We start from the raw sequence: 57,671 nt of genomic DNA, 5'->3' as shown, positions 1-57,671 counted from the left end.
TGCCTATGGAAATAGAAAAGATTAATAAAAAAACAGCAGATGAAAAAGTAAGAAAACTCCTTCCCGAGTTCAAACTTTTGGGAGAAGAAAATAAGTATCCATATGAATTAAGCGGGGGGATGAAAAAGAGAGCGGCACTTCTTCGGACTTTTTTGGTAGATACTGATATTATGCTTTTGGATGAGCCGTTTGGTGCTTTAGATGCAATAACACGAAGCGAGATGCAGGAATTTTTACTTGAAGTCTGCGAAAAGCATAAACATACTGTTTTATTTATAACACATGATATAGATGAAGCTGTGTATCTGTCTGACCGTATAATAGTTCTTGGTAAAAATCCTGCTGTAATAAAAGGCGAGCTGGAAATAAAGCTGCCTAAACCGAGAAATACAGAGGTTCTGCTAGAAAGGGAATTTTTGGAGTATAAAAAAAGGATAATGGAGTTATTGGTTTAGTTTTGCGGAGAAAAATAAATAAAACCGGAAAGCAGGGATTTATTTTGAATATAGACGTACATTGCCATTTTGAACAGCTGCCTGCCGAATTACGTGAAAAAGAGATAAAGGAAAATATTGTGGTAGGAGTGGCTGTAGGTTATAAAAGCGGAGAAATACTTTTGGAATATAAAAAATTATATCCGAATCTCAGGGTCTGTCTCGGGATTCATCCTGAATATCCAGAGAAATATGATAATTATGATAAGGTAGAGAAACAGATCAGGGAAAATTTTACGGAGATATCGGCAATAGGCGAAATCGGGCTTCCGTATTTTAATCTTTTAGAATTAAGCAATGAAAAGGAAAAAGAGGAGATAATGGAAAAAGCAAAAGTTATTTTTGTGAAATTTCTGAAACTGGCAGCAGAACTTGATCTTCCTGTTAATCTTCATTGTATAGAGGACGGCGGAGAGTATGCAGTCAGAAAGCTGGAAGAGTATAATGTAAAAAAAGCTTTGTTTCACTGGTTTGAGGGAGAACTGCATGTTCTTGAAAAGATAGAGCAAAACGGCTGGAATGTGTCAATATCTCCTGATGTTATTTATAATAAAGAATACAGGGATTTTGTAAAAAATATTCCGTTGGAGATAATTACGCTGGAAAGCGACGGTCCGTGGGAATACGGCGGGGAAACCGGAGTTCCTTCGATGGTGGAGAAAACAGCAGAATTTCTGGAAACTGTTTATGGTGTGAGCAAAGAGGAAATTATGAAGATTTCCAATCAAAATGCAGCAAATCTTTTTTCAATTATATAAAAAACGGGATCGTATCGAAAATGATACATCCCGTTTTCTTTATCTTTTATTTATTATTTGTACTTATTTCTAAATAGAGAAATAATAAGAATTACTGTAAAAACCGCCGCCACAATATAACCAATAATACCAATGATAGACATTATACTCTGGGTTTCACTCTGTTTTCCCGAATCGGCAAGTATTGAAGAACCTACAATAAGTGCAAATAAAAGCATTCCTATTACAATTTTATTAGTAATATAATCCAGCTGATCAAACATCTTTTCCAGCTTATTATGATTATGCTCCACTTTTACTTCAAGAGTTCCTTCTTTTAATTTATCAAGAACATCAGCCAGTTTCACAGGTATCTTGGGAGTAAGTTTTCCAAGGGCATAGAGACTTTTTATATAATCTTTTGCTTCTTTTACAGGATCAAATTTTTCAGCAATATATTTTTCCATATAAGGACCTAGAGCTGAAATAAGAGTAATTTCAGGGTCTAAAGCCTCTACTACTCCTACGATATTCAAAAGTCCCCTCATAAACATTGTTACTTCCTCAGGTATACTGAGATTATTTTCAGCACATATGACTGTGAGTTTAGCAATTACAATATGAAATTTCATGTCTTTTAGAGAAACACCATCAATATATGTATAATAAAAATCATTTATTTCGGAATTAAGCTTTTCCCTGTCAACAGGTCCTTTCTTTATACAAAGCTTTAATACAGCATTAGTCATTTCCTCAGTATTTTCTATGTATATAGAATAGAGCAGATCATTAAGTCTTTTTAGCGTACTGTCACTCATAACACCCATCATTCCAAAATCAAGAAATGTTATTTTTCCGTCACGGACAACAATATTGCCGGGATGAGGATCAGCATGGAAAAATCCGTCTTCAAAAGCCTGTTTCATGTAATTGTTAACAAGATTTTGAGCTATTTTTTTAATATCATAATTTTTTGCTTTTAATTCATCAATTTCGGTAATTTTTATTCCGTTGACAAAATCCATAACAAGAATATCTTCCCTTGCGTATTCGGGATATTCTCTCAAACATTCCATATAGTCAAGATTACTGTTATTTTTATAGAATAAATGTATATTCTTTGCTTCCACAGTGAAGTCCAGCTCATTTTCACAAGATTTTTTCAGCTCCTTTACAAGGGCTACAGGATCCATGATTTTACTTGTAGGTGCTATTTTGAAAAATGGAAGTGCTTTTTCAAAAAGTGCTATATCGTTTAGCATCATACTTTTAATCCCTGCGTGCTGTATCTTAACAGCTACTTTAGTACCATCTTTTAGTGTGGCAGCATGTACCTGAGCCATTGATGCTGAAGCAACAGGAGTTTCGTCAAAAGTTTTGAAAATATCATCTACCGGAACGCCGAAACTGTTTTCTATAATTGATTTAACCACGCAAAAGTCATCAGTTTTTACATTATCCTGAAGTTTTTTGAATTCTTCTGCAAGAGCTTCGGGGATAAGGTCAGAACGTGTAGAAAGCATCTGTCCCATTTTGATAAATGTAGGGCCGAGTTCTTCAAAGGCGTCTTTTATTCTCTCAGGATGCTTCGAAGTAATAAGACTTTCTATGGCTTTATGCTTCCCGAGTGTTGCTATAATCTGCTTCAGACGCTCTCTGTTATTTTTTTCGGAAACCTCCATAAAATCAGTTATATTACTGTCAGAAATGTTCTCGTCAGAAAAGTCTCCCTCTGTATTTTTGTCATCTTCAGGTGAAACACTGCTGTTTTCTGTATTTATAGTATCATTATCCGAATCCGGCAGGTCATTTTTGTTTAATTCTTTGCTGTTAGTATTTTCACTCATAAATCCTCCTTCTGAATATATTAATATATAATATTTGTTTAATTATATCACATAATGCGGTTGTTTAAAATATATAATAGAAGATACATTGAAAACAATAAAAATTTTAAATAAAAAATAAAAAATTCACACGTTTGACACATTGGATAGTTATACTAAAAGCATCAGATGAAATTTCCGGGAAATAATTATATACAGGGTTCGGAACCATTCTGCGAAAAAATTTATAAGTTGTTATTTTACTATAAATAAAGTATAATTTGTTTATATAGTTTTTTTATTATAGCAGTTTTACTTATTGGTGCGGAATAATAAACCGGTTTCATAAAAATACGGTTTATTCCGCAAAATAAATAAAACTGCTATATAAAGGAAGGTTGCTTAAATGAAAAAAAGTACAGAAGATATAGTAAATATACTAAATTATAAATATGAAATCTTTGAAGGTTCAATAAGAGAGATAATAGAAAACAGATATGCAGAATTGTACAAAGAAGGAAAGAAAAGTAATTTTTACCCTGTGATAGTAGTACCTTCTGATGTTTTGTATGATGCACTGACAGTGAATCTGGAACTGAGCAGTGTAAAAGAGCTTATTGAATATTCAAGGGATATAGATGCGGAAAAGTTTTTTAAGGCTAAAAGAAGTTATTATGATTATATGCAGGATTATCAGGTACCGCTCGGCGAGTTTTCGCTGGAAACGGCAAATGACTATCTGAATGAATACATAGATTCTGATACTTCACATCCCTTTGACGAAATTCTGATATTCAAAATACCTACGAGAAAACCATGGGAAATACCCGGGTATATACCTATGGGCGGTTATAACGAATGTCCCACTCCTGACAGCCAGATAGCAGTATCAGAATACTGGTACAGAAAATATAAGGCTGTTCCTACAGTAATAACAGCAAACAGTGTAGAATTCATGGTGGAAATACCGCCGCAGAACTTTCAGGAGGCAGAAAAACTGGCTTATGAACAATATCTGTTTTGTAATGAAATAGTGAGCAACGATGCGGGTTCTTTAAGAAAACTGGCTTCATTGCTGAAAGATTCCACAGTATGGAGTTTCTGGTGGGAATAATAACCGGCAGATATCACAAAAATACTGAATTTTTCCATTTTCTTTTTTATGTATAAAAATTTATTTTTAGATACAAAATAAATACGAAAAATGGTAAAATAGAACAGACAAGTTATTAAAAAAAGATAATTGATCATAGAAAGGAGACATAAATTTATACATATGGAATCATTAAGAGAATTATATAAAGCAGGTTACGGGCCGTCAAGCAGTCATACAATGGGGCCTCAGAGAGCAGCAGAAAAATTCCGGGAAAAAAATCCGGCAGCTGTTTCTTACGAAGTGGAGCTGTATGGCAGTCTTGCAGCCACAGGAAAAGGACATTTAACAGATTATATCATACTGAAAACACTTGGTGAAAACTGTAACATAATATTTAAACCGGAAATAATAAAAGAAAAACATACTAATGCAATGAAGTTCACAGCTTATGATAACAGCGGAAAAATAACCGGAGAATCTTTGTTTTATTCTGTAGGCGGCGGAAAGATAGTGGAAGAAGGTGAAGCTGCCGCAGATCAGGAAGAAGTTTATAAAGAAAAGAATTTTAAGGAAATTATGAAATGGTGCAGAGATAACGGAAAAGACCTTACAGAATATGTAGAACATAATGAAGGTACTGAAATATGGGATTATCTGAAAGATATACTGAAAGTAATGGACGAAGCTGTAGAAAAAGGCCTTAAAGCCGAAGGTTTTTTACCGGGGAAATTAAAGCTTGAGAGAAAAGCCAAGAGTTATTATGAAAAATTCAGAAAATCCGGATTTCAGGACAGACTTGAAGGAAGGGTTTATTCATATGCACTTGCTGTTTCTGAGGAAAATGCCGCAGCCGGAAAAGTAGTAACTGCTCCTACATGCGGAGCCTGCGGAATCATACCCGCACTTTTAAAGGCTTATAAAGTAACAAAGGATCTTACTGAAGAAGAGCTGGTAAAAGCACTGGCAGTGGCAGGGATTCTTGGAAATGTGATAAAAAAGAATGCTTCTATTTCCGGAGCAGAAGTAGGATGTCAGGGTGAAATCGGTGTAGCCTGTTCTATGGGAGCCGGAATGGTGGCATATATACTTAACGGTACTCTGGATCAGATAGAATATGCGGCGGAAATAGGACTGGAACATTGTCTAGGAATGACATGCGATCCTATAGAAGGATATGTTCAGGTTCCGTGTATAGAAAGAAATGCGATATATTCCGCTAAAGCGATAGACTGTGCATACTACAGTCTTATGTCTGACGGTGAGCATCTTGTTTCTTTTGACGAGATAACAGAAACTATGATGGAAACAGGAAAAGATCTGCGTTCGGAATATAAAGAGACTTCACTTGCAGGACTGGCTAAGGTGAAGTTGGATAAGTTATTGAAGAAATAAAAAAACTAAGGAGTAGTAGAAAAGTGAAAAATACAAAAATAAAACTTTTGTTTTTAATTTTAATTAGTGTGAACCTGTATTCAATAGACTTAGATAATGCTATAACACAGCTGGAAAATCAATCATATACTACAGAAAAGAACAAACTGAATATTGATTCTTATGAGATAAACAGAGCACTTATAGATAAAGGCGAATGGAACGGAGTCACTTTAAATGTAGATAATAAGTATTATGATACAGTGGGGAAAAGTCATTACGGGTTATCAACACAGGCTGAATACGGGATTTTTAATTACAGATTTGATTATGATACTCTTGACAGTAAGGTTATAGAAAACAGAATAGGAGTCTCTAAAGATTTGAAAGAACTTTATTACAGCCAGTACGACTCACAGCGTATCATTAACGATTTATCACTGGAAGCTCAGAAGGTTACAAATCAGCAGACACTGGATACACAGGTGGTTAATCTTATTGATTTGTATAAAAATTACAAGAATAAAGAAAAAGAAATAGAAGTAGAGGAAAAAACTCTTGAAGTAAAGAAAAGAGACTATAACATAATAAAAAGAAAATTTGAACTGGGAACAGCTTCTGAATTTGACCATATTTCCTCAAGGGCAGAATACGAAAAAGCCATACTTAATCTGGATAATATGAGGAGAGAGCTTTTGGTTTTTACGGAAAATTTTAAGGTATACAATGTTATTCTTGACGGAAAATTTGATGACATAAAAAAAAGAGACTTAGAAAAAGACGAGTTTTATAATATAGGAGTGACTGACTTAAAAAGTGTAAAGCTGAATGAAAAGGTAAATGTAGAAAAACTGAGAAGAGAAAAATATGAAACCAGTATGCCTGAATTAAACGCAGAAATGTCTTATTCATTTGAAAATGAAGAATTCATACTGGGATTAGGAGTAAAAAAGACACTCTTTAATTATAAGGGAGACTATGAGCAGATAAAGAACGATCTGAAGAAAAATCAGGTGGATTATCTGGATACAAAGGCAAATGTAGAGAACAGAATCAAAGAAAATATGATTCAGTATACGACTCTTCAGACCAATGAACTTATAAGCCAGAAGGATTTTGAAGTAAAACAGAAAGATTATGAGGTTTATAATAAAAAATACGAACTGGGGATGTCTACTTACAGTGATTATCTGGATCGTCTGAATGCACTTGATCTGGCTGCAAGGGAATATGAAAAAGCAAAGAATGAACTTGCAAGTTTTACTTATAAAATAAAATATATGAATTAGGAGTGAGGATAGTTTGAAAAAGAAAATAATAATAGCAGTTTTATTAATAGTAGTGTTACTTTTGGGATTTTTATTCTTCAAATCGTCTTCAAAAAAGGATAAAAATGAAGTTGCATATGAAGTAGTAACAGCAGAAAAAGGAAATTTACAGCTTTTTGTGGAAGAAACAGGACAGGTAAAGTCAAATAATGAAATATCAGTATATACATCAAAAAAATTAATGGTTGCCAAAAGATACTTTGAACTGGGCGATACAGTAAAAAAAGGCGATATAATACTTACATTTGATCCTACGGATAAAAATTCAGCACTTAGATCAATTCAGGAAAAAAAGATTTCTCTGGAACAAAAACAGAGAGACCGTGTGAATACAGGAGAATTACTGAAAGTAGGCGGTGCTCCAAGAGTGGATCTTCAGGATATAGACTATGATATAAGAACATTAAGACTGGAAATAGCTAACTTGGAAGAAGATTACCAAAAATATGACGATAGAATAATCAGTCCAGTAGATGGCGTAATCACTGAAATGATAGCTGATGATAACTACAGGGTTAATACAGACAGCCCTTTGTTTAAAATCACTAATATAAGAGACCTTTCCATAAAAGTAGACCTTACGGATTATGATGCCAAGAATGTAAAAGTAGGGCAAAAGGCACTTATAACAGCAGATGCTCTTACAGAAGGAGAGACAATTACCGGAAGAGTAGTAGATATAGCAAGTACAGCAACTAAAGATACTTCATATAACGAAAGCCGTGTAGAAATAGAAATAAGACTGGATAATCCGGGACTTTTGAAGCCGGGAAATGTGGTAGATGCAAAGGTTTTGTATCTTGATGAACAGAATGTAATAAAGCTTCCATATACATCTGTATTAAACGAAAATAATAAATATTTTGTATATATAGTGGATAAGGATAATAAAGTAATGAGAAAAGAAGTAACCGTAGGGGAAACAGACAATAATTTTTACCATATAAAAAGCGGTATAAATGTAGGAGACAGAGTAGTAAAAGAAGCTGATCTGAATCTTAAAGACGGTGAAAAAATAAAAATTGCCGACACTAAGGCAGGTGCCGGTAACGGTAAAAAAGGAAATAAAAAAGGAAACCAAAGAACACCAGGAGCCCCAAGAGGGCCTATGTAATGCGGCACAGGAAAGGATAGTATAAATGATAGTTGTTGAAGATCTGAGAAAAGTATATGAGAATGGTCCGCTTTCTCTGGAAGTTTTGAAAGGGATAAATCTAAAAGTGGAAGCTGAGGAATATGTTGCCCTGATGGGACCAAGCGGAAGCGGAAAATCTACTTTTATGAATATTCTGGGATGTCTGGATCAGCTTACAGGAGGTAAATATTACCTTGACGGAATAGATATTTCCACGATGACACAGGACGAACTTTCTACAATAAGAAATCAAAAGCTGGGATTTATATTTCAGTCATTTAATCTGCTGCCTAAATTATCATCACTGGAAAATGTAATACTGCCGGCAATGTATGCCAATATGCCGAAAAAAGAAAGATATGAAAGAGGCGTGGAAGCATTGACTGCAGTGGGACTCGGAGACAGAGTACATCATAAGCCGAATGAGCTGTCAGGCGGTCAGAGACAAAGGGTGGCAATTGCAAGGTCTATCATCAATTCTCCAAAAATACTGCTCGCAGATGAGCCTACAGGAAACCTTGATACACGTTCAGGAGAAGAAGTTCTCGGTATATTCAGGGATCTTAATGATAAAGGAACAACAATTGTAATGGTTACACACGAAGAGGATGTAGCAGAACACTGTAAGAGAATAATCAGGCTCAGGGACGGAATTATAGAACTGGATGAAGAGGTGAAAAACAGAAGATGAATTTTTTAGAATCATTAAAAATGGCCTTTGCCAATCTCCTAAGCTATAAAATGAGATCATTCCTGACCATGCTGGGAATAATAATCGGGATAAGTGCGGTAATATTAATGTCGGCAATAGGGGCCGGAGCACAGGAAAAAATAGTCGGGGATTTAAACAAACTTGGAATAGGAAACTTTGATGTATCAATAGACACTTCAATAGATAATATAAAAAACAGAAACAGACTGCAGCAGAAACAAGTGGATATGATAAAAAATATAAGCGGCGTGGAAGCTGTAGCACCGACAGGAACAGCAAGACAAAGAGTAGAAATGGCATCGGGATTTAGAAATTTTGCCATAATAACAGGTGTAATTCCGGCGTCTTTTAATATAGAAAATACACAGCTTCTGAAAGGGAGATACTTTAACGCAGAGGAGTACAGAAAAACAGGATATTTTGCCATAGTGGATGATGTGACCGTAGCAAGAATATTCGGAGATGAATCACCTCTGGGGAAAAAAATAACTGTAAGGATAAGAGATCTGGGAAATAAAGATTATGTGGTAGTGGGAGTTTCCAAGAACCCTGTGGCCAGTCTGTCCGGTATCTTCGGAGGAAACAGCCCGAGTTTTATACAGATACCTTATCAGAATTATCAATATATCAGTAAACTTGACGAGAAATATTATTCGGGAATAAAAGTAAAAGTATCAGACCCGAATGAGCTAAGCCAGATAATGGATGTTACAACAAATGTTTTAAATAAAGAAGCACAGATAGACGGACTTTATCAGGCTGTAAACTCTAATACAGGACTGGAACAGTTTAACAGTATACTTAGTATGCTTTCTATATTCGTGAGTTTCGTAGCCTCAGTTTCTCTTTTCGTAGGAGGAATAGGGGTAATGAATATCATGCTTGTAAGTGTTACGGAAAGAATAAGGGAAATAGGACTTAGAAAAGCAATAGGGGCAAAGAATAAAGATATACTGCTTCAGTTTTTGATAGAGTCGATAATTCTTACTGTTTCAGGGGGAGTAATCGGGATACTTCTGGGAAGTATTTCTGCATTATTAATATCTAATGCACTTGGACTGGTTCTTATTATAAAAGTAAGCATACTTTTGATTTCGATTATTGTTTCCACACTAATCGGAGTGGTTTTCGGAGTATACCCGGCATCAAAGGCGTCGAAATTAAATCCTATAGATGCATTGAGAGTGGATTAATTCCTTGACTACAAAAGAATTTTATGTTTAAATAAAATTATACAAAAACAAAGTCTGGATGTCATGAATAAGTATTTTAATTTATAAAACTCCGGACTGCCAGAGTATCAGAAAATATATGAGGTGATAAAGATGGTAAGATTTGGTATAGTAGGTACAAACTGGATAACTGAAAAACTGATAAATGCCGGCGGAATGCTTGAGAATTTTAAGCTGAATGCAGTTTATTCAAGAACTGAGGAAAAGGCGGCAGAATTCGCAGCAAAATACAAGGTAGAGAATATTTTTACAGATCTGAAAGAGATGGCTGAGAGTGGAACAATAGATGCTGTCTATATAGCTTCTCCGAATTCGCTTCATTACGAGCAGTCAAAACTTTTTCTTACACATAAAATAGCAGTATTATGTGAGAAACCTCTTGCTTCAAATGCTTTTGAAGTAAATGATCTGATAAAAACATCAAAAGAGTACGAAACTTTGGTGATGGAAGCCATGAAACTAACATTTGTTCCTAATTATGAAGCATTATATAAAAATCTTCATAAAATAGGAAAGGTAAGAAGATATATCGGTTCATACTGTCAGTATTCCTCAAGATATGATAAATATAAAAACGGGGAATATACAAATACGTTTGATCCGAAATTTTCTAACGGAGCATTAATGGATATAGGGGTTTATCCTCTCTATGCCATAGTAGCAATGTTCGGAAGACCGAATAACGTAATCGCAAGCGGGTTGAAGCTTACAAGCGGAGTTGACGGTGAAGGTACACTTATTCTGGAATATGATGATATGCAGGCAAATGTTATTTTTTCAAAGATAACTGATTCGTTTAATCCCAGTGAGATTCAGGGAGAAAACGGTTCTATAATGATAAATCATATTTCTGAAATGAGAGGAGCAAAAATCATTTACAGAAATGGTACTGAGGAAATACTTACGGAATATCAGGAAGAAAATACAATGGTATACGAACTGGAACATTTTATAGAAACATATGAGGCAGGAAAATCAGAATCACCTGTAAACAGCTATGAGCTTACTAAAATAATGGGTGAAATAATGGATACAGCAAGAAAACAGATGGGTGTAGTTTATCCCGCTGACAGTAAATATGACAATGAATAGTTTCTTTTGGCACCTCTTGGAAATATAAATTTTGAAAATTGATATTAAAAAGGAGGAAATATGATAGAAAAAATATGTCAAAGCTGTGCAATGTCACTGAATGAGGAAAAATATTTCGGAACAAATACTGACGGCAGCAAAAATGAAGATTACTGTGTCTTTTGTTTTAGCGAGGGTGAATTTACCTATGAAATTACCATGAATGAAATGGTGGAAAAGGGAATGGACTTTCTGAAAAGATTCGGCGGTCTGGACAGTAAAAATACCGATGGTATAAAAGAGATATTAAATGTAATGTATTCAGGACTAAAACGCTGGTCAAAATAATATAGACAAAACACTGTGAATAATGAATGTTTAACAGCAGAATTTCACAGTGTTTTTTATTAAAAGTTTTTAGTAAAGATTTTTAGTAATTTATTGGTTAAAAAGTAAAAAAAATTTTTAAAATATGGTTTTTTTAAATAAAAATACTATATTTTATATCAAAAAAAATAATAATGAAAAAATGTTGACAACATTGCTTGGTTACTGAATTATATTATAATAGAGTGAATTTAAAAAAAGATGAAAATTTTTATTGCGCAATAGTCTTTATAAATTTTATATATATTTGAGTAGATATTAAATTAATTAATAAAATTAAAATAATGAATTGACTACTCTATAGTAAAAATGTATAATGGATTAAGGAATCTATGTTTATGACTTAAAGAAAATAGGAAATTATGTTATCATCTCAGCGATATGGTAAAAAAATATAACAGAAAGGGTGATGATATGATCTGTAAGATTTGTCAGTGTTGCGGAATACCCATAATAGGTGGTAGACAGTATGGTACGAACCTAGATAAAACAAGAAACTTTGAATATTGTTCACTTTGTTATACAGATGGAAGGCTTCTTAGGAATGTCCTTTTATCTAAAAAAGCCAAAAACATAGGTATCTAATGTAAAAAATTCAAGAAATTGAAGGTAGAGCGGGTAGGAGCCGTTCTGGATAATCCAGGGCGGCTTGTTTTTTTACAGAGAAAATAAAAAATATCATATCAGGTAAAAGCAGTTTTACATAATATGATATTTTTATAAATTTAGAAATTAAAAATTTTTGAAAACAAGCTGCATATTAATGGAAAAACCATTGGTATAAAAATTGCCGGAAGCATATTTGCTATTTTTATCTCTTTTTTAAATAAAATATTAACTCCAATGCCAAGTATCATAATTCCGCCGAGATAATCAATCTCTCTGACAGCAGTTTCAGTGAGAATTCCTTTTAGCTGGGCAGCAAAAATATAAAATAATCCCTGATAAATAAGAACTGCAAATCCTGAAAACATTACACCTATGCCGTAAATAGAGGAGAAAATTATAGCACTGACACCATCTAAAATAGATTTTATATACAGGATACTATTATCCTTGGATAGTCCGCTCTTAATGGAACCAATTATAGCCATGGCACCCACGCAGTATAGGATGGTACTGATAACAAGTCCTTTTCCAAAAGTACTTTCACGGTCTTTTACAAATTTTCTTTCAAGAAATTTGCTGAATTTTGTAATATTTTTATCTATATTAATTATGTTTCCTATAATTGAGCCTATAATGAGGAAGACAAGCACTCTTATGTCATTTCCGGCTCCTATGGTAGATTTTATCCCGAGAATAATAATAAATAAACCAACACAATTCATTATCAGTTCGTTCAGATCCTTTTTAAATTTATGCCCTACAAAAGTTCCTATAAGACTTCCGGCGACTATAGCCAGAAGATTGACAATAACACCTATTTCAAACAGCTCCTTCCAAGTTAAAGATTTTCTAAAGTATATTATAACATACTTATATCCCGAAAATAAATATTTGTAATATATAGGATACATAACTGTGCAATATGCTTATAGTTAAAAAAAGATTATATAAATATGTTGACATGTGCTGTTTTGAATCAGGCTCAGCAAAATACTAACAATAAAAACAAAAAAATGATATAATTTAAAAAAAATCAATGAGGTGATAGAATGAAATTTATTACATTTCTGGAAAATGCAGAAGAAAAAATCGGAATAATTTCAAAAGACAGTGAAAAAGTGATAGATATAAACAAAGTTCTGGGTTGTGATTTTTATGATATGACAGAATTCATCTGGAACAGTGAAGAACATATGGAAAAGCTCATAGATATATATGAAAAAAATGAAAGAAATCATTATAATATCGAAAATATAGTGATAATTTCGCCGATTCCAAGACCGGCAACAGATATATTATGTGTAGGCCTGAATTATTCTGACCATATAAAAGAGTCGCAGAGTGTACAAGATCCTGAAAAAAAGATAGAAGTACCGGTATTTTTTACTAAAAGAGTATTAAAAGCAATAGGAAACGGGGAAATTATCATGAAACACGAAGGAATAACAGAAGAAATAGACTATGAAGCCGAACTCGGGGTAGTTATGGGAAAAGAAGGGGTTAACGTAACAGAAGAAGATGCTGATGAGTATATATTCGGTTATACCATAGTAAATGATATTTCTGCAAGAGACCTGCAAAGAAAACATAATCAGTGGTTTAAGGGAAAAGGTCTTGATTCTCACACATCTATAGGACCGTGTATTGTTTATAAAACATATATTGAAAATCCTGAAAATCTGAATATTTCGTCAAGAATAAACGGAGAAACAAGACAAAATTCAAATACAAAAAACCTTATTTTCAGTATCCAATATCTGATAGAGGAGCTTTCAAAGGGAATGACGCTTATACCGGGAGATATAATAGCAACAGGGACTCCGGCAGGAGTAGGTATGGGATTTAAGCCGCCTAAGTACTTAAAAAGCGGTGATACAGTAGAATGTGAAATAGAAAAAATAGGAATTTTGAAAAATATAATGGAATAAAGCAGAAAAGGAAATTTGATGAGTGGATTTAAATATACTTCGACCAATAAGAGATACCATACATGGGATTATTATCTGAAAAGTGTATTTGGTGAAAAAGTGGCAAAAATCAGCCTTGACGGCGGCTTTACATGCCCTAATATAGACGGAAGCATAAGCAGGGGCGGATGTATTTTCTGTTCTGAAAGAGGAAGCGGTGACTTTGCTTTAGAGGTAACTGGAGAAAATCTAAAGGAACAGTTTCAGTCTGCCAAAGAGAAGATCAGGAAAAAATGGCCTGGTATAAATAAATATATTGCTTATTTTCAGGCTTATACAAATACATATGCAGATATAAGCATACTAAGGGAAAAGTATGAAGCGGTATTGTCGCTGGAAGATGTAGCAGGGCTGAGTATAGCAACAAGGGCAGATGTATTGGACGAAGATATTCTGGAATATCTCGGGGAGCTTAATAAAAGAACATTTTTATGGGTAGAACTGGGACTTCAGAGTTCTAATGACAAAACTGCCGGAATGATAAACAGAGGGCATGATTTCAGAACTTTTATAAATGGTGTAAGAGAGCTGAGGAAGAGAAATATAAGGGTATGTGTACATATAATAAACGGGCTTCCCGGTGAATCATATGCCGACATGATAAAAACTGCGGAAGATATTTCAAATCTGGGTATCAATGCAGTGAAAATACATATGCTTTATGTTCTGAAAAATACACCGTTATTTACCCTTTACGAAAATGAAAAATTCAAAATTATGGAAAGGGAAGAATATATAAAAACAGTTGTGGATCAAATAGAACTTCTTCCGGAAGAAATAGCAGTGGAAAGGGTAACAGGAGACGGAAAAGCTGAAGATCTCGCCGCGCCTCTATGGAGTATGAATAAAATAAGCATTTTGAATGATATAGATAAAGAATTCGTCCAAAGAAACACATGGCAGGGTATTAAAAATAAAAAAAATCCTTGTAAAAAAGAGCAGACCTGAGAAGGAATGCTCTTTTTTGTATTACTGAAAAGTTTCATCTCTTTTCAGCTGATAAAAACTAATTACTTTATTAACTAATTTTACTTGATTTCCATAAGTATCAGAAGATTTCACATATTTATTTTTATCAAGAGTATCTAAATATTTTTGTAAATCAGATTTAAATACTCCATTTTTAGAAATATAGTATTTATAAGATTTCAGAAAATTATCATTTAATGTATTTGTATCAGAATTAAATACAGAAGTGTCACCTACACCGAGCATAAGATTTTCAAAGTGAAATACCAGCATTTTGGCAAATTCTTTGTTCAGATCTTTATTTTCTGAAAGCTGTATATACTGTTCAGCACTGAGAATTCTGTTTACCAGATCATCAAGCGGGATGACTATTTTACTGTTTACTACAGCGGGCTTTCTTATTTCGTTATCTGAATATTTCAGGTAGTTAACCATATTATCAGATAAATATTTTTCATATGTAAGGAGTTTATTATAATTAACCGTGAAGAAAAAATATCCGTTACTATATGTAAGATTCAGGTTTCTGTCATAAAGAGACTTCAAATATGCACTAAGTTCGGCATTATCTGCCTCTTTATAATTTTTTATAAGCATTGTATAGTCATTATTATATTTTTTTCCGTCTTCAAGGACTGTTTTACCAAACTTCTTATCCATTAATTCCTCATCATTAATAAAAATATCCGAATCAGAAGGTATGGAATAATAGTAATTTTCAAACATCAAAAGCATTTCATCTGCATTTTTGCGGTCAAGATTTTTTATATTTTCATCAATATACTGTGAAATTACAAGGAAATCCGAGTTTTTCTTAAATAATTCATTTAATCCCGAAAGAGTTTTATCTTTATAAATCTTTTCAGACTGTGAAAAAAAGTCTTTTTCTTTTATTGTATTTTTTTCAGCTGCACCTGTTACAGGGGCAATATTATTCTTAGTATCGGTAGTCTTGGTAAATGAACCGCTCTGCTTAAGAAGATCATTCAGGTCATTCATGGAAGAATCGCTGTATACTCCTGTACAAATACCAGTAAATAAGACTAAAAGTAAAAATTTTTTCATTTTTTCTCCTTGCATTAAAAATTTCTGATAATAAGCTCAGCTGTGGAAGTATTAGTAGCAATTGCCACATTATGTACATCACAGAGTCTTATTAATGCCTGAACATCAGGTTCATGCGGCTGGCTCGTAAGCGGATCTCTGAAAAACATTACGAATTCTATTTCATCTTCTGCAATAAGTGCACCAATCTGCTGATCCCCGCCAAGCGGACCGCTTTTATAGCGTTTTACTTCCAGGCCTAGAACTTCAGTTATTAGTTTTCCAGTAGTACCAGTCCCTACAAGAGGGAATCTGCTGAAAATTTCGATATTTTTCTTAACAAATTCCAAAAGATTGTCTTTCTTTTTGTCATGTGCAATAAGTGCGACTTTTTTCATATTTACCATCCTTATTCTATTAAAATTTTATAATTTTCTCAATAAAGTTAATGATTACCTGAGCGGTAAATCCCCATATAACTCCGTCTCCTGTTTTATAAAGAGGGATTTTTCTTACATTGGTAGTCCATTCATTATGGTACATTTCCGGAAGACCAAGGTCTTTTGCAGGAAATATAAGCTTTTGCTCATTTGTCTTGGGATCAATAACAATAGGGGAAGATTTCAGCACAATATCATACCATTCAGGCTTAGTATCCAGAAAAAATTCAACAGGAACAGAGAATATCTTAGAAACTTCTTCTTTGTTCGGAGTAAAATTCTCAAATTTTGTTTTTGAAAACCCCACAAAGGGTTCTACAATCACGTCAAATTGTGTAATAAGCGTATCAAGCTGTCCCCATATTTCGATACTTTCTTTTTTTATTCCCATTTCTTCCACTGTTTCCCTTACAGCAGTATCAAGCAGTGTGAAATCCAGTTCTTTTTCAAAACCGCCGCCTGGAAAAGAAACTTCACCGCCCTGACGAATATTTTGGTTTCTTTCCTGAAACACAAAGTGGGGCTTTTGGTCGACTTCTATAATAAGAGCCATTACAGCAGCTTTTCTAAAAGACTTTTCACCGTAAAATCCATGTCTGAAATTCATATAATTTCTTATTCTGGACAAATTTATATTCTTCATATTTAATCACCATTGTTTTATTTAGAAATATACTATATAATATCATTATTACGACGAGAAAACAAGGCTGTGTATCAAAGCGCAGCAGTCAGGGAGTTTTTAAATAACAAACAGAGTATACGGGAGTTTTTTATGAAGAAGATTAAATATTTACTGTTATTTTTTTATGTGTTTTTATATTCGGAAAGTGCCAAGCCGTTTGAGTATTATAAGAAAAATTTTAAACATGATATATATGAAACCAAAAAAGAGGATTTTAACGGTGACGACGAATCTGAAAATATATATTTTCTTGCAACTAAGGTAACGGATGAGGAGAATAAGACCGTAACTTATCAAAACGGTCTGATATATTATGACAGCGGAGATACAGATAAAAATTACGTTTTTTATTCCGGAGAGAAAATTAATTTTTTAAACAGCGGAAATGAGTATTTTGACTATATGGTGACAGGTTATTATGTAGGTGACTTTAATAATGACGGTATCAGGGATATCGGGATATTTCTTGACTGGGGCGAAGGGTATAATGTACTTGTTCCTGTCACTTTCAAAAATGATATGCCGAAACCGATTTCAATAAATCTTCCGAAAATAAACATAGAAAAAGGAGAAAATTCTGTTTATAATATAACAGTTACTGACAGTTTTAATAATGAAAAGAAATTTATTTATAAGGGAAGAAAAAATAGTAAAAAACTAGGATTTACAGAAGATTATCTTTTTTCTAAAAAAGTGAAACTATTTTATCTTTTCGGGGAAGAGTGGGAAGAAAGCTGTGACTGCGGGATATTTGAAGATGCATATATAAGTTTTGATTTTGTAAATGATTACGGTAAAGTAAAATTCAAATTTTCTGACTCGGGCGGAATGGGCGAACAGCTAAACAGCAGATAAAAAGTACAGTAAAAAATCAGCACTTCAGAGGAGAAATATGGCGAACAGAACTTATCTTTATATAACGGACAGTGTGGGAAAAAGGGAAAAAATAAGGGGAATAGCTGAATATAACTATGCTTTTCCGCTTTTATTCAAAATTTTATGCAGTTCACTGCCCAGAGCGGAAAAATCTTCAATATGTATTTTGGAAGAAAAAATAGCTGTAATTTCTGATATGTCAGAGGGAATAGATAAATTAAAGGCTTTTCTTTTGAAAATGAAAGATGAAAAAACAGCTTTAAGCAAGGGGAAAATACTTGTAAGTGATGAATCTTACGAAAATATTGAAAAATTTCTGGATAAGGACAGCTTTATTTCAGAAGGATATAAATATTTTCTGCTTGAGGCTTTTGAGCTTTATGAAATGAGGACAGATTCTTATGAGGAATTTGAAAAGCTCACATTGGGAGATATAGAGCAGATAAATAATATAAATAAAAATGTGGATACTTTTATGAAAACAGGTGAATTATGTGATGTTTTACATCAGGAAATAGAAACATATGAAAAATTTCAGTATGAACTTAACAGTTTCAGTGAATATCTGTATTACGATTTCAGGGATACATACTCTGATACACAGTATTCTCCTGAGGAAACAACGGATTATGTCATGGATACAAGACCGGAAATACCGGCAAAACCATATAAAAAACGTCTAATGGGATTTAAGTCAGATGAAATAATGTTTATGTTATTTTTTCTTTTGATATTCCCCCCATTGGGAATTTATTTCTGCTATGACGGTTTTCGCGGGAAGTATGATGACAGATATACTTCGGGAATTATTTTAGGTCTTTTAGGCAGTGCAATGACACTATTTTATTTATGGAAAATATTTGATTTTTTGATACAGAAATTATAAAAAATTATATTCTTAAACATATAATTATTGAAAGATATCAAATGTTACAGTATAATATGAAAAACAGAATATTTATTTTATAAAAACTTTAGGAGGAGAAATGTTAAACGCATTTAAGAAAAAAGAAGGAAATAAAAAAGAAATTGTTTCAGAAAAAAACGAAGCAGCTCCGGCACCAAAAACAGCAGGAAGAAAAGAGAAGCCGTCAATTTATAAGATCATACTTGGAAATGTAAAAGAAAACGGTACGCTGAATGTACAGAGAATAGAAGAAGAGTTATGGAAAATGGAGAATAAGCCTGAAGAAGTAATATTTATGGCAGGCTACAGAGATAATCTGAAATCAGAACCGAGAGAAGTTAACGAAATTACAGGTATGCTTATTATAGAGAAACTTGGAAAAGGTAATTATAAAAAAACAGGGGAATTTGAGGCTGACTTTCTAAAACTGGACACAGGTGCAAAGGAATTTCTGAATTTTTTTCATTCAAATGCGGTAAAAGCTAAACCGGATCTGAAAATGGTTCATGATTTTATGGCAGAGGTACTGATGAATACAACAAATATGGAAGTATTTAAAATAGCATTTGAAATAGTTGGGAATTTTTCTGATTCAAGCACTGAAGATGTAATATTCACAATAGGTCAGTATCCTGAGGTAGCAAGATATATGGCAATGCTTTTGGTAAACAGAGAAAATTTTGACAAGATAACAGAACTGCTTTCAAAAACTGAAGGATGGGGAAAGATAGCAGTACTGGAACTTTTGACTTATAATAATCTGCTGAACGGAAAGATAGATTATCAGATAGAGCTGATAGAGGCTGTGTATTCGGGTAATTTTGTACTAAGCGTGGAAACTGATCCGATAATAGCACATAATTTTGATATTATTGAAATTCTGAATAAAAGTACAGAGGACAGTGAATTGTTCCTGAACCTGACTAATCTTCTGAATATAAGCATAGAAGGCGGAGTGTATACTTCTCTGCTGAATACTCCGGAAGGAAGAGAGAAATTCATAAAATATATAGAGGTACTTGAACAGGTGGAATTTGAACATGAAAGACTCATTGGATATATAATTTTATACAGAACTTTCAAATACGTTCCTGCTGAGCTTATGGAGCAGATTCTCGGAAAAGAATATGATTATAAAAAACTGAAAAAAGACGTAAAAAACTATCTTGATGAAAATTATAAAGAAGAAATAGTAAGTGAAATAATCCAGAGCGAAAATGAATTCTTTCTGCTGGATTATGCTATAGACCATAAAAAAAGCTTTGTACTGGATATAGTAAAGAAAAAATATTCAGGTAATCTGTATAACTATAATTATCTGAATCTTGTATTTGAAATAGGAACAAAAAAGGCTAAAAATGAAGTAATAAAGAGATTCAAAGAAGAATTTGATATTGAGGAAAGACAGAAAGAAAAATTTTCAATGGAGTCTGATCCTGAATGGGCAGTTCATGATAAATATAAATTTGATGCTGTATACAGCATGATAATAGCTAATTTTCATAAGTTTGATGATGAAGAATTATATAATTTTATGGAATACGGGCTTTATGACTTTGATCCGCAGATAAGACATGCTTCGTTAATTGCACTTTTAACAGCAGAAGATTATGAGATGAATAAGGAAATATCAAAGCAGGTAAAGCGTCTTCTTGCGGAAACACCGCATGTAAGGGCAGCAGCTTCAGAAGTGATGAAAGCGTACGGGATAAAGCTTACTAAGAGTGAATTTGGTGAAATCACGGAAAAACTCGGCGATAAAATAAAAGATGATGAAAAAGAATATATGGTAAAAGAGCTTGTAAGATAAAAGAGAAACGGGGTTAAAATGATATATGACGATTTTGGAAAAAGAATGAAAACATATGAGAATTCATACAGATATACTCTTCCAAGAAGGATGCCGGTTATTCTGAGAATAGACGGCTGCCATTTTCACACATTTACAAAAGGAATGGATAAACCCTTTGATGAGAAGCTGATAGAAGCGTTCTGGGAAACATGTAAATTTCTCGGTGAAAATATAATGGGAGCAAAGCTGATTTATCATCAAAGTGATGAAATATCAATATTAATCACGAATTATGATACGATACAGACAGACTCATGGTTTAGCAATAATATTCAAAAAATGGTGTCAGTTTCTGCATCTATGGCAGCAGCGAAGTTTAATGAAGTTATCAGAAAATCATATCCTGATAAGGAACTTGCATTTTTTGATTCAAGAGCATGGATAATTCCTCAGGATGAAGTAAATAATTATTTTACATGGAGACAGCAGGATGCTACTAAAAACAGCATATCAATGACAGCATTTGCTAATTTTAAGCATGAAGAATTACATGGTTTAAGCGGAAATCAGCTTCAGGAAAAGCTTTTTTCCGAAAAAGGAATAAACTGGGATAAGTTTCCTGTATGGAAAAAAAGAGGAGCCTGTGTTTTAAAGAAAGAGTATCTAAAAGAAGGCACTGTATGTAGAAGATGGGAAACAGATACGGATATCCCAATATTTTCAAAAGACAAAAATTATATAGAAAGATTCGTTTATTTATAATGGATAATAGATTTGAGTGTGTTATTTTTGTGGGAATTCAGGGTTCAGGGAAAAGCACTTTTTATAAGGAAAATTTTTTTCGGACTCATATCAGAATAAATCTGGATATGCTGAAAACGAGAAACAGGGAAAGGATACTGACAGAGGCCTGTTTTGAAGCTAAGCAGAATTTTGTGGTTGATAATACTAATCCAACAGCAGAAAACAGAAAAAAGTATATAAAAGGCGCTAAAAAATCAGGCTTTAAAGTAATTGTATATTACTTTGATACTGAATATCACACTGCCCTGAAAAGAAACAACAGCAGGAGCGGTAAAGAAAAAGTACCTGAAAGGGCTGTTTTGTCAACAAAAAATCAGATGGAGAAACCTCGGTTTGAAGAGGGGATAGACGAAATTTTTACTGTAATAACTGAAAATAATAATATATATGTGATAAAATCAGATAAATAATACAGTAGATAAATATTTAATGCTTTTATCAGGTATGTACGGCTCTGCTGCTCAAAACCGTAAGTTTAATACGGTACAGCACAGAGTCGTTTTTTTTAATGAAGAAATATCAAGGTTTTATTATACTCACTAGATAAATTTTTTTAACAAAAGCTAATTTGACTGACAAATTATAAAAATGCTATAATTAGCTTGATAAATTAAAGAAGAGAATAAAAGTAAAGTGGCTGAAATAATGTTTATAGTAAAATTTTTTTTAGAATTAGAAAAATTTTTATATACAAAGATTAAAGAAAGCCGGTAAAAAGATAATACAAAGAGTATAATAGTATTCTTTAAGTATATTGAACCAATAGGAGGATGCAATTAAAATGGAAAGAATAACAACAATACTTTCATTGATGTTGTTAGAACCATTAACTGACAAGCTGGAATTTTATGACAGTAACAGCAGTGTGGAAGAAACGCTGGGATTAAGCCTAAAACAGCAGATGGAAATCGAAAAAATATATGAAAAATATCTAAATGAGATAAACGAATTGCTGAAATCAGACGTACCCAATGATGAAAGAACCAAAATATTTGATAAACTCACTATGGAAAGTAAAAGTAAAGCAGAAAAACTTTTAACTATAAAACAGCTTAAGATGCTTTCCGGTAATAATCTTACAGCATAATAAAATATAAAGAATTCCCGGACATAGACAGTGTCTGGGAATTTTTACATATATGTAACTAAAAAGATTTATTAATTAAAAAACCTTGGATGTACTATGAGAACTAATGAATTTTTAAAAACGCAGTAAAATTATTAACTCTATAAAAATAATGAATGTAAGAGCACTTGAAAGTTTTGGGAAAAAGGTATAAAATAAATGTAGAATTTTTAGAACATAAATGAAGCTGTATAAAAACAGATGATTTTAAACTTTTTTATATGAGGAGATCAGGAGTCATGTTGCATACAGCTGTTGTGCAGTAGTTTTTCCAAAACGGCAAAACATAAGTCTGCGGGAATAATAATATACATAAACATAAAATATAATAAAGAATAAAGTCCGGTATCGGGGAAACCTGCATAATACACAGCGAACCTGTATTTTTACATAAACCGGATTGTTACGTTATATCATGAATTTAAGGAGCAGCCTGAAATGAGTAGTATCAAATATATGAAATTAAAACCATCTGATGATATATACGAAAGACTTAACATAAAAAGTTTTTCCATAGAACACATAAATTTATTTTCAAAAAAGAAAGAAATGGAAGTTCTTATAAAAATAATACATATAGATGCTTTTAAGGAAGTAATGGATCTTCGTAAGGAACTAACAAAAACTTTTAGTGACAGCATAAAGGTAAAAATGAAATTTCTTATGAATACCGTTATAGAAACTGATAAATTAACAAGTCTTGTGGAATTTCTTCTTGATAATTACAAGAATGAAAGTATAAGACATCAGTATATTTTTTCAGATTATGAAATTTATTACAGAAATAATAAAAATATACAAATAGAGCTGAAAAGCCATCATCTGATAGAACAGGCAGTTACTCAGGGAATAGACAAGGATCTTCAGATAAGACTGAAAGAGGTAACTGATCAGGAATTCAGAATAAGTTTTGTAAGTGAAAGAGAAGAAGGAGACTCCATTAATGAGACAATGGAGGAGTATGCAGTTATAATGGAGGAAACATTCGTGGTGGAAGATACCACGTCGCAGAGTTCAACACCAGTATTATACGGTGAGGTTATAAAGAGCAGAATCATGGAATATGAGGTGTTTGACCAGCTTCAGGTCGGGGAAAACATGACTATTGAAGGGGAAGTATTTAATATAAATACCAGAGAACTTAAAAATGATAAGCTGCTTATTACTTTTAACGTTACGAATTACAAAGATTCCATCTCATGCAGACTTTTTCTCCTGAAAACGGAAGATCTGAAACTGAAAAACGGAGAATGGGTAAAGCTAAAGGGAAGAGTAACACAGGATAGATTTAATATAGAGGATTATTATCTGATTATTTCATCAATAGAAAGAATTCCTTCCAGACTGGAAAGAAGAAAAGATGAAGCAGAAGTAAAAAGAGTAGAATTACACGCTCATACCAATATGAGCGAGATGAGCGGGGTGGTATCTGCTAAAGATCTCATAAACAGAGCTGTAGAATACGGACATAATGCTATAGCTGTCACAGATTACGGTGTGGCATATTCGTTTCCTTTTGCATACAAAGCAGCACCAAAAGATTTTAAGGTAATTTTCGGTGTAGAGGCATATGTGGTGGATGATGAGCAGAATATGGTGGAAAGACCTAAAGATGCCATGATTGAGGAAGAAATATATATTATATTCGATATAGAGACAACAGGTTTCGATCCGTATAAAGATAAAATCATAGAGATAGGTGCGGTAAAGCTGAAAGGGCGTAATATAATAGACAGATTTTCTGCTTTTGTAAATCCGGAAGTACCAATTCCCGATGAAATAATAAAACTTACCAATATTACAGATGATATGGTAAAAGATGCCGAGTTAATAGATACAGTTCTTCCGCAGTTTCTGGAATTTTGCGGTGACTCTACATTAGTAGCTCATAATGCAAAATTCGATGTGGGATTCCTTACACAGAAAGCAAGACAGCTTGAACTAGAGTTTCTGCCAAGTGTTATTGATACTTTATACTGGGCAAGAGTTCTTGTTACAGACCTCAAAAGATTTAACCTGAAAGCACTTGCTAATTATTTTAATATATCCCTTGATAATCACCACAGGGCAGTAGATGATGCTGAAGCTACAGCTTCAATTTTTATAAAAATGCTGAATATGGTTTTATCTAAAGGAATACTGAAAATTTATGAAATAAACGATACATTCCAGAATAATGTTCAGACAGCAGATACTATGAATACAATGATACTGGTAAAAAACAGGGACGGACTTAAGGATTTATACGAACTTATATCAAGATCACATCTGGATTTTTTCGGAGAAAGAAAGCCGAGAATCCCGAAAAGTATGTTAAAAGAAAAAAGAGAAAATCTTTTGATAGCGAGTTCTGCCAATTCTGTATTCAGAAATGACGGCGAACTGGTCAGGGCATATCTGAGAGGTATGTCAAAAGATGAGATAGAAGAAAGAGCTGAGTTCTATGACTATATAGAAATTCACCCTGCTGCCAATTATATAGAAATGGTAAATAACGGTGAGATGGAAAGCCTGGATATAGCCAAGGAAATGAATAAATATTTTTACGAACTTGGTAAAAAAACAGGGAAAATAGTAGTAGCAACAGGAGATGCACATTATCTGGAAGAATGGGAATCTGTTAACAGAAGTGTATTAATACTGGGTTCAGGAATGGGACACAGATCATATAAACATGACAGAAAGCTATATTTCAGAACTACTGACGAAATGCTTGAAGCATTTACATTTCTTGGTGAAGAAACAGCTTATGAAGTAGTAGTGGAAAATACCAACAAACTAGCTGATATGATAGAGCGGCTAAAGCCCATCCCTGACGGTTTTTATCCTCCGAAAATAGAAGGAGCAGAAGAAGAAGTACGGGAAATGACATATAAAAGAGCTAAAAAATTATACGGAGAAAATCTTCCGGAAGTTTTGGAAGCAAGAATAGAACGTGAATTGGAAGCAATTATAGGTAACGGGTTTGCGGTACTATATCTAATATCCCAGAAGCTGGTTAAGAAATCACTTGATAACGGATATCTCGTAGGTTCCAGAGGATCGGTAGGGTCATCCATAGTTGCGTACCTAATGGAAATAACCGAGGTTAATGCAATGTATCCGCATTACAGATGTCCTAATCCGGAATGCAAACACAGTGAATTTACAGATATGGCAGGAAGCGGAGTCGATCTTCCTGATAAAATCTGTCCTGAATGCGGTACAAAATACATAAAAGACGGACATTCAATTCCGTTTGAGGTATTTATGGGATTCAAAGGGGACAAGGTACCGGATATTGACCTTAACTTCTCAGGTGAATATCAGTCAGAGATACACCGATATACAGAAGAACTTTTCGGAAAAGACCACGTATTTCGTGCAGGGACAATATCAACACTGGCTGAGCGGAATGCATTCGGTTATGTGAGAAAATATTTTGAGGAAAGCGGTATTCATAAAAGAAAAGCAGAAATAGAAAGAATAGCCAAAGGCTGTGAAGGTGCAAGAAAGACTACGGGGCAGCATCCGGGAGGAATGATAGTATTACCCAGCGACAGGTCAATATATGAGTTTACCCCTATACAAAAACCGGCTAATGATAAAACAGCCGAATCAATAACAACACATTTTGATTATCACGTAATGGATGAACAGCTGGTAAAGCTGGATATACTGGGGCATGACGATCCTACTACCCTTAGAATACTTCAGGATCTTACAGGTCTTGATATATACGAGATACCTCTTGATGATCCGAAAGTTCTTAGTATATTTAATTCTACAGAGGCATTAGGTGTTACACAGAAGGAGATAGGTTCTGTAATAGGATCATTTGGTATACCGGAGTTTGGTACGAAGTTCGTACGGGAGATGCTTATTGAGACAAAGCCGAGCAGCTTTGCTGAATTGGTGAGAATCTCGGGTCTTTCACACGGAACAGACGTATGGCTGAACAATGCACAGGATTATGTAAGAGCAGGAATAACAACACTTAGTGAAGTAATATCCGTGCGGGATGACATTATGAACTATCTTATAGATCATGGTCTGGATAAATCACTTGCATTTACTATAATGGAATTTGTCAGAAAAGGACAGCCTTCCAAAAATAAAGAAAAATGGGATGAATATGCCAAAGCAATGAAGGAAAAAAGTATAAAAGAATGGTACATAGAATCATGTGAAAAAATAAAGTATATGTTTCCAAAAGGACACGCTGTGGCCTATGTAATGATGGCTGTGAGAATAGCATATTTCAAGGTATATTACCCTCTTGAGTTTTATACGGCATTTTTAAACAGAAAAGTAGACGGATTCAGTGTTACAAAGATGTTTAAGAAGCTTGACGAATTAAAAGAGGCAAGAAAGCTTCTTGATGAAAAGATGAACCTTGATGTCAAGGAAAAAGGAGATATGACATTATATGAAATATTAATAGAAATGAGTCACAGAGGAGTAGAACTGCTTCCGGTGGACATATATAAGTCAGAAGCCTCATCATTTCTTGTGGAAGACGGCAAAATAAGACTTCCTCTTGTGGCAGTGGACGGGCTTGGGGAATCAGTAGCCAAAAAAGTAGTGGAAGAAAGAAAGATTTCAGAATTTATTTCACTTGAAGATATATTGAAAAGAACAAAATTAAATAAAACAGTAGTGGAACTAATGAAACATTATAAATTTCTGCCGGATATATCACTGACAAACCAGCAGACATTATTTTAAACATTGAAATCCCCGAATATCTTCATAAGATAAGGCTTTTATCTGCGAAGGTTTTGGGGATTTATATTTTAAATTGACTAAATCTGGAAAAGCAGTAATAAGATAATAAAAATGGATGCCAAAAAATAAACTTTCAGAAAGCAGGAGAAAATATGAGGAAATCAAGACAGATAAAAAAGAGAAATATTGTCGTAGATGAGACACAATATGTATATTCTGTTACTGAATATACTGATGATGTACAGGTCAGAGTATATAAAAATAAAATTCTTATTTTAAATATTCACCTTAGTTACCCTGAATCATGGGGAATAGATGTATTCAGACCGAAAACCATAGAAATGCTGATCAAATACTATAATAAAAATTATGTTTATAGCGGAAAAATAACAGAATTATGGCTGTTTCAGGAAAAGGAACTTTTTGAAAACTATCTGGAATATTTTTTCTCTGATGAAAATACTGAGAAAAAAGAGCGTTATTTAAAGCATATTCAGGAATTTAAGCATCCGAAACAAATGGAAATTAAATAATAAATACATTAAACACCTTTCGGGGTGTTTTTTGTTTATATTAAAAGTTGCAATATCTGCACGTGACAAATATAAAAATCAGGATATAATAATCATATAATAAAAGATAACATTTTGTAACAAAAAGTAACTAAAAATAAAAACGGAGGCTGGTCAAATGAAAATAGGTATAGGAAGTTCTGACGGAGGAGTTTATTTGAAAGAAAAAATCATGGAATATCTTTTGGAGAATGGTTATGAAACTGTTGATTATAAAGAAGATGGAAATGATATATTCAATATTTCATGTAGTATAGCGAAAGCGGTAATGAACGGGGATATTGAAAAGGGAATAATCATAGATGACTATGGAATTGCCCCTTTTATGATATGTACAAAACATAAAAAAATAGTATGTGCACAGATGGCAGACGAACATTCGGCAAAGATGACAAGAGACCATAATAATACAAGTATAATCACAATAGGATATGAAATTACAGGAGAAAATCTGGCAAAAAGCATATGCGGTATATTTGCAAAATCTGACTATTCAGGCGGAAGACATCAGGTCAGGGTAGATATGCTGGATAAAATGTAGTAAACAAAGTCTAAGAATTTTATAAAAACAGGAGGAAGAAATGAAAATATCAATAGGATGTGACCATATTGTAACAGATATAAAAAATGAAATGGTTAAATATCTGGAAGAAAAAGGACATGAAGTTTTTGATGAAGGGACTTACGATAATGAAAGAACACACTATCCAATCTACGGAAGAAAAGTGGGACTAAGGGTTTTGAAGAAAGAGGCAGATTTTGGGATAGTAATCTGCGGGACAGGAGTGGGTATTTCAAATGCTGCAAGCAAAGTTCCGGGAATACGCCTGTCACTTGTACGTGATGTTCTTGCTGCAAAAATGGCAAGAAAAAAATATGATGCCAACGTACTGGGATTAGGGGGACGGATTACAGGAATAGGACTTATTCAGAATATTATGGATGAATTTCTGGGAACTGAATATGAAAAAAATGAAGAGAATGAAAATTTAATAAATAAAATTAATAATTTAAAAATTGAAAATGAAGAAATAAAGAAAGAAGATTTCTTTGATGAATTTATAGAAAAGTGGAATCAAGGCTGTTATCATGACTAATTAAACCGAGTATATAAATTCATATTTGTGAAAATCCTAAAATGAATATAGATATCAAATGAAGAATTATAATGTATAGAAACTGTATATAGTTCACAAGTATACACAGTTTCTATGCATATAATTTATAAAGAGTAAATTTTTTTAAAATATGTATTTATAAAATAACAGAGAAAAAGAATCATTTATTTTTTGAGTTATTATTTAATTAAAAAAAGATTTTTGTGTTTAGAAAACTTGCAGAACCTGCAACATTTTATATCTCTTTTCAGGGTATAATTTATTAATTAAAGACAAAGGAGGGTTTTATGGACTTAGAAAGCAATGACTCCCGAATGAGCCTTATAAATATACTCGAAGCTAATCTGGAAAAAGGAGACAGCAAAGCAGTAATAGCAAGGGTTCTTTTAAGAAATTTTTATAATATCCCGAATATGACTCAGGAACATATAGCAAAGTTAAGCTTTGTGGCACCGTCAACAATTGGTAGATTTTGTAAAAAGATAGGGTACAGAAACTTTATAGAATTTAGAAAATATGTAAATGAATACATAGAAAAATTAAAAACAGACAGTAAATTAAGTGAAGCATTTTATGCGGCTGCCGATAAAGATGTATTTAGTTTTTCAGATGAAATCTTTAGTTCAACAATGAAAACTTTGTATAATGCACAAAAATCAATAGATATCGAGACAATAGACAAAGTAACCGACCTCATAATAGATACAGAGAAGATAGCAGTATTCGGACTGCCTATATCACAGATAATGGGAAAAGATTTTCAGTATCATATGCTGAGACACGGAAAGTATATGGAAGCATTCACAGAATTTAAAAAGCAGGAAGAGCTTGCGGAATCCCTCGATGAAAATTCACTTGCAATTTTTATATCCAAAACCGGAGGGGAAAGAAAATTCATATGTGATATTTTGAATATAGTAAAAAGCCGGAAGGCAAAAACAGTGCTTATTACTTATAAACCAAACAGCTATATGGCTCAAAACAGCGATTTTCTTATAAATATCTTTTATGAAGAAGACGGGCTTATACCAAGAGGGCTTATATCGGGAATACTTTACACAAGTGTATTTAATTTAATAATTATGAATTATCTAAAAAAAATAAAAAACAGAGGTGGCAAGTAATGAAAGCTGTTATGTTAATGTTTGACACACTAAACAGAAGAAGTTTGTCCGTTTACGGGAATAAATGGATAAAAACACCGAATTTTGACAGACTCGCAGAAAAGACAGTAATGTTCAATAACTTTTTTTCCGGAAGTCTGCCATGTATGCCTGCAAGAAGAGAACTGCACACAGGAAGGTATAATTTTCTGCATAGAAGCTGGGGGCCTTTGGAGCCGTTTGACTTTTCCATGCCGGAAACATTGAAAAATAATGGTATTTACACGCATCTGGTAACTGATCATTCACATTACTTCGAAGACGGAGGAGCAACATACCATAACAGATACAATACATGGGAGGGTTTTCGGGGTCAGGAGGGGGATCGCTGGAAAGGCAGAATCAGCAGTATAGATATACCTGAACAGATAGAAACCGGCAAAAAAGGGATATCCTTTAAGCAAAACTGGATAAACAGGCTTTATCAGAAAGATGAGGAGGATTATTCAGGAACAAAGGTGGTAAATGCAGGACTGGAATTTATAGAGGAAAATATAAACGAAGATAACTGGTTTCTCCAGATAGAATGTTTTGATCCTCATGAACCGTTTTATTCACCTGAGAAGTATAAGGAATTATATAAACATGAATATAACGGGAAATTCTTTGACTGGCCGTCTTATAAGCCTGTAACAGAAAGTGAAGAAGAGATAGAGCATCTTAATTATGAATATGCGGCGTTAATAAGCATGTGTGATGCACAGCTGGGAAGAGTACTGGATATAATGGATAAATATAATATGTGGGAAGATACAATGTTAATAGTAAATACTGATCACGGTTTCTTACTGGGTGAGCACGGCTGGCTCGGGAAAAATATGGAACCGGTGTATAACGAAGTGGCTCATATTCCGTTTTTTATCTGGGATCCTAGATTTGAAATAAAAAATGAAATAAGAAATTCACTGGCACAGACAATAGATCTGCCGGCTACAATATTAGAATACTTTAATATAAGTTTGCCCGAAACAATGCAGGGAAAACCGCTGAGAAAAGCCATAGAAAAACATGAAGACGTAAGGCAGGCAGGCTTGTTCGGGATATATGGAGGTCATGTAAATGTAGTGAATGATGATTATATTTATATGAGAGCTCCGATTAATCCTGAAAATACTCCGCTGTATGAATATACTCTGATGCCTGCGAAAATGAGAGGTTTTTTCAGCAGCAGACAGATAAAAAATATGGAATTAAGCAGCGGCTTCGGATTCACAAATGGAGCAAAAATCCTGAAAACTTTTGGGGAACTGGAATCATCACTTTACAGATTCGGGAATAAATTATTTAACAGAAAAAATGATCCTTTTCAGGAAAATAATATAGATGACATAGAAATCGAGGAAAAAGCAGCAGAGATAATGCGGGAACTGATGCTTGAGTCAGAAGCACCAGATGAACAGTACGAAAGAATCGGTTTATTTAAAGAGAGAAAAATCACTGCAAAGGAATTAGAAGAGCAGAGAAAAACAAGAATCCTGAGGGGAAAATCAGGAATAAACGGAGATATATCAGTATCTGATAAAGTATTGACACAAATAAATATAGTCAAGGGGATTATAAGAAATCATGAAGACAGGGAATATTTCCTGAATGAAATAAATAATATGTGTAAAGAAAAAAATATTAATGAATTAAAAGAAGAAGATATATTAAAAATCGCAGACAGTGTAACTGATAAACTGAATCTCGGTGATAAAAAGAAAGTTTTGATGGATAGTATAAAATATGCAGAAAAAAAAGACTGATACTTTGTATTGAATATATACAGAAAAATATTTGAATATAAATAAAGGAGGAAAAATGAGAGAAATACCTGTGATTTTAATCAGTCACGGCCATTATTCCAAATATGCGCTGGAAAGTGCAGAAATGATAATAGGCAGACAGGATAACTGTGAAGTAATTTCCGTTACGGAAGATAAGGATCTGGAAAGTGTGACAAAAGAGCTGGAGGGGGTATATGAAAAATTTAAAAATGAAAAAGGAGTCATAATATTAACAGATATAAGAGGAGGAACACCAAGCAATGCAGCTGCCAGTCTTTTGGTAAGAGAACCGGGTATTCTGGCTTTGAGCGGCTATAATATGCCTTTGCTTCTGGAATTATTTACAAACAGAGATCTGGAAATGGATGAACTGAAAGAGTGTATGTCTGAAGCTTTTAATGAATCATTGGTGGATCTTAGGGAAGAAACAGCGGGATTATGCAATGATGACATAGAATTATAAAAATTATAAATCAGGAGGAAAAAATGGAAAATATAGAATTAGTGAGAATTGATGACAGAATGCTTCACGGACAGGTAGTTTCCACATGGCTGAAAGATTACAAGATAGAACAGGTTTTGATAATTAATGACAAAGCCGCTAATGATCCTATTCAAAAATCTATAGCCGGACTTGCAGCTCCAAAGGAAGTGAAAGTACATCTATTTGGTGTGGATCAGTTTATAGAAATATTGAAAAAAACACCTATAAAGAGAAAAACAATGCTTATATTTACTACATCTACAGATGTTTTGAAGCTGGTAGAAAACGGGCTGGATATAAATGCAATAAATGTCGGAGGAATGAGATATAACGAGAACAGAAAAAGACTTTCCAAAGCTGTATCTGTCACGCCGGAAGAAGAAGAGGCGTTCAAAAAGCTAATAGAAAAAGAGATAAAAGTATTTATACAGATGATTCCGAAATCTGACGAAAGTTTGATGAAAAATTTATTGAAATAAAAATTTGACTGGAGGAGAAATTCTATGTTAATAAAGGCAATATTGGTGGCAATTTGGGCTGGTGTCTGTGTATGGGATCAGTATGGTCCGCATTTAGGATTTAGAAAACCGCTGCTTGCAGGGGTAGTAACAGGGCTGATACTCGGAGATCTGAAACAGGGACTGATAATAGGGGGAACACTTGAATTAATGTGGCTTGGTATGAATAATGTCGGTGCTTATATTCCTCCTGACGTAATAAGCGGGAGCGTGGTAGGTGTAGCTATAGGAATTCTTTCAGGACAGGGTGTAGCAGCGGGAGTAGCTGTGGCAATTCCCGTAGCAATGCTTATACAGCAGGTATCGATGTTTTTACAGACTTTCAATATTACACTGGTTCACAGAGCAGATAAAATAATATTAAGCGGTGACTACAGAAAAATAGACAAACTGCAGTATATAGGAATGGGACTATGGTTTTTATCGAGATTTATACCGGTATTTATTGCAGTTTATCTGGGAACAGCAAGTATAGAGTTCATAACAAACAGAATACCTGAGAGTATATTCACAGGATTGTCTGTAGCATCAAAAATAATACCTGCTGTGGGGATGGCAATGCTTCTTACAATGATGATGAAAAAATATATGTGGATGTTTCTTTTATTAGGTTTTGTAATAGCATCATATTTTCAGATACCTTTACTGGGTCTTGCTTTGCTGGGACTAGTATTCGCAGGAATATATGATCTTATTATTACAAGCAAAGAAAAAAGTGTAAAAACAGAAATAAGCAGCAGTGTAACAGAAAATGATTCAGAAGAGGAGTTGGATTTATAATGGAGAATAAAATAACAAAAAGTGATTTGAATAAAGTTTTCTGGCGTACACAGCTTATCCAGATGTCTCATAACTATGAGAGAATGCAGAGTCTGGGATCTCTTTACTGTCTGAGTCCTATATTAAAAAGAATCTATAAAGATGCACCGAAAGAGCAAAGAGTGGAGTCAATGAGAAGGCATCTGGAATATTTTAATACACACCCGATGTTAGCTTTTTCCATTTTTGGAATAGTGGCTGCTATGGAAGAAAATACCACAGAAGAAGAAAAAGAAGGGGTAATAGCTGTAAAAACCGGTCTTATGGGGCCGCTGGCGGGATTAGGAGACAGTCTTTTGAACTTTACATGGATGCCAATATGCGGAAGTATAGGAGCAGCTCTTGCAGTACAGGGGAATGTGCTGGGGCCAATACTGATGTTTCTTATGATAAACGGACTTTATACACCGTTAAAATATTACGGGCTATTTTACGGATATAAAAAAGGCGAAAGTGTAATAAATGAAAAAGATGAAGGAACACGTGTACTGGACAGACTTTCAGGAATGGCAAACGTACTTGGGGTAATAGTAATCGGGGGACTTATAGCCGGAAACGTAAAAGTAAAAATAGGAACACAGTTTGAAATAGGTGATCAGGTACTGGTACTTCAGGAAATGCTTGATAAAGTAATGCCGAATCTTCTGCCTGTACTGGTAACAGTGGCATGTTATTATCTGCTGAAAAAGTCAAACGGAAAATTTGCAGTGCGTATTATTTTCGGCGTATTAATTATTTCAGTAATACTGTCTATGTTCGGAATTTTGGTATAAATAATCTTACTGGATAAAAGGAGAAAAAATGAAACCAAACATAATATTAATAATGGTAGATCAGATGAGAGGAGACTGTTTGGGAATAAACGGACATCCTGTAGTAGAAACACCGAATCTGGATATGATGGCAAGTGAAGGATATAACTTTAAAAATGCATATTCAGCAGTACCAAGCTGTATAGCCGCAAGAGCAGCACTTATGACGGGGATGAATCAGAGAAATCATGGAAGAGTAGGATATAAAAATAATGTAACATGGAATTATAAAAATATGCTTGCAGAAACTTTTGCAAAGAATGATTATTACACACAATGTGTGGGGAAAATGCATGTACATCCTGAAAGAAGTCTGTGCGGATTTCATAATATACTTTTACATAACGGATATTCAAATAACAGCAGAAACAGCAGAAAAACATATGAATCGGTATTCTATAATGTAGATGATTATTTATACTGGCTGAAAGAAAAAAAAGGAATTTCCGCAGAGCTTACTGACAGCGGGCTTGACTGTAATTCATGGGTGGCAAGATCATGGCCTCATGAGGAACAGTATCATCCTACAAACTGGCTTGTTAATGAAGGAATAAACTTTTTGAGAAGAAGGGATAAGAGGAAAAATTTCTTTTTGAAACTGTCTTTTATAAGACCGCATTCACCGCTTGACCCGCCTGAATATTACTATAATATGTATATAAACAGGGAGATTGACGATCCTATACCCGCAGATGCGGAAGATATAAAGGAAGCATATAATGTTAATGCCACTGAGGGAAAAATATCCAAAGAAGCAATGAAAAGAGCAAAAGCAGCGTATTATGGAAGTATAACACATATTGACCACCAGATAGGAAGATTTTTGATGGTGTTAAAAGAAAATGATCTGCTAAAAGAGAGCATTATACTTTTTGTTTCCGATCACGGAGACTTAATGGGAGATCATGGTTTATTCAGAAAATCAATGCCTTATCAGGGAAGTATTCATATTCCGTTTATAGTATACGATCCGGGAAATTTTCTTAACGGAGGAGAAAAAAGAAACCCTGATAATTTAGTGGAAATAAGGGACATAATGCCTTCACTGCTTGATTTCTGCAATATGGAAATTCCTGATACAGTGGACGGAAAGAGTATAAAAGAAATAATAGAAAATAAACCTGTGGAATGGCGGGAACATCTCCATGGAGAGCATTTTAACCATGAAAAATCAAATCAGTATATAGTGGATAAAAAAATGAAATATATGTGGTTTTCTCAAACAGGTGAAGAAAAATTATTTGATCTGGAAAATGATCCAAAAGAAATAACTGACCTTGCACAAAAGAAAGAATATACTGAAATATTAGAAAAATACAGAAAAATTCTCGCCAAAGAGCTGGAGGGCAGGGAAGAAGGATATTCTGACGGGATAAATCTTATTACAGGAATGAAAGCAAAAGAATGTCTGAGCCATATTCTGGATAACTGATATTTTTGTTTGAAAATTAATTAGTTTTAGCATTTACTATATATATCAGATCAGCCGGATATAGAGACGAAATCTTATATTCTGGCTGGTCAGGATAAAAGAATGTATTATTTAAGGCAGACAATGACAGGGGAAAAATATGATTAGAAATTTACAGTTAATGATAAAACCAGCTTCCAGCAGATGTAATATAAACTGCGGATATTGTTTCTATAATGAAACGGCACGTAACAGGGAAATAAGTGATTACGGAGGCATGAAAGAAGAAACTATAAAAGAAATAATAAGAAAAGCTTCTGAATTCTGCGGAAGCGGAACATGCGGCATTGGCTTTCAGGGCGGAGAACCAATGCTGAGAGGAATAGAATTTTATAAAAAAATAATGGATTATATAAAAGAAGAAAAAATGGAGACGAATTTTGTTTTTACGATTCAGACAAACGGGATATTAATAAATGAGGAATGGGCGGAATTTCTGAGGGAAAATAATTTTTTAACAGGGATATCACTTGACGGAACTGAGACAATACACAACAGTAACAGAAAAAATCACAGCGGGCAGGGAACATTTAATGAAGTAATGAACTCTGTAGAATTATTGAAACAATACGAGGCGGACTTTAATATATTAACTGTAGTAACAAAAGAACTGGCTGAAAATATAGAGGAAGTATATAGATTTTATAAAAAAAATGATTTTCATTATTTACAGTTTATACCTTATATAGAAACAGAAGAGAATATGAAATCAGAAAAGTATATGCTTTCTGCAGAGGTTTATGGCGATTTTCTGAACAGATTATTTGATCTTTGGTATGATGATCTTATAAATGACAGGGGAGTAAGTATAAGATATTTTGATAATATAGTCGGTCTTTTTCTGGGCTATCCTTATGAAGCCTGTGATATGAGAGGAGTATGCAGCTGTCAGAATATAATAGAAAGTGACGGCAGTATTTATCCCTGTGATTTTTATGTATATGACGACTATAAACTGGGGAATATAAATGAAAACACTTTTGAAGAAATAATACAGAGCAAAAAAACAGAGAAATTTATAATGGAGTCACTGGTTCATAATAAAGAATGCATGCAGTGTGAGTATAGAAATTTATGCTGTAACGGATGTAAGAAACATCGTGATAACAACAATAAAAACAGGTTTTGCGAAACATACAAAGAATTTTTCGGAAAACATACGGATAAATTTTATAAAATCAGGGAGATGTTAATAAAAGGAAGTTTTTAAAAATTTAAGGAGAAAGTAAAATGCTGTACTTTATAATTAGTTTATTTTCTACAATAATAGGGGCAATAGTGGGAATCGGGGGCGGACTTATAATCAGACCGCTTTTGGCAAATATAGGAGTGGCCAAAAGTCTGGCATCATTTACATCATCAATTGTGGTAATGTCAATGGCAGTGGTAACACTGGTCACTTTTATGAGAAACGGTGTAAAAATAAAAGTGAGAAAAATTATCCTGCTTGCTGCGGGTAGTATTATAGGAGGTTTTCTTGGCGGAACCCTTCTAAAATATGTAAATGAAAATTTTATAGATGTAGCATATATCTTTATGCTGATATTGGTTTTGCTTTCTGTAATTTTCAGAAAAAAAATTCCTGAGATAAATATAAAAAATCCTATAGCAGAAATCATAATAGGAATAATAACAGGGGGATTATCAGGATTTTTCGGCATAGGCGGAGGCCCGTTTCAGGTAACAGCATTAATTGTATTTTTTGGTATGGATCCAAAAGAAGCAGCAGTGGACAGTATATTTATAACTTTTCTTACAACACTTAGTTCTCTCACAAAATATACAATGAACGGATATATGGACTTTTCTCTTGCTTTGTTTATGGTGCCGGCTGCTATAATCGGAGGGTATGCAGGAGGTAAGATAAACAGAAAAATAAGCAGTGAAAAAGTATCTTTGATATTTAAGCTTTCAATATTATTTATAATACTAATGCAGAGTATTACGGTGATTTTTAAGTATGTAAATTAAAATATTTTTATATTAATCGGCTTTCTATACTTATAATTACTGTTATTAAAATTTTCATATGTATTAACTAAATAGTATTTATAAAGAAAAATAATAAATAGTGCAATTTATAAATTATCTAATATAAAAAATATATATGCAAATTTTAATATTATAAATATAAAATAAAATTATATATTAGTAATAATAAGAATAAAAATAAAATGATGAAATCCGATATTGAAAAGAAAAAGCATTTATAAAACGAATGGACTAATTAAAAATCGATAAAAATAATTAATTCTCTTGAAATACTAAAAACTTTCTGTTATACTAAATGTGAATTGAATAAGTCTCATATATGTTCTGAATATGGCAGGACGTCTCTACAGGTTACCGTAAATGACCGGCTATGAATAACAAGGTTAATCTTTATTAACTCTTACTTTGTTTTGCCTGAATTATGTGGGACACTTTATCAGGAGGAAGTAATGAAGAATTTTAGAAAAAATAAAATAAAACTTGGATTTTTAATAGCATTTATAAATAATAATAACTTAAATATAAAAAGTTATTCCACAGGGCCTAAGTATACACATTAATCAGTGTATACTTAGGCTTTTATACTTACAATAAAATTTTTAATTTAATGAAATAAGGAGGAATCATGACAGATATAGAGATAGCACAAAAAGCAAAATTGGTAAAAATAAACGAAATAGCAGAAAAAATAGGTTTAACAGAAGATGAATATGAACAGTACGGAAAATATAAAGCGAAGGTGGAGCTGAGTGTACTGGAAAAGTATAAGGATAAAAAAGACGGTAAGCTTGTACTGGTAACAGCAATAACGCCTACACCTCCCGGTGAGGGAAAATCAACAGTATCTGTAGGACTTACACAGGCATTTAACAAGTTTGGGTATAATTCAATAGCAGCACTAAGAGAACCATCTTTAGGACCGGTTTTCGGAATAAAAGGCGGAGCTACAGGAGGGGGACACTCACAGGTAGTACCAATGGAAGATATAAACCTCCATTTTACAGGTGATCTGCATGCTATTACAGCAGCACATAATCTGATTTCAGCATGTATAGATAATCATTTGAAACACGGTAATGAATTAAATATAGATATAACACAGATTACGTGGAAACGTGTACTTGATATGAATGACAGAGCGCTCAGGGATATAGTTATCGGAATGGGAGGAAAAGCAAACGGTATACCCAGAGAGTCGTCTTTTCAGATAACTGTTGCATCGGAAATAATGGCAATATTATGTCTTTCCAGCTCTATACCTGATTTAAAAGAGAAAATAGGAAATATAATTTTTGGGTACAGCAATAAGGGTGAATCGCTGAAAGTAAAAGACCTGAAAATAGAAGGCGCCGCAGCTGCACTGCTGAAAGAGGCAATCAAGCCGAATCTGGTGCAGACTTTGGAGAACACACCGGTATTTATACACGGCGGGCCTTTTGCAAATATAGCTCACGGGTGTAACTCTATACTTGCCACAAAAATGGCATTAAAACTATCAGACTATGTGGTAACGGAAGCAGGGTTCGCAGCTGATCTCGGAGCAGAGAAGTTTTTGGATATAAAAGCAAGGAAAGCAGGACTGAATCCTAACGCAATAGTAATAGTAGCAACAATAAGAGCATTAAAACATCACGGCGGGGGAAGCGACCTCACTGTGGAAAATATGGAAACATTAAAAGAAGGTATGGCAAATCTGGATAAACATATAGAAAATATGCAGAAATACGGAATACCGGTAGTGGTAGCAATAAATAAATTTATAACTGATACTGATAAAGAGATCGGTTTTGTTAAGGAACACTGTGAAAAAGCAGGAGTAAAAACAGCTCTTTGCGAAATATGGGAAAAAGGCGGTGAAGGCGGAAAAGAACTGGTAGATATTCTGATAAATGAAATGGAAAAAGAAACAGAAGGATACAGACCGTTATATGAGCTGGATCTCAGCATAAAAGAAAAAATAACAAAAATAGCTAAAGAGATATACGGAGCAGGAAATGTGGAATTTTCCGACAAAGCAGGAAAAACTATATTGAAACTGGAAAAATTAGGGTACAGCAATCTGCCTGTATGTATATCAAAAACCCAAAAATCACTTTCGGATAACCCGGCACTTCTGGGACGCCCCGACGGATTTACGGTAAAAATAAACGAGATAAGAATAGCAGCAGGGGCAGGTTTCATAGTGGCAATGGCAGGAGAAATAATAGATATGCCGGGACTGCCGAAAAAACCAGCTGCGGAATTAATAGATATTGATAAAGACGGAAAAATAACTGGATTATTTTAACTCATATATGTCCTGAATATGGCAGGACGTTTCTACAGGTTACCTTAAATAACTGTCTATGAGTGAAAGTACAAAGCACGAATATGTTCTGATGCTTTACTTTTGCTTATGCGTATGCGGTAAATGTAAAGTGTCAGAATTTTTTTATAAATTATAATTATATATGTTGGAGAGGAAAAGTATGAATTTCAGAATATTTGTAGAGAAGAAAAAAGAATTTAATGTAGAGGCAAGAGAGCTTTTTGAGGATTTACAGGAAAATCTCTCTGTAAAAAATCTAAAGAATATAAGAATAGTGAATATCTATGATATATTCAACATTGAAAAAAGAGAATTAAAAAATGCAAAGAAAATAGTTTTTTCTGAAATAACAGTGGATAATGTATACGATGAAATGGAACTTTCGGAAAAAAAATGGTTCGCAGTGGAATATCTGCCCGGACAGTATGACCAAAGAGCAGATTCGGCAATTCAGTGTCTGAACCTTATTTCCAAGAAAAATAGAAATGCCGTCGTAAAAAGCGGAAAACTTCTTATCTTTGACGGGAATGTAAATAGTGAAACTATAGAAAAGATAAAGAAATATTATATAAACTCTATAGAAATGAGAGAAAAAGACTTAGAGATACTTGAAGAAAATACAGAAACAGAAAATAAAGAAGATATAGAAATATATAACGGATTTATAAACTACAAAAAGGATGAACTGGAAAAGTTTCTGAAAAAAATGGAACTGGCAATGACATTTGAAGACCTTGAATTTGTTCAGCAGTATTTCAAAGAAACAGAAAAAAGAGATCCGACAGAAACAGAGATAAAAGTTTTGGATACATACTGGTCTGACCATTGCAGACATACTACTTTTGAGACAAGAATAAAAGATATAAAATTTGAGACAGGAAAATATAAAAAGCTGTTTCAGGAAACTTTTGACAAATATATGGAAAGCAGAAGATATCTTTTTGAGAAAAAAGAGGCTGAAAGACCGATTACTCTGATGGATATGGCAACGATTTTTGGTAAAGAGCAGAGAAAAAAAGGATATCTTGATGATATGGAAGTATCAGACGAGATAAATGCCTGCTCGGTATTTGTAGATGTGGAAATTAACGGTAAAAATGAAAAATGGCTGATGCAGTTTAAAAATGAGACACATAATCATCCTACGGAAATAGAGCCGTTTGGAGGAGCTTCCACATGTATAGGGGGAGCAATAAGAGATCCGCTTTCTGGGAGAACATATGTATATCAGGCAATGAGAATAAGCGGTTCAGCTGATCCGAGAGAAAGTATAGAGGATACTCTTTCCGGGAAACTTCCTCAAAAAGTAATAACAAGAGGTGCAGCACACGGTTTTTCATCTTACGGGAATCAGATAGGACTTACTACTACTCATGTAACTGAGGTGTATGATGAAGGATACAAGGCAAAAAGACTGGAAACAGGGCTTGTAATAGGAGCGGCGTCAATAGGAAATATCAGAAGGGATAAACCTTTGAAAAGTGATGTAATTATACTTTTGGGAGGAAAAACAGGAAGAGACGGCTGCGGGGGAGCAACGGGATCATCTAAGGAACATTCACATGATTCATTTGAAAAATGCAGTGCCGAGGTGCAAAAAGGAAATGCAATAACAGAAAGAAAGATACAAAGACTGTTTAGAAATGAAACTGTAACAAAGCTTATAAAAAAATGTAATGACTTTGGTGCAGGCGGAGTTTCTGTAGCAATAGGGGAACTGGCAGACGGACTGGAAATAGATCTGGATAAAGTACCTGTAAAGTACATAGGACTTGACGGGACAGAACTGGCTATATCAGAATCACAGGAAAGAATGGCTGTAGTGGTAGCAAGAAAAGATGCGGAAAAATTCATTTCACTTGCTAAAGAGGAAAACCTCGAAGCAACTATAGTAGCAAGGGTTACTGATAAAAACAGACTGGTTATGACATGGAAAAATAAGAGAATAGTGGATATATCAAGAAAATTCCTAAATACAAACGGTGCATTGGCTGAAACAGAAGTTTTGGTAAAAACACCTGATAAAAAAATACCTTTGGCAAGAGAAGCGGAAGGAAAAACATTCAGGGAAAAATTTATTAATAATATAAAAACTTTGAATACATGTTCGCAAAAAGGACTTTCAGAGATGTTTGACTCTACTATTGGAGCTTCTACGGTGTTAATGCCTTACGGGGGGAGATATCAGCTTACACCTGCCGATGTATCAGTACAAAAATTCCCTGTTCAGGATGGGATTACAAATACTGCTTCTATGGCAGCTCACGGCTATAATCAGGATATTTCCAAATGGTCTCCTTTTCACGGGGCACTTTATGCAGTAATAGAATCTGTATCTAAGATAGCAGCAGCAGGCGGGGATTATAAAAAAATAAGATTTACATTTCAGGAATATTTTGAGCGTCTCGGGAAAGATAAAGAGAAATGGGGAAAACCATTCTCGGCATTATTGGGAGCGCTTTACGCCCAGAAAGAATTTGAGCTTCCTTCAATAGGCGGTAAAGATTCTATGAGCGGAACGTTTAATGAACTGAATGTACCGCCGACGCTGATATCTTTTGCAGTAAATACAGTTAATGCCGAACATGTGATATCTTCGGAATTTAAAGCTGCGGGAAATAATATTTATCTTATAAAACACAGTGTAGATGATACATTTATACCTGATATTCAGGAAATAAAAGAGAATTATAATTATGTGCATAAAAATATACTCGAAGGAAACATAATATCTGCTATGGCTCTGAAACAGGGTGGAATTGGCGAGGCAGCAGCGAAAATGTGTTTTGGAAATAAAATAGGCGCCGAAATAAATATTAAAGAGGATGAATTTTTTAAGCTGAATTATGGAGCCATGATAGTGGAATCAGAAACAGAGCTTAATAATAAAAATGCAGTATTAATAGGAAAAACAATCAGCAGTGAAAAAATGAGAGTAAATGGTGAAACGATAGAGCTTTCTGAATTAATAGAAAACTGGGAATCAGTGCTGGAAATGATTTTCCCTTCAAAACTTCATATGAAAACAGAAAGTATAAAAGAATTCGCGGTAAAAAATAATATATATATAGAAGGAACAGCTGCAAAAGTAAAATTCGCAAAACCCCGTGCAGGAATTCTCGTGTTTCCGGGGAATAACTGTGAATATGATACTGTAAGGGTATTGGAAAATAACGGTGCTGTTGCAAATACCGTAATATTTAATAATATGAGCCAGAGTGACATAGAAGATTCAATAAACAGAATAATTCATCAGATTACAAATTCGCAGATTCTGGTACTGCCGGGAGGATTCAGTTCAGGTGACGAGCCTGACGGATCAGCTAAGTTTATAGCAGCGGTATTGAGAAATAAAGGAATAGCAAAGGCAATAGAAAAATTTCTGAAAAGAGACGGTCTGATACTGGGAATATGTAACGGTTTTCAGGCGCTGATAAAATCAGGACTTCTGCCTTACGGGAAAATAACAGAACTGGAAGAAGATTCATCAACACTTACATATAACAGTATAGGAAGACACGTTTCAAAAATAGTTCCCACAAAGATAGTTTCAAACAGATCACCATGGCTTTCAGGAATGAGTGTGGGAGATATACATAAAATAGCTATGTCGCATGGTGAGGGAAGACTTATAGTAGATAGTGCAACAGCTGAAAAATTATTTAAAAACGGACAGGTAATTACACAATATGTGGATCTTAATGGAAATCCAACAATGGATTCTATGTATAATCCCAATAACTCAGATTATGCAATAGAAGGATTAATTTCGGAAAATGGAAGAATTCTTGGGAAAATGGGACACTCTGAAAGAATGGGGACTAATCTTTACAAAAATATAAAAGGCAATAAAGAGCAAAATATATTTATAAACGGAATAAAATATTTTAAGTAAACAGGAGGAAAAATGAAAGCAGCAATAATTTTCGGAAGTAAATCTGATACTGAAAAAATGAGGGGAGCAGCAAACTGCCTGAAAGAATTTGATATAGAATTCGAGGCACATATACTGTCTGCACACAGAGTACCTGAAAAACTTGAGGAAGTATTAACAAGACTTGAAGCGGAAGGAACAGAAGTAATAATAGCCGGTGCAGGATTGGCAGCACATCTTCCGGGTGTAATAGCATCAAAAACTATTCTGCCTGTGGTGGGAGTACCTTTGGAAGCAGCATTGGACGGTCTTGATTCGTTATTTTCAATTGTACAGATGCCAAAAGGAATTCCTGTGGCAACAGTAGGAATCAATAATTCCTATAATGCCGGTATGACAGCTGTACAGATACTTGCGCTGAAATATCCCGAACTCAAAGAAAAGCTTATATTATACAGAAAGACTATGAAAGAAAAGTTTATAGAAGAAAACAACAAAACAGTTGATTTATAAAATAAAAACCAGGAGGCACGCTATGGAAAAAAAGGATTTTCTATATGAAGGAAAGGCAAAGCAGATATATTCTACAGATGATGAAAACTATGTAATAATTCACTATAAAGATGATGCAACAGCAGGAAACGGTGAAAAAAAAGGAAGTATAAAGGATAAAGGGATAATAAACAATCAGATAACTGCACTTTTATTCAAAAGACTTGAAGAAATAGGAATAAGAACACATTTTAAAGAGAAGCTGAATGACAGAGACCAGCTTTGTGAAAAGGTAAAGATATTTCCTCTGGAAGTAATAGTAAGAAATATAATAACAGGTTCTATGTCAAAAAGACTCGGCGTAAAAGAAGGAATAAAGCCCGAAAATACTATACTGGAAATCTGCTATAAAAATGATGAGTACGGCGATCCGCTTATAAATGACCATCATGCAGTGGCTCTGGGGCTTGCTACATATGAAGAACTGAACAAAATATACGAGATTACTCTGAAAATAAATGACTTTTTAAAGGAATTGTTTGATAAAGAAGGAATAATTCTTGTAGACTTTAAAATAGAATTTGGGAAAAACAGTAAGGGAGAAATACTTCTTGCAGATGAGATTACACCTGACACATGCAGACTGTGGGATAAGGAGACAGGGAAGAAACTGGACAAGGACAGATTCAGACAGGATTTGGGCGGTATAGAAGAGGCATATATAGAGATTTTAAAAAGACTAGAGGCATAAATTATGATGATGGAAGATAATGATTTGGTTATGGATAAAATGGAAGAAGAATGCGGAATTTTCGGAGTTTATTCCAAAGAAGTACGTGATGATATAATGGGGCTTGGCTACTACGGATTATTTGCTCTTCAGCACAGAGGCCAGGAAAGTGCAGGTCTTACTGTAAGTAATATGGGAAATCTGGAAACTATAAAAGGAATGGGTCTGGTTTCGGAAGTTTTTACAGATAAGGATCTGACAGAAAATACAGGTAATGCATTAATAGGGCATGTAAGATACTCTACTACAGGAAGTTCGTCACTTATGAATGCCCAGCCTCTCGGAGGATACTTTATGCTGGGACAATTTGCCATTGCACATAATGGTAATTTAGTAAATACCGCTACTCTGAGAAGACAGCTGGAATCGGAAAGTGCCGTATTTCAGACTACTACTGATACTGAGCTGATACTGAATCTGCTTTCGAGATATTCCAGAAACGGAATAAAATCTATGATAGTAAATACAATGAGAACAATAAAAGGTTCATTTGCACTTGTGATGCTTATTGGTGATAAACTTATAGGAGTAAGGGATCCGAACGGTATCAGACCGCTGTGTCTCGGGAGAATAAACGGCGGTACTTATGTACTGGCTTCGGAAACATGCGCTCTTGATACAGTGGACGCTAAGTTTATAAGAGATATAGAGCCGGGAGAGATAGTAATAATAGATTCTGACGGAGTAGACTCTATAATGTATGAAAAAAACAGTTCCAAAGCTCCGTGTTCATTTGAGTATATTTACTTTGCAAGACCAGATACTGAAATAGACGGTATAGATGTCTACAGCGTAAGACACCAGACAGGAAAGTATCTGTACAAGCAGAATCCCATAGAGGCAGATGTGGTAATAGGTGTACCTGATTCGGGAATTCCTGCGGCAATTGGTTATTCGGAAGAGAGTAAAATACCCTATGGTATAGGACTGGTAAAAAATAAATATATAGGCAGAACTTTTATCAGCCCTAGTCAGGAATTAAGGGAAAAATCAGTAAAAGTAAAACTAAATGCAATAAAAAAAGTAGTAGAAGGAAAAAGAGTAGTAGTAATAGATGATTCACTTGTAAGAGGAACTACTTCCAAAAAAATAGTAAAAATGCTTAGAGAAGCCGGAGCAAAAGAGGTACATTTCAGATCAGCTTCACCTGTGGTAAAAAATGAATGTTACTTTGGGATAGATATCGCCACAAAAAAAGAACTTATAGGAAGTAATATGAGCCTTGAGGAAATCAGAGAGAAAATAGATGCTGATTCACTGGATTATCTTACACTTGAAAATTTGAAACTGACATTAGGAGGAACAAATTTCTGTATGGGATGTTTTACAGGAAATTATCCTATAACTAATATGGAAAATAAATCTTTGGAGGATGAAGATGCTGACTTATAAAAATTCCGGGGTGGATAAAGAAGAGGGGTACAAAAGTGTTGATTTGATAAAACAAACGGCTCTGAGTACATATTCAAAAAAAGTATTAAACGAGCTTGGAAGTTTTGGGGCTATGTATAAACTGGGAAGATATAAAAATCCCGTGTTAGTTTCAGGAACAGACGGGGTGGGTACGAAGCTGAAACTGGCTTTTCACCTGAAAAAATATGATACTGTGGGAATAGATTGTGTAGCAATGTGTGTAAATGATATTTTATGTCACGGGGCAAAGCCTTTGTTTTTTCTTGATTATCTTGCATGCGGGAAACTAGATGCCGGGGTATCTTCGGAGATTGTAAAAGGTGTAGCCGAAGGGTGCCACAGCTCCAAGATGGCTCTGGTAGGCGGAGAAACTGCTGAAATGCCGGGATTTTACAGCGAAGGGGAATATGATATAGCCGGTTTTGCTGTAGGAGTGGTAGAGAGAAAGAAAGTAATAAACGGTGAGAAGATAAAGCCGGGTAATGTAATTATCGGACTTCCGTCAAGCGGTGTACACAGCAATGGGTTTTCACTTGTAAGAAAACTCATAACTGATCTTGATGAAGAGTATAACGGACAGAAAATATCAGAATACCTTCTTACTCCCACGAGAATATACGTAGCTCCAGTATCAAAAGTGCTGAAAAAATATAAAGTAAAAGGTATGGCTCATATCACAGGAGGCGGACTTATAGAAAATGTGCCGCGTATTATCCCTGACGGTTTAAGTGCTGTAATTTTTAAAGATAAAATAAAAGTACCTGAAATATTTAATTATCTTCAGTCAAAAGGTGTTCCTGAGGATGAGATGTGGGGAACATTTAATATGGGTATCGGCTTTATAATGGTAGTAAAAGCTAAGGACAAGGATAAAATAATCAAAAAACTGTCAAAGTATGGTGAAAATGCATACGAGATAGGTCATATAGAAGAAGGAGACAGTAAAATATGCCTAAAATAGCAGTTTTAATTTCCGGGGGAGGTTCAAATTTACAATCAGTAATTGATAATATAAAAAATAAAAATCTGGACTGTACTATTGAATATGTAATATCTGACAGGGAATGTTTCGGAATAAAAAGAGCTGAAAATGAAGGTATAAAAACATTAGTTGCTGACAGGAAAAAATACAGGGATTCATTATCGGAAAAAATCGGGGAATTTTTGGACGGAAATGTAGACTATATTGTATTAGCAGGTTTTCTGTCTATTCTTGATACTGAATTTGTAAAAAAGTGGGACAGAAAAATAATAAATATACACCCTTCATTGCTTCCAAAATATGGTGGTGCAGGTATGTACGGAATAAAAATACATGAAGCTGTGATAAAAAACAATGAAAAGGAAAGCGGCTGTACTGTCCATTATGTGGATACCGGCATAGATACAGGAGAAATAATAATTCAGGAAAAAGTAACCGTAACACCTGATGACACACCGGAAACATTACAGCAGAAAGTATTGGAAAAAGAACATATAATTTTAACAGAGGCAATAAAGAAAGTTTTCACAAAATAGAATATTTAATTTAATCAGGAGTGAGATATGATAAAGAGAGCTTTGATAAGTGTTTATAAAAAAGATAATATATTGGAATTTTCAAAATTTCTTATGGAAAAAGATGTGGAGATAATATCTACAGGAGGAACATACAGATATTTGAAAGAAAACGGAATACCGGTAACAGAAGTTTCGGAAATAACAAAATTCAAAGAGATGCTTGACGGAAGAGTGAAAACACTGCATCCGAATATACACGGAGGAATACTTGCCATAAGAGATAATGCCGAACATATGAAAACTATAGAGGAAAATGATATTAAGCCCATAGATATGGTAATTGTAAATCTGTATCCGTTTTTTGAAGAGGTAAAAACAGACAAGAGCTTTGAGGAAAAGGTAGAGTTCATAGATATAGGCGGACCGACTATGCTGAGATCAGCTGCAAAGTCTTTTAAAGACGTAGTGGTAATATCTGATACAGATGATTATGAAAAGGTAAAAGGAGAAATAAACGAATCAGGGAATGTAAGTTTTGAGACAAGAAAAAATCTGGCAGGAAAGGTATTTAATCTTTGTTCGGCATATGATGCGGCAATATCAGAATTCCTGCTTAATGAAGAATTCCCTCACTATCTGAATATGTCTTATGAAAAAATGTTTGATCTGAGATACGGAGAAAATCCTCATCAAAAAGCGGCATATTATGTATCTACAGTTCAGGACGGGGCGATGAAAGATTTTAAACAGCTGAACGGAAAAGAATTATCTTTTAATAATATAAGAGATATGGATATTGCATGGAAAATAGTAAATGAGTTTGACGAGCCGGCATGTTCTGCAATAAAACATTCTACACCATGCGGGGCGGCAGTAGGAAAAACTCCTTTTGAAGTCTATCAGAAAGCTTATGAATGTGACCCTCTATCAATATTCGGAGGGATAGTTGCTGTAAATAAAGAAGTGGACGAGGAGACTGCGGTGGAAATGGCAAAGATTTTTCTGGAAATAGTAGTAGCACCTTCTTATACTGATCGTGCACTTGAAGTATTAAAAGGAAAGAAAAATCTGAGAGTAATAGAAGCCAAAACAGGAAAAGTTCAGGATAAATTCGAGTATGTAAAAGTAGACGGCGGGCTGCTTGTACAGGATGTAAATAAAGAAATGATGAAAGAATTCAATATTGTAACAAAAAAAGTACCGGATGAAGCTGAAATAAGAGATATGATTCTGGGAATGAAAGTAGTAAAACATGTAAAATCAAATGCTATAGTAGTGGTAAAAGACGGTATGGCAAAAGGAATAGGAACCGGGGAAACAAACAGAATATGGGCTACAATGCAGGCTTTGGAAAGAGCGGGAGATGGTGTTGTACTTGCATCTGATGCATTTTTTCCTTTCAGGGACTGTGTAGATGCAGCAGCTAAAGCAGGAATTACTGCTATAATACAGCCCGGAGGCTCTATGAGAGATCAGGAATCTGTGGATGCCTGCAATGAACATGGAATATCAATGGTATTTACCGGAATAAGACACTTTAAACATTAATAAAATGAAACCTGAAACAGCCATTAGTTATTTAAATATATTTTAGTAGGAGAAAAAATGAAAATATTGATAATAGGAAACGGTGGAAGGGAACACGCAATTGCATGGAAATTATCGCAGAATCCTAAAGTGGAGAAAATATACGCGGCATTAGGAAATGCCGGGATAAGCCATTTGGAAAAAGGAGAATGTGTGAACCTGAAAACAGTTGACGAAATGCTGGAATTTGCTGTGAAAAATGCAATTGATCTGACAATAGTGGGAAGTGAAGAGCTTCTTGTAGAAGGAATAGTAGATAAATTCACAGAGAAAAACCTGAAAATTTTCGGGCCTGATAAATTAGCCGCACAGCTTGAGGGGAGTAAGGTTTTTTCAAAGAACTTTATGAAAAAGTATGGAGTGAGAACTGCTGAATACGAGACTTTTTCTGAAAGCAGCGCAGCTTTGGAGTATCTTTCACATGCAGAATTTCCTGTAGTGGTGAAAGCAAGCGGGCTTGCAGCTGGAAAGGGTGTAATAATAGCAAAGAATAAAGAAGAAGCAGAAAAAGCAGTGAATGAAATAATGGTAGAAATGAAGTTTGAAAGCGCAGGAAGCGAAGTAGTAATTGAGGAGTTTCTTGTGGGATATGAAGCATCTGTTCTGTCATTTACAGATTCTGAAACTATACTTACCATGATAAGTGCCAAAGATCATAAAAAAATCGGAGAAAATGAAACAGGACTGAATACGGGAGGTATGGGTGCTATATGCCCTAATCCCTACATGACTGATACAGTAGAAGAAGAGTTTCGAAAAAATATACTGGAACCGACTTTGAAAGGTATAAAAGCAGAAAAAATGGATTTTGCAGGTATAATATTTTTTGGAGTAATGATCACTAAAAAAGGTGTGTACCTTCTGGAATACAATATGAGACTGGGAGATCCTGAAACACAGGCAGTATTGCCGTTACTTGAATCAGACCTTCTGGATGTTATTGACAGCTGTCTAAAGAGAGAGCTGAATAAAATTAGACTTGAATGGAAAAATGGTTTTTCCTGCTGTGTAGTAGCTTCTTCAGGAGGGTATCCCGAAGAATATAAGAAGGGATATGAAATAAATTTTGATGTAAAAGACGGGCTGGTGTTTATGGCCGGAGTAATAGAGAAGGACGGGAAATTTCTTACTTCAGGCGGTAGGGTTTTAAGCACTGTAGGTTTGGGAGATACACTGGAAGAGGCAAGAAAAAATGCATATGAGATATTAGGAAATATAAATTTTAACGGTAAATATTATAGAAAAGATATAGGAGAGATATAAATATTTTGGTAAAACACCTCAATTGTCGGGTAAAACTGACAGAGGTGTTTTTTTAGTCAGATTATATTATAAAAATAGAAAAACTAACAACTCGATATAGGACGTTTAGAATAAGTATACAATTTTTTTATGTTGATAAAACATAATGAAAACCTTAGTATTTTACCCGTGTTAAAAAAAATATGAAAGAACCTTAGCAGATGATTATACTTTTAAAATATAAAACAAATAATAAAAAAAGTCGTAAAAAATCTTTCAGAGATAAACTAAATTATAGATGAAGATAATCTCAAGTAATATTTTTACTAATAAAGCAATGATTCTAGGTACTCTAAAGAAATAAAAATATTTGTTTAGAAATATTGTTGACATATTATTCTAAAATGTATATAATCTCTATACCAGCGAGAAAAATAATTGTCTGGTTAATAATTAAAAATAAAAAATTGTAAAATTATTCTTTTAAATTAGAGGTTTCAAAAAATATTTTTAATAATTAACCGTAAATATGTAAATCATTGTTGTTTTATGATTTTTAATGAAGGAGAAAAAAATGAGAAAGAATAAAAAATTGTTGACTGCACTGGCACTCAACACTTTAGCTGTGGGTGTAGGCGGTGTACAGGCTCAATCAAGTCAAATGAAATATGAAAACGTTTACAATAAAATTACAAAAAATTTAGAAAAAAACAAATCAAATGACGAAAATTACAAATTATTGGAAAAAATACTAAATAAAAGAAACAAAGAATTAAAAGACTTGTATTTACAAGGTGACTATATTGTAAAACCGGAGTACCTTGAATGGCAAGTGTTTTTTACAGGTTTTTACAATCATTCAAACAGAGGAGGAAACAGGGAAGAGCGTATTCCTATAGCAGAAAATGAAGGAAAGAAAATAGATCTGGGAGTTTTTATACCTGTAAAAGGAAAAACAGTAAATGGTGTTAATTTAGATATACTTTCACCGGATGAACCGGAAGTGAACGTAAATTTGCCGAGTATATCAGCACCGCAGATAAGTGATCCGATTATTAATTTTACACCTGTAGAGGTACCAGGGGCAATATCAGCAACTACAGATTTTTCTAATTTTTATAGCTTTTTCGCATTCACACAAATTGGGGAAAATACAAATAATATTCAATATAATTCATCTGGAAATACTATTTATGAGAATTTAAATGTAACTTCATCAGGAGAAGTAAAAGTTCAGAGTAACAGCGACGGAAGTATTCAAATAACAGGAGAAACTTCATATAATAACGGAGTTGTATCTGGAACAACACCTGCATCTTATACATTCGGAAGTTCTTTGGTAAATGAATTTTCTTTGATGACTATGGGAATTGACGGGGATTTTTCTGTCGGTGGAGACTGGAAACTTAACAATGATTATAATATAACTGATTATGTTAGGTGGAATCCAGGATATGGTTTCTTAAGCTACAGACCATATTATATAACGTCTGACAGCAAAGTGGAATTTAACGGGAATCTGGAGATGACAGGAAATAATATTAAAACAGGACTTTATTTAGATTTACAAAATCAGGCTAGTTTACCTGATGTAACGGCAACATTGGAGAATAAAGGCACAATAACAGTGACTTATGGAAGTGGTATGACTTTAAATGCCAAAACTAAAGATGGAACAGTAAGCGGAGAATTGATCAATTCTGGTATAATTAATTTGAATAGAAATGGAATAGGATTAAATATACTATATGGAACTAGTGAAAGTGGAAAAGCGATTGTGAAACCGGGAATTATTAATGTGAATGGAGATAGGGCAACAGGGATTCATATTGGTCTTAATTATATAGGCCCTAATCCTAATGAAGCCACATCTAATATTATATTGGACGGTTCGGACGGATTAATAACGGTTAACAGTGATATGGGCACAGGAATAGTAATTAGCAGAAATATGGGAATAGCCGGAGGCATAAATCCTCTGGAAAATATCAAAAATTTGAATATAATAGTAAACTCACAAAGAGGCTCAGGAATTGTACTTGAAGCTATGGAAAAAGGAAAAGATTATCATTATATTCTAACTGATAAAGTGGTAGAAAGTATAAAATTCGGACCAGATTCAAAATCAAGTTCGTTATTTACAGTATCAGAAGCAGCTAATTCAGAAAAAGTGACTTTGGAATTAGATGAGAGTTTGAAAAATGCAGTTGGAATAATAGACACGGGAACTATGAATACTGTAGTTACTACAGAGTATCATTCAAAAGTTATAAACAATATGCCAATAGAAATTACTGAAAATGCAAAAGCTATGTATGCTTTAACTACTAGCTGGTACACACCTACTAATTTTACACCGAGTCCAATAATTATTAACAATGCAGATGTAATAAATAATTCATCTCCTTATACAAATTTAGGAACCACTTATGGAGCTTTGGGAATGGGAGCATTAAGCTTAGGAGCAACATTAATAAATAACGGAAATTTGGATATGGGCGGAGAAAATGCAATAGGAATCTATAATAGAGGAACAGCTGAATCTAAAAGTGATCATATTATAATAAATAACAATAAAGGAACAGTTATTTATGGAGGTTACGCTATATCGGGCGGTTCTTATAATGTATACACACCAAGCGTGTCTAAAATAAGCGCCAACAGATTGGAAGTAAATGGTGATAACGGGGCAGTAATTTATTCAAAACCAGGAGATATAGAATTATCACCGCTGACATCGGGAGGAAGTCTCGAAATAACTGCAAATGGTAAGAGTACATATGCTTTCTATCATGAGACAGTGAATTCTAAAGATGGAGTGCTGTCAGGAAAATTTAAAATAAATGATACAGTAAATGTAAACTTAAAAAATGGCGCAATAGGATTTTATTATGACGGTAACTATGGAAATGCCGATATTCAAAACTATTTTACAAATGTAGTAGACATAAGCAACGGTCAGCTGAATGTTATTGCAGATGAAAGCAGTTATAATATGGCAATAGGACATGCAACCGTTAAAATTTCTGATTTATCAAATTTAAATATTCCAAATGTAAATTTTGTTAATGGTGTGGATAAAATAAAAATTTTTCAGGGAACAGTTAATATAGATATAGATTCTGATATAGATAAAAATAATTCTAACGGAAATAAAACATTCAGAAATTTAGGAATAGGACAATCCAGTATTAATCTGGAAAATGGAGTGAAAATAACAGGAACGGAAAACTCTCTTATAGGAATAGGACAGTCCTCTAAATATTATGAAAATACAAGTTATATTAATAATGACGGTACAATAGATTTAAAAGGGGATTCTTCAGTAGGAATATACAATAAAAGAGGAAGAACAAATAATGCGGGTACAATAGATGTACGTGGAAATAAAAGTATAGGCTTGTATGAAATAAGCGGATATCTCTCAAATACAGGAGAAATAAGAATAGCTGATAATGGAATCGGGATATACAATACAACATATCTTGATACAGATGATAATCCTTATGATTATTCATATTCTTCTATAGAGAATGCAGGGAAAATAATATCTGACGGAGGAAATAAATCTATAGGTATTTACGCAAATAACAATACTTCTTACGGATATATGTATGCAACTTTATATGATACATCAAATATAGATATGAGTGCTTCAAAAGGCGGTATAGGAATATATGCTAATAAATCAGGTGTCTACAGCGATTGGTGGAGCGGCAGTGCAGGGGAAATAACAGTAGGAGAAAATGGAGTAGGCCTTTATGCAAAAGATTCCGATATAAATATTACTAATCTGGAATTGAATTTAAACGGAGATAACGCAGTAGGTATTTACTTAGACGGAACAACTAATTTCACAGGAACAGGAAATATAAATGTAGACGGGAAAGGTATTACAGTATTTAATGTATTAAACACTGGTGGTTTTGATCAAAGTTTTAATATTTCATCTACAGCAGGATCGAGTTATAATTTCCAAAATCTAATTGGTAAAACTTCATACTATAATTCCACAGCTTCATTAGGTCAGGGAGGAACCTTTATATCTGGAACTAACTCAGCAGTGTTGTTAGATTCAAATTCACAATTGGTATCAACAGACTCTAATGTAGTAGCACTGGCTTTAGACGGAGTGTATTCAGGACTAACAAATATTAATGGTATTGCTGTGAACGATGAAGCTACAAATAAAGGAATAATTTCATTTGGTGATGATTCGGTAGGTATTTTCGTTAAAAACGGAGCATCAGCATTAAATGAAGGAACAATAAGTCTTGGATCATATTCTGTAGGATTATACGGCAGCGGAGCAGGAACAGAGATAGCAAATACAGGTAATATAAGTATAGGTTCTAATTCAGCAGGTCTTTATCTGAAAGATGGAAATAAAATGTCAAACAGCGGGAATGTATCCGGCAGCGGAGATAAAACAGTAGGTTTATATTTTAGCGGGGCAGATGTATCAGAAGTTAATAATACAGGGTCGATAATGCTGTCAGGCAACGGATCAGTGGGAATATATATGAATGGTGTACAAGCTGATGTCGTAAATAATGCCGGGAATATAACAACAGGAGATTCAGGTGTCGGTATTTTCAATAAAAATGCAAACGCAGCAATAACTAACGCAGCTGATATAACAGGCGGGGCTAAAGCAGTGGGACTGTATACTGACGGAGGAACTATAAATCATCTGTCAGGTGATATAAATACAGGTTCAGAGGGAGTTAATGTTTATGCTGTATCTGGTACAGTAACTTTAAATAACGGAATACTAAATGCAGATGATGTGGAAGAAGTAGGTATTTACGGAAAAGACGGAGCTAATATTGACAATAATATGGAAATGAAAATTGCTCAAAATAATTACGGAATTATTCTGGATACAGGTTCAAATCTAATAAACAGAAACAAATCAACATTAGGTGAAAGTAGTGTCTTATTATATTCAAATAATGGAAGCTCTGTATTTAATGATACAGGTGCAGATATTACAATGAACGGGTCGAATTCAATGGCCTTTTATATGGAAAACGGCGGAGACCTTGTAAATAAAGCAGATATAACAGGAGGCAGCGGAACTGCCAATATAGGAATTTATACAAAAGGAGTAAATGTAGACAACAGCGGTAATATAAAAGTGGGAGATTCAATGATAATAGATGCAAAAGATCCGGCAAAGAATTTTTATTCAGTAGGTATATACAATGAAAAGGCAGAAAATTTTAATAATACAGGAAATATAGAAATCGGTGCTGATTCAATCGGTGTATATCTGCAGGGAAATACAAACAGCGGATCAAACAGCGGAAATATAGTTTCCAATGCCAATGGTGCAATAGGAATTTATACAGTAACGGGAACCCTCGAGAATTCAGGAAACATAACTTTATCAGGTGAAAAATCAATAGGGATAGCAGCAGCACTAGGATCAAAAATCTCAAATTCAGGAACAATTACTATGAATGGTAATGAAAGCACAGGAATTTATGCATCGCTAAATTCAACAATAGTAAATGAAAAAAATGGAGCTATCTACATAAACGGAAATAACAGTACAGGTGTTCAGCTTTCAGGCGGTTCAAAACTGGTAAATAACGGTAAAATAGAAATAGCTTCTGGGATAATAAACTCGCTTCAAGTTCGTGAAGGAGAGGGGTTATATGAAATCCCAAGTATAATCAATGCAGGAGTAATTAAGGTAGACGAGAAATTTGACCTAAATGGACTAAATTTAATAATAAGAGCAGATGTAAACAGTTTTAGGGTACCTACAATAGATGAGGTAACTATAAACGATTACAACATGGAAGACATGAATGCAGGATTCTTGTTAACAAATTCAGTACAGATAGCAGCGCCGTCATTTGATTATGGTACAGAAGCAGTGAATATAGATCCTTTATTCACACAGGGGACAAATGCAAGAGTATATAAATTTGAAAATGTATTTGATCCAATGACAGAAGGCGGAGGGTTAAATTCAGGAGAATTAACAGTAAAGAGCGGATCATTGACATTCGATGCAATACCAAATATAAATTCAAACGGTAAAGTAGACATTTGGATGGAAAAGATAGATTATGACCAGTTTACAAAAGGACTTTGGTATGACAGCTTTGCGAAGAATATTGAGGGGAAATATCTGGATGCTGTAGGAGATGCTTTAAAGGTTTATGATAAACTGGATTTAATCAATGATATAAATGATTTTGACAGCAGTATGGAACAATTGGCAGGAAAAATGTATGCTAATATAAACCAAAGAGAACAGAATATATATGGTGTTAGTATGAAAAAGTGGACACAAAAATCTTGATTGTGTAAACTAATTGAGAGAAGGCAGGTGTCCGAAATGAAAGGAACAAAAAGATACGATAAAGTATTTAAATCAACAATGGTAGAACTGCATAAAAATGGGAAAAGTATAGCGCA

General features: G+C 33.9%; 47 protein-coding genes and 2 riboswitches (1 of these 49 running past the window's edge). Of the genes, 42 read left to right on the top strand and 5 right to left on the bottom strand.

Annotated elements, in window-relative coordinates:
- Positions 1-455 carry the 3' portion of an ABC transporter ATP-binding protein gene (locus NK213_RS00230; protein ID WP_253345909.1) on the top strand. The gene continues 280 nt to the left of window position 1, outside the view, so the window shows 455 of its 735 coding nt (coding positions 281-735); its start codon lies off the left edge, out of view; it ends in the stop codon at positions 453-455.
- A 44-nt stretch (positions 456-499) separates the two neighbouring features.
- Positions 500-1,252, top strand: a complete 753-nt coding sequence (locus NK213_RS00225) for a TatD family hydrolase (protein ID WP_253345907.1) — start codon at positions 500-502, stop codon at positions 1,250-1,252.
- Between the two features lie 53 nt (positions 1,253-1,305).
- Here the strand turns inward: NK213_RS00225 and NK213_RS00220 are convergent, their stop codons facing one another.
- The gene (locus NK213_RS00220; protein ID WP_253345904.1) at positions 1,306-3,078 is read right to left on the bottom strand and encodes an AarF/ABC1/UbiB kinase family protein; all 1,773 of its coding nucleotides are present in this window, start codon (positions 3,076-3,078) and stop codon (positions 1,306-1,308) included.
- Positions 3,079-3,463: 385 nt separating this feature from the next.
- Between NK213_RS00220 and NK213_RS00215 the strand changes: the two genes are divergently transcribed.
- The 9 genes from NK213_RS00215 (at position 3,464) to NK213_RS20605 (ending at position 11,974) form a co-directional block, all read left to right on the top strand.
- Complete coding sequence (locus NK213_RS00215) at positions 3,464-4,171, top strand: DUF4253 domain-containing protein (RefSeq protein ID WP_253345903.1); 708 nt, start codon at positions 3,464-3,466, stop codon at positions 4,169-4,171.
- A gap of 162 nt (positions 4,172-4,333) precedes the next feature.
- Positions 4,334-5,545 carry an L-serine ammonia-lyase gene (locus NK213_RS00210; RefSeq protein WP_253345902.1) on the top strand — a complete coding sequence of 404 codons (1,212 nt, stop codon included), beginning with the start codon at positions 4,334-4,336 and terminating at the stop codon, positions 5,543-5,545.
- A gap of 23 nt (positions 5,546-5,568) precedes the next feature.
- Positions 5,569-6,813 (top strand): TolC family protein, encoded by a 1,245-nt coding sequence (locus tag NK213_RS00205; RefSeq protein ID WP_253345901.1) that lies wholly within the window; start codon positions 5,569-5,571, stop codon positions 6,811-6,813.
- Between the two features lie 13 nt (positions 6,814-6,826).
- Complete coding sequence (locus tag NK213_RS00200) at positions 6,827-7,966, top strand: efflux RND transporter periplasmic adaptor subunit (protein ID WP_253345900.1); 1,140 nt, start codon at positions 6,827-6,829, stop codon at positions 7,964-7,966.
- A gap of 25 nt (positions 7,967-7,991) precedes the next feature.
- Positions 7,992-8,678 (top strand): ABC transporter ATP-binding protein, encoded by a 687-nt coding sequence (locus NK213_RS00195; protein WP_253345899.1) that lies wholly within the window; start codon positions 7,992-7,994, stop codon positions 8,676-8,678.
- Positions 8,675-9,892 (top strand): ABC transporter permease, encoded by a 1,218-nt coding sequence (locus NK213_RS00190; RefSeq protein ID WP_253345898.1) that lies wholly within the window; start codon positions 8,675-8,677, stop codon positions 9,890-9,892. Before NK213_RS00195 ends, NK213_RS00190 begins: the two co-directional genes overlap by 4 nt.
- 132 nt (positions 9,893-10,024) lie before the next feature.
- A complete protein-coding gene (locus tag NK213_RS00185) occupies positions 10,025-11,023 on the top strand; it encodes a Gfo/Idh/MocA family protein (RefSeq protein ID WP_253345897.1) in 999 nt (332 codons plus the stop codon).
- A gap of 60 nt (positions 11,024-11,083) precedes the next feature.
- Positions 11,084-11,350 (top strand): zinc ribbon domain-containing protein, encoded by a 267-nt coding sequence (locus NK213_RS00180; RefSeq protein ID WP_253345895.1) that lies wholly within the window; start codon positions 11,084-11,086, stop codon positions 11,348-11,350.
- Positions 11,351-11,770: 420 nt separating this feature from the next.
- On the top strand, positions 11,771-11,974 hold the full coding sequence (locus NK213_RS20605; protein ID WP_371926331.1) for a zinc ribbon domain-containing protein: 204 nt from the start codon (positions 11,771-11,773) through the stop codon (positions 11,972-11,974).
- A gap of 140 nt (positions 11,975-12,114) precedes the next feature.
- Here the strand turns inward: NK213_RS20605 and NK213_RS00175 are convergent, their stop codons facing one another.
- Positions 12,115-12,816: a DUF554 family protein gene (locus tag NK213_RS00175; RefSeq protein ID WP_253346068.1), complete on the bottom strand. Its 702-nt coding sequence runs from the start codon at positions 12,814-12,816 to the stop codon at positions 12,115-12,117.
- 231 nt (positions 12,817-13,047) lie between these two features.
- Between NK213_RS00175 and NK213_RS00170 the strand changes: the two genes are divergently transcribed.
- Both NK213_RS00170 and NK213_RS00165 read left to right on the top strand, forming a co-directional pair.
- Positions 13,048-13,926 carry a fumarylacetoacetate hydrolase family protein gene (locus tag NK213_RS00170; protein WP_253345893.1) on the top strand — a complete coding sequence of 293 codons (879 nt, stop codon included), beginning with the start codon at positions 13,048-13,050 and terminating at the stop codon, positions 13,924-13,926.
- 18 nt (positions 13,927-13,944) lie between these two features.
- Positions 13,945-14,913, top strand: coding sequence for a TIGR01212 family radical SAM protein (locus NK213_RS00165; RefSeq protein ID WP_253345891.1), 969 nt, complete (start codon positions 13,945-13,947; stop codon positions 14,911-14,913).
- Positions 14,914-14,934: 21 nt separating this feature from the next.
- On the opposite strand, the gene NK213_RS00160 is transcribed toward NK213_RS00165, so the two are convergent.
- Genes NK213_RS00160 through NK213_RS00150 form a run of 3 tightly spaced genes read right to left on the bottom strand, consistent with a single transcriptional unit; the run spans position 14,935 to position 17,061 of the window.
- Positions 14,935-15,999: a hypothetical protein gene (locus NK213_RS00160; protein ID WP_253345889.1), complete on the bottom strand. Its 1,065-nt coding sequence runs from the start codon at positions 15,997-15,999 to the stop codon at positions 14,935-14,937.
- 14 nt (positions 16,000-16,013) lie between these two features.
- Positions 16,014-16,376, bottom strand: a complete 363-nt coding sequence (locus NK213_RS00155) for a methylglyoxal synthase (protein ID WP_253345887.1) — start codon at positions 16,374-16,376, stop codon at positions 16,014-16,016.
- A 19-nt stretch (positions 16,377-16,395) separates the two neighbouring features.
- Positions 16,396-17,061 carry a CoA pyrophosphatase gene (locus NK213_RS00150; RefSeq protein ID WP_253345885.1) on the bottom strand — a complete coding sequence of 222 codons (666 nt, stop codon included), beginning with the start codon at positions 17,059-17,061 and terminating at the stop codon, positions 16,396-16,398.
- Between the two features lie 132 nt (positions 17,062-17,193).
- Here NK213_RS00150 and NK213_RS00145 point away from each other — a divergent pair, with 132 nt between their 5' ends.
- The 29 genes from NK213_RS00145 to NK213_RS00005 all read left to right on the top strand — a co-directional run bounded on the left by NK213_RS00145 (position 17,194) and on the right by NK213_RS00005 (position 57,555).
- Positions 17,194-17,958, top strand: coding sequence for a hypothetical protein (locus NK213_RS00145; protein ID WP_253345883.1), 765 nt, complete (start codon positions 17,194-17,196; stop codon positions 17,956-17,958).
- A 37-nt stretch (positions 17,959-17,995) separates the two neighbouring features.
- Positions 17,996-18,865, top strand: a complete 870-nt coding sequence (locus NK213_RS00140) for a hypothetical protein (protein ID WP_253345882.1) — start codon at positions 17,996-17,998, stop codon at positions 18,863-18,865.
- Between the two features lie 100 nt (positions 18,866-18,965).
- Positions 18,966-20,696 carry a hypothetical protein gene (locus NK213_RS00135; protein WP_253345880.1) on the top strand — a complete coding sequence of 577 codons (1,731 nt, stop codon included), beginning with the start codon at positions 18,966-18,968 and terminating at the stop codon, positions 20,694-20,696.
- 18 nt (positions 20,697-20,714) lie between these two features.
- Positions 20,715-21,440, top strand: coding sequence for a tRNA(His) guanylyltransferase Thg1 family protein (locus NK213_RS00130; RefSeq protein WP_253345878.1), 726 nt, complete (start codon positions 20,715-20,717; stop codon positions 21,438-21,440).
- A complete protein-coding gene (locus NK213_RS00125; protein WP_253345876.1) occupies positions 21,440-21,892 on the top strand; it encodes an ATP-binding protein in 453 nt (150 codons plus the stop codon). The genes NK213_RS00130 and NK213_RS00125 overlap by 1 nt, the downstream gene beginning before the upstream one ends.
- Positions 21,893-22,263: 371 nt before the next feature.
- Positions 22,264-22,569 carry a hypothetical protein gene (locus NK213_RS00120; RefSeq protein ID WP_253345874.1) on the top strand — a complete coding sequence of 102 codons (306 nt, stop codon included), beginning with the start codon at positions 22,264-22,266 and terminating at the stop codon, positions 22,567-22,569.
- Between the two features lie 477 nt (positions 22,570-23,046).
- Positions 23,047-27,315 carry a PolC-type DNA polymerase III gene (locus NK213_RS00115; protein ID WP_253345872.1) on the top strand — a complete coding sequence of 1,423 codons (4,269 nt, stop codon included), beginning with the start codon at positions 23,047-23,049 and terminating at the stop codon, positions 27,313-27,315.
- A 152-nt stretch (positions 27,316-27,467) separates the two neighbouring features.
- Positions 27,468-27,848, top strand: a complete 381-nt coding sequence (locus NK213_RS00110; protein WP_253345871.1) for a hypothetical protein — start codon at positions 27,468-27,470, stop codon at positions 27,846-27,848.
- 157 nt (positions 27,849-28,005) lie between these two features.
- A complete protein-coding gene (locus NK213_RS00105) occupies positions 28,006-28,428 on the top strand; it encodes an RpiB/LacA/LacB family sugar-phosphate isomerase (RefSeq protein WP_253345869.1) in 423 nt (140 codons plus the stop codon).
- A gap of 40 nt (positions 28,429-28,468) precedes the next feature.
- Positions 28,469-28,984 carry a galactose-6-phosphate isomerase subunit LacB gene (gene lacB, locus NK213_RS00100; protein WP_253345868.1) on the top strand — a complete coding sequence of 172 codons (516 nt, stop codon included), beginning with the start codon at positions 28,469-28,471 and terminating at the stop codon, positions 28,982-28,984.
- Between the two features lie 308 nt (positions 28,985-29,292).
- Positions 29,293-30,129, top strand: coding sequence for a MurR/RpiR family transcriptional regulator (locus tag NK213_RS00095; RefSeq protein WP_253345867.1), 837 nt, complete (start codon positions 29,293-29,295; stop codon positions 30,127-30,129).
- The gene (locus NK213_RS00090; RefSeq protein ID WP_253345866.1) at positions 30,129-31,913 is read left to right on the top strand and encodes a sulfatase; all 1,785 of its coding nucleotides are present in this window, start codon (positions 30,129-30,131) and stop codon (positions 31,911-31,913) included. Before NK213_RS00095 ends, NK213_RS00090 begins: the two co-directional genes overlap by 1 nt.
- Positions 31,914-31,968: 55 nt before the next feature.
- Positions 31,969-32,397, top strand: a complete 429-nt coding sequence (locus NK213_RS00085) for a PTS sugar transporter subunit IIA (RefSeq protein WP_253345865.1) — start codon at positions 31,969-31,971, stop codon at positions 32,395-32,397.
- A gap of 23 nt (positions 32,398-32,420) precedes the next feature.
- Positions 32,421-32,897, top strand: a complete 477-nt coding sequence (locus tag NK213_RS00080) for a PTS sugar transporter subunit IIB (RefSeq protein WP_253345864.1) — start codon at positions 32,421-32,423, stop codon at positions 32,895-32,897.
- 24 nt (positions 32,898-32,921) lie between these two features.
- Positions 32,922-33,716 carry a PTS sugar transporter subunit IIC gene (locus tag NK213_RS00075; protein ID WP_253345863.1) on the top strand — a complete coding sequence of 265 codons (795 nt, stop codon included), beginning with the start codon at positions 32,922-32,924 and terminating at the stop codon, positions 33,714-33,716.
- Positions 33,716-34,528: a PTS system mannose/fructose/sorbose family transporter subunit IID gene (locus NK213_RS00070; RefSeq protein ID WP_253345861.1), complete on the top strand. Its 813-nt coding sequence runs from the start codon at positions 33,716-33,718 to the stop codon at positions 34,526-34,528. The genes NK213_RS00075 and NK213_RS00070 overlap by 1 nt, the downstream gene beginning before the upstream one ends.
- Before the next feature lie 28 nt (positions 34,529-34,556).
- Entirely contained in the window at positions 34,557-35,999 is a 1,443-nt protein-coding gene (locus NK213_RS00065; RefSeq protein WP_253345859.1) for an arylsulfatase, read from the top strand.
- A gap of 139 nt (positions 36,000-36,138) precedes the next feature.
- Positions 36,139-37,248, top strand: a complete 1,110-nt coding sequence (locus tag NK213_RS00060) for an anaerobic sulfatase maturase (protein ID WP_253345858.1) — start codon at positions 36,139-36,141, stop codon at positions 37,246-37,248.
- Between the two features lie 20 nt (positions 37,249-37,268).
- A complete protein-coding gene (locus NK213_RS00055) occupies positions 37,269-38,009 on the top strand; it encodes a sulfite exporter TauE/SafE family protein (RefSeq protein WP_253345857.1) in 741 nt (246 codons plus the stop codon).
- Between the two features lie 314 nt (positions 38,010-38,323).
- A riboswitch (purine riboswitch) is annotated at positions 38,324-38,421 on the top strand.
- 234 nt (positions 38,422-38,655) lie between these two features.
- Entirely contained in the window at positions 38,656-40,317 is a 1,662-nt protein-coding gene (locus NK213_RS00050; protein ID WP_253345856.1) for a formate--tetrahydrofolate ligase, read from the top strand.
- A riboswitch (purine riboswitch) is annotated at positions 40,299-40,396 on the top strand. Its footprint overlaps the gene before it by 19 nt.
- Before the next feature lie 102 nt (positions 40,397-40,498).
- Complete coding sequence (locus tag NK213_RS00045) at positions 40,499-44,233, top strand: phosphoribosylformylglycinamidine synthase (RefSeq protein WP_253345855.1); 3,735 nt, start codon at positions 40,499-40,501, stop codon at positions 44,231-44,233.
- A 12-nt stretch (positions 44,234-44,245) separates the two neighbouring features.
- Positions 44,246-44,725: a 5-(carboxyamino)imidazole ribonucleotide mutase gene (gene purE / locus NK213_RS00040; protein WP_253345854.1), complete on the top strand. Its 480-nt coding sequence runs from the start codon at positions 44,246-44,248 to the stop codon at positions 44,723-44,725.
- A 22-nt stretch (positions 44,726-44,747) separates the two neighbouring features.
- Positions 44,748-45,455: a phosphoribosylaminoimidazolesuccinocarboxamide synthase gene (gene purC, locus NK213_RS00035; RefSeq protein ID WP_253345853.1), complete on the top strand. Its 708-nt coding sequence runs from the start codon at positions 44,748-44,750 to the stop codon at positions 45,453-45,455.
- Positions 45,456-45,458: 3 nt separating this feature from the next.
- Positions 45,459-46,886 (top strand): amidophosphoribosyltransferase, encoded by a 1,428-nt coding sequence (gene purF / locus NK213_RS00030; protein WP_253345851.1) that lies wholly within the window; start codon positions 45,459-45,461, stop codon positions 46,884-46,886.
- Positions 46,873-47,868, top strand: coding sequence for a phosphoribosylformylglycinamidine cyclo-ligase (gene purM, locus NK213_RS00025; protein WP_253345849.1), 996 nt, complete (start codon positions 46,873-46,875; stop codon positions 47,866-47,868). The genes purF and purM overlap by 14 nt, the downstream gene beginning before the upstream one ends.
- Positions 47,856-48,425, top strand: a complete 570-nt coding sequence (gene purN, locus NK213_RS00020) for a phosphoribosylglycinamide formyltransferase (protein ID WP_253345848.1) — start codon at positions 47,856-47,858, stop codon at positions 48,423-48,425. The genes purM and purN overlap by 13 nt, the downstream gene beginning before the upstream one ends.
- 27 nt (positions 48,426-48,452) lie before the next feature.
- On the top strand, positions 48,453-49,955 hold the full coding sequence (gene purH, locus NK213_RS00015) for a bifunctional phosphoribosylaminoimidazolecarboxamide formyltransferase/IMP cyclohydrolase (protein ID WP_253345845.1): 1,503 nt from the start codon (positions 48,453-48,455) through the stop codon (positions 49,953-49,955).
- A 57-nt stretch (positions 49,956-50,012) separates the two neighbouring features.
- Positions 50,013-51,257 carry a phosphoribosylamine--glycine ligase gene (gene purD / locus NK213_RS00010; protein ID WP_253345843.1) on the top strand — a complete coding sequence of 415 codons (1,245 nt, stop codon included), beginning with the start codon at positions 50,013-50,015 and terminating at the stop codon, positions 51,255-51,257.
- 553 nt (positions 51,258-51,810) lie between these two features.
- Positions 51,811-57,555 (top strand): autotransporter domain-containing protein, encoded by a 5,745-nt coding sequence (locus NK213_RS00005; RefSeq protein WP_253345841.1) that lies wholly within the window; start codon positions 51,811-51,813, stop codon positions 57,553-57,555.
- Positions 57,556-57,671: the final 116 nt, after the last annotated feature.

Origin of the sequence: Sebaldella sp. S0638, from assembly GCF_024158605.1 — a bacterium.
In the GTDB taxonomy this organism is placed as follows: Bacteria; Fusobacteriota; Fusobacteriia; order Fusobacteriales; family Leptotrichiaceae; genus Sebaldella.
The sequence above is the reverse complement of the archived record's forward strand: the minus strand, read 5'-3'. Positions and strand labels throughout refer to the sequence as shown.

Coding starts and splice junctions, on each gene's coding strand:
- NK213_RS00220 (WP_253345904.1), bottom strand. CDS start 3,078: ATGAGTGAAAATACTAACAGCAAAGAATTAAACAAAAATGACCTGCCG.
- NK213_RS00215 (WP_253345903.1), top strand. CDS start 3,464: ATGAAAAAAAGTACAGAAGATATAGTAAATATACTAAATTATAAATAT.
- NK213_RS00210 (WP_253345902.1), top strand. CDS start 4,334: ATGGAATCATTAAGAGAATTATATAAAGCAGGTTACGGGCCGTCAAGC.
- NK213_RS00195 (WP_253345899.1), top strand. CDS start 7,992: ATGATAGTTGTTGAAGATCTGAGAAAAGTATATGAGAATGGTCCGCTT.
- NK213_RS00190 (WP_253345898.1), top strand. CDS start 8,675: ATGAATTTTTTAGAATCATTAAAAATGGCCTTTGCCAATCTCCTAAGC.
- NK213_RS00185 (WP_253345897.1), top strand. CDS start 10,025: ATGGTAAGATTTGGTATAGTAGGTACAAACTGGATAACTGAAAAACTG.
- NK213_RS00180 (WP_253345895.1), top strand. CDS start 11,084: ATGATAGAAAAAATATGTCAAAGCTGTGCAATGTCACTGAATGAGGAA.
- NK213_RS20605 (WP_371926331.1), top strand. CDS start 11,771: ATGGTAAAAAAATATAACAGAAAGGGTGATGATATGATCTGTAAGATT.
- NK213_RS00170 (WP_253345893.1), top strand. CDS start 13,048: ATGAAATTTATTACATTTCTGGAAAATGCAGAAGAAAAAATCGGAATA.
- NK213_RS00165 (WP_253345891.1), top strand. CDS start 13,945: ATGAGTGGATTTAAATATACTTCGACCAATAAGAGATACCATACATGG.
- NK213_RS00160 (WP_253345889.1), bottom strand. CDS start 15,999: ATGAAAAAATTTTTACTTTTAGTCTTATTTACTGGTATTTGTACAGGA.
- NK213_RS00155 (WP_253345887.1), bottom strand. CDS start 16,376: ATGAAAAAAGTCGCACTTATTGCACATGACAAAAAGAAAGACAATCTT.
- NK213_RS00150 (WP_253345885.1), bottom strand. CDS start 17,061: ATGAAGAATATAAATTTGTCCAGAATAAGAAATTATATGAATTTCAGA.
- NK213_RS00145 (WP_253345883.1), top strand. CDS start 17,194: ATGAAGAAGATTAAATATTTACTGTTATTTTTTTATGTGTTTTTATAT.
- NK213_RS00140 (WP_253345882.1), top strand. CDS start 17,996: ATGGCGAACAGAACTTATCTTTATATAACGGACAGTGTGGGAAAAAGG.
- NK213_RS00135 (WP_253345880.1), top strand. CDS start 18,966: ATGTTAAACGCATTTAAGAAAAAAGAAGGAAATAAAAAAGAAATTGTT.
- NK213_RS00130 (WP_253345878.1), top strand. CDS start 20,715: ATGATATATGACGATTTTGGAAAAAGAATGAAAACATATGAGAATTCA.
- NK213_RS00125 (WP_253345876.1), top strand. CDS start 21,440: ATGGATAATAGATTTGAGTGTGTTATTTTTGTGGGAATTCAGGGTTCA.
- NK213_RS00120 (WP_253345874.1), top strand. CDS start 22,264: ATGGAAAGAATAACAACAATACTTTCATTGATGTTGTTAGAACCATTA.
- NK213_RS00115 (WP_253345872.1), top strand. CDS start 23,047: ATGAGTAGTATCAAATATATGAAATTAAAACCATCTGATGATATATAC.
- NK213_RS00110 (WP_253345871.1), top strand. CDS start 27,468: ATGAGGAAATCAAGACAGATAAAAAAGAGAAATATTGTCGTAGATGAG.
- NK213_RS00105 (WP_253345869.1), top strand. CDS start 28,006: ATGAAAATAGGTATAGGAAGTTCTGACGGAGGAGTTTATTTGAAAGAA.
- lacB (WP_253345868.1), top strand. CDS start 28,469: ATGAAAATATCAATAGGATGTGACCATATTGTAACAGATATAAAAAAT.
- NK213_RS00095 (WP_253345867.1), top strand. CDS start 29,293: ATGGACTTAGAAAGCAATGACTCCCGAATGAGCCTTATAAATATACTC.
- NK213_RS00090 (WP_253345866.1), top strand. CDS start 30,129: ATGAAAGCTGTTATGTTAATGTTTGACACACTAAACAGAAGAAGTTTG.
- NK213_RS00085 (WP_253345865.1), top strand. CDS start 31,969: ATGAGAGAAATACCTGTGATTTTAATCAGTCACGGCCATTATTCCAAA.
- NK213_RS00080 (WP_253345864.1), top strand. CDS start 32,421: ATGGAAAATATAGAATTAGTGAGAATTGATGACAGAATGCTTCACGGA.
- NK213_RS00075 (WP_253345863.1), top strand. CDS start 32,922: ATGTTAATAAAGGCAATATTGGTGGCAATTTGGGCTGGTGTCTGTGTA.
- NK213_RS00070 (WP_253345861.1), top strand. CDS start 33,716: ATGGAGAATAAAATAACAAAAAGTGATTTGAATAAAGTTTTCTGGCGT.
- NK213_RS00065 (WP_253345859.1), top strand. CDS start 34,557: ATGAAACCAAACATAATATTAATAATGGTAGATCAGATGAGAGGAGAC.
- NK213_RS00060 (WP_253345858.1), top strand. CDS start 36,139: ATGATTAGAAATTTACAGTTAATGATAAAACCAGCTTCCAGCAGATGT.
- NK213_RS00055 (WP_253345857.1), top strand. CDS start 37,269: ATGCTGTACTTTATAATTAGTTTATTTTCTACAATAATAGGGGCAATA.
- NK213_RS00050 (WP_253345856.1), top strand. CDS start 38,656: ATGACAGATATAGAGATAGCACAAAAAGCAAAATTGGTAAAAATAAAC.
- NK213_RS00045 (WP_253345855.1), top strand. CDS start 40,499: ATGAATTTCAGAATATTTGTAGAGAAGAAAAAAGAATTTAATGTAGAG.
- purE (WP_253345854.1), top strand. CDS start 44,246: ATGAAAGCAGCAATAATTTTCGGAAGTAAATCTGATACTGAAAAAATG.
- purC (WP_253345853.1), top strand. CDS start 44,748: ATGGAAAAAAAGGATTTTCTATATGAAGGAAAGGCAAAGCAGATATAT.
- purF (WP_253345851.1), top strand. CDS start 45,459: ATGATGATGGAAGATAATGATTTGGTTATGGATAAAATGGAAGAAGAA.
- purM (WP_253345849.1), top strand. CDS start 46,873: ATGCTGACTTATAAAAATTCCGGGGTGGATAAAGAAGAGGGGTACAAA.
- purN (WP_253345848.1), top strand. CDS start 47,856: ATGCCTAAAATAGCAGTTTTAATTTCCGGGGGAGGTTCAAATTTACAA.
- purH (WP_253345845.1), top strand. CDS start 48,453: ATGATAAAGAGAGCTTTGATAAGTGTTTATAAAAAAGATAATATATTG.
- purD (WP_253345843.1), top strand. CDS start 50,013: ATGAAAATATTGATAATAGGAAACGGTGGAAGGGAACACGCAATTGCA.
- NK213_RS00005 (WP_253345841.1), top strand. CDS start 51,811: ATGAGAAAGAATAAAAAATTGTTGACTGCACTGGCACTCAACACTTTA.